This is a genomic window from Mariniphaga sediminis (genome assembly GCF_003573545.1).
In the GTDB taxonomy this organism is placed as follows: Bacteria; Bacteroidota; Bacteroidia; order Bacteroidales; family Prolixibacteraceae; genus Mariniphaga; species Mariniphaga sediminis.
Genome location: NZ_QWET01000013.1, coordinates 115343 through 156973 on the forward strand (window position 1 = coordinate 115343; position 41631 = coordinate 156973).

Here is a 41631-nt window from a genome sequence, read left to right on the forward strand (position 1 = left end):
GCCAATCGGTTTTGGCTTTCAGGCGTCCCATAAAGAAACGCAGCAGTGGCGGTTCTTCAACCCATTCCAAACCACCAATCAACTCACGGTTATCATAGAGCCATTTTACGCGGTCAACCACAAACATGGTTTGCGAGAGGGTAAACACACGGCGCGGGAATGCAAGGCGGAGTAATTCCACATCGGCCAGAATATCATCGCCATTTTCGTCGCGAACGCTGGAGATGGTTCCCCGTTCCATTCCACGAATACCGGAAATAATAAAAAGTGCGGAAGCCAATGCTCCGGCCGGATATTCAGCCTGAGGCACATGTGGTAAAAATCCTTTGGCATCTACGTGGCACCCCAGGGCTCCGGGAGGAGTAATTACGGGTATTCCGGCAGCGTCGAGCTGGTTTACGGCATAGGCAATAAATGAAGGCGACTGACTGATAACGGTTTCATCGCAGGTTTCGTTAATCCCCACTGCCATTGCCTCAATTTCACGAACTGACATTCCTCCATAAGTAAGGAACCCTTCGTAAAGCACGAGCAGGTCGCGCATTTTCATGTAGAGATCTTTGCTGTTGGTTACAATTCCGCCCCCACGTGTGGAGCTAACCTTACGGCTCGAGAAATATACAAGGTCGGCATAGCTACACATTTCCAGCAGGATATCTTTGATATTGGCATTTTTAAATTCTTCTTCCCGTTGTTTTATGAAGTAAGCATTTTCGCCAATTAAACTGGCATCCAATACCATCATCGTTTCGTTTTCATCGCATACTTTTTTCACGTCACGCATGTTTTGCATCGAAAAAGGCTGCCCGCCAATCAGGTTGGTAGACGCTTCCATACGTACAAATGCGACGCGTTCTTTTCCGTATTCTTTGAAAACGGCTTTCAGTTTTTCAATGTCGATATTGCCTTTGAACAGTTTGCTGCTCTTAATCTCCAGAGCATCGTCAGCAAAAATCTCCAACACCTTACCACCGTTTAGTTCCATGTGTTCTTTGGTTGTTGTAAAGTGGTAATTCATTGGGATAACATCGCCTTTTTTAATGAAAGCCTGAGAAACGATGTTTTCGGCAGCACGTCCCTGGTGTGCCGGCAACACGTAATGTTTTCCAAACACATCGCGGAGTGCCCGTTCCATGCGGTAAAAACTTTGCGACCCGGCATAAGCATCGTCGGCCTGCAGCATCGAAGAAACCTGGTTGTCACTCATGGCATTGGTGCCCGAGTCGGTAAGCATATCAAGGAAAACATCTTTTGTACTCAGCAAAAAAGTATTGAACCCTGCCTCTTCCATCGCAGCTTTGCGTTCTTCAATCGGTTTTAGAAATAACTTTTGTACGATACGTACTTTGTGTAGTTCCACCGGAATCTGTTCGCCACTATAAAATTTAATGGCACTGTTCTGATCTGTCATTTTTATATGATTTATAATTTCAGTTTAAAAAAAAATCAAAAATAATTTCTTCAATCTGAAATCCGCTATAAAATAATCACTTGTTTACTTTTTGAACGATATTTATAATTAGTCAAAATAACGATAATTTAAAAGCCTGTAAGAATTGAATAAAAGAAGGATACAGGTTCTTAAATCAGAAAAACAGGATAAAAATCGTATAAAAAAGTGCTATCCTTTATAAAAAGGAGTATAAATCCATTGGAGATTACGCGTAAATGAGTTCAAGTATCCTTTCCAGCCATTTTACATCAACAGCGTCAAAATTGGCTTTTTCTTTGCTGTCCACATCCAGAACACCGATAATTTCTCCTTCCCGGTTTTTTAACGGTACCACAATTTCGGAATTGGAACGCGAGTCGCAGGCAATGTGCCCGGGAAACAGGTGAACATCTTCCACCACCACCGCATTTTTTTGGTTAAACGCTGCCCAGCAAACCCCTTTGTTCTTCTCAAGAACCTGGCAAGCCACCGGCCCCTGATACATTTGTACAGTCATTTCTCCGTTTTCCAGTATGTAAAAACCTGTCCAAAAAAAAGTTTCCATTTTGTGGTGCAAGACGGCGACGATGGTAGCCATCCTTGCAACCGGGCTGTTACTTTTTAAAACCAATTCACTCAGCTGGTTATATATTCGGGAATAACGACCTTCTTTTTTATTTTCTTCCATAAAAACACTGTTCGGTTTAATCTGCGAAAGAACAAAAAAGGAATGACTTTTAAAAATCGATTTTTCCTGCAAAGTATCGACAGGTAAACCGGGAGAGCCGTAGTTTCCCAACAGGTTGCGGTAGTTTGGTCCAGCAATTTATAAAGGTCCGGTTTAGAATGTACGATTTAAAACCGTGACACGCATTTTAAACTCACTATAATTTCCTTATTTTTGCCCCCCTGAAATAAAACATGAACAATGGCACAAAAACCGTCTATTCCGAAAGGAACCCGTGATTTTTCACCAGCCGAAGTGGTGAAACGGAATTACATTTTCAATACCATTAAAAAAGTTTTCCGGCTGTACGGCTTTCAACCCATTGAAACGCCTGCCATGGAAAACCTTTCAACCCTGATGGGAAAGTATGGTGAAGAGGGTGACAAGCTGCTGTTCAAAATTCTGAATTCGGGTGATTTTATTTCAAAGGTGCCCAATGAACTGCTGGACAAAAAGGATTCCAATAAGCTTACTCCTAAACTTTCTGAAAAAGGGCTGCGCTACGACCTCACTGTGCCGTTTGCCCGGTTTGTAGTACAATACCGTAACGACATTGTTTTTCCTTTCCGCCGTTACCAAATGCAGCCTGTGTGGCGTGCCGATCGCCCGCAGAAAGGACGTTACCGTGAGTTTTACCAATGCGACGCAGACGTAATTGGCAGTAACAGCCTGCTAAATGAAGCAGAACTTATTCAGATTATAGACAATGTTTTCACACAACTGAAAATCAATGCAATTGTAAAATTAAATAACCGGAAAATTCTGGCCGGAATTGCCGAAATAATTGGGGAGCATGAACGTCTGACCGACATTACCGTTGCCATCGATAAGCTGGAAAAAATAGGAATCGAAAATGTAAACCGGGAACTGGAGGAAAAAGGTGTTTCGAAGGTAGCCGTTGAAAACCTTCAACCAATACTGGCGCTTCAAGGCAGTACCGGTGAAAAAATGGTTCAGTTGGAATCCATTCTTGCTGCTTCGGAAATTGGAATGAAGGGAGTGGAAGAGCTCAAAACGCTTTTTAATTACCTCCAGCCAATGGGGCTGAATACCGGTGTAGAACTGGATCTCACACTGGCCCGCGGGTTGAACTATTATACCGGCGCCATTATCGAAGTAAAAACCACCGACATGGAAATGGGCAGTATTTGTGGCGGCGGACGCTACGACGATTTAACCGGCATTTTCGGACTGCCAGGAGTTTCGGGCGTCGGCATTTCCTTCGGGGCCGAACGCATTTATGATGTACTGGAACAGCTCAACCTTTTTCCACAGGAATCACCTGAAATTACCCGTGTCATGTTTGTAAATTTCGGAGAAAAAGAAGAAGCCTACTGCCTGCCCGTTCTGACAAAATTGCGCAGCGCAGGCATCAATTCAGAAATTTATCCTGAAAGTGCCAAGATGAAAAAACAGATGAACTATGCCAATAAAAAACAAATTCAGTTTGTAGTTTTGGCAGGCGAGTCGGAAATAGCCGAACAAAAATTTACCCTGAAAAATATGCAAACAGGAGAACAGCAACTGTTAGGCACTGAAGAACTGATAAATACCATTTCCAAATCATAAAAAAAGCCGGGAAAAAATCCCGGCTTTTTATGTCGATTTTCGAAACGTTTCTGACAGAATGAGTAAAATCCTGAGTAAATAGCCTTTTAAATTGATTCGGTTTCTACAACTTTCGACAGGATATCGGCATAAGGCACCAACAGGTACTTTTTACCATCAAAGTCGATTTCCGTACCCGAAAACTTTTTGTAAAGAACCTCATCTCCAGGTGCAATCTCGGCATTTTCGATGTTGCTAACGGCAACGACTTTTCCAACTTCCTGCTTTTCTTTTGCAGAATCGGGAATAATAATTCCCGCGGCGGTTTTTTGTTCCGCACTGTCCTCAGAAAGTTCCAGCAGAACATTCTGATTAATTGGCTGTAACTCTTTCATTTTTACCATTCTTTAATTAACGTTTAACACTAATTTGAAGTTAACAAATATTTGCTGATGTTATCTTTAAACATCTTTTTTGTATCTTCTTTTGAACGGGCAATACCTGACATCATGACTGGTTTTCCGTTTTGTGGGATGTAAAGAAAAGCAGGAATACTGCTCACCCCGAATACCGATGCCAATTCACGTTCTTTTTCAGTATCAATTTTATACACGTAAATATCACCGGCATACTCTTTCGAAATTTCTTCAAGAATAGGGGAAGCAATTTTACATGGTCCGCACCAATCGGCATAAAAATCGATCAATGCCGGCTTATCGCCTTTATAAACCCACTCCTGCGGTGAATTTTGATAATCCCACACTTTGTTCAGGAAAACCTCTTTGGTTAAGAGAACTGAGCCACCTGCAGTCCCTTTTTCTTCAGATACCATTTGAACGGGCGCAGAAGCCTCCGAAGTTTCACTGCTTTTGTCTTTTGCCTGGCCTGAATTACAGCTTTGTAATGTAATGGCTGCCAATGCCAGAATAAATACTACCTTTTTCATTTTATTTCAATTTTAATTTATTCCCAATAATGAATTTATTCTCGTTTTGTCGAAACCTACAATTATTTCTCCGTTAATATCCGTTTGAGGAACCCCCTGCTGGCCACTCCTTCGTACCATTTCCTCGGCAGCTTTCTGATCCCGCGAAACGTCTACCTCACGGTAGCGTACGCCATGCTCCTGAAAGTGCCTTTTAACAACGTTGCACCAGGTGCAGGTAGGCGTGGTGTAAACCGTTACATTCTTTTGTACCTTCTTTTCTCCGTTGGCAGAAACCAGTACTGCCGGTTTGTCAAAAATAGCATTAAATTGTTCCGGTTGATGACATCCTTTTACAATATTCCTCAATACCCCTTTTTCAAAATGAAGGGCAGAAGGCACGCTGGTTACACCATATTCAGGATGAATATCCCTTACCTGCGCTACATCAGCGGCATAAAAAATAGTGTTATTGTCTTCCCCTTCAGCCATTTTTTCCCCTTTTTGATAATTTTCGAAAGCGCAGTCACTCTGTACCGATCCTTTTTTATATAACAACAGCCAAACATTTTCGTTCTGTGCTGTTTCATTTTTTAATTCCTGTAAAGATTCAACTTTTTTCATTTCCCAAAAATATATAATTATTTACATATATGAAATAGTCAATAACAATACCTGTGCCATTTCATTCTGTTTACAATTTGTCATGAAACAGGTATGACAGAATTTTGTCATATACATATTAACATTGTCCTAAAATGAAAAAGTACGGAAACGCCATTCGGCCAATAATTTTTGCCATAAAAAAAAGAAAACAAAAAAAATTAAAAAAAAAATTTCTTCTCACGCAACCCTTGTACCCCTGTTTCAATCTTTTGGGTGTATATAATATAAAGTTATTTGTAAAGGAGAGAAAGTCATGAAAAAGTATGCTTTATTTATTTTATTGGGATTAATGGTTTTTACAACCAGCTGTTTAGACGATGATGGATATTCACTTGGCAGAATGTGGGTTGGTTTTGGAATGGTTGAGCAGGTAAATTCGGACCCAATGGAATATCAAATCAACATGGATAATGGCGATAAATTAATCCCTGTTGCATCCGGTTACCGGTTACCCTGGTATTATTACGGCACGAACGATCCGGAATCACGCCTGAAAACAGGCGACCGTATTTTAATCAATTATACCATTCTGGATGATGATGCCGGCGATGACGGTCAAATAGAAAACTACTACATCAAGGTAAATTCGGTAAAAAAGATTCTGCTAAAAGGAATTCTCGATATCACTGAAGAGAATCAGGACAGTATCGGAAACGATCCCGTTATTGTAAAAGAGTGCTGGATGACCGACAGCCTTTTAAATTTTGAAATCAAGTATTGGGGCCGTTACGAAGTACACTACATTAACCTGGTGAAGGAGCCCGGTGAACTCACCGCAGACGACCAGCCCATTGAGCTGGAGTTGAGACACAACGACAACGGCGACATGGAAGATATTCCTTATGCCGCTTATGTTTCCTTCAACCTGGAGGAGATCCAAATCGCAGGGCTTGATTCTGTAAAGTTCAGGGTAACAAGCACTGATTACGATGATGATCTGTTTGAATATGAAGGAACGTACCACTATGGCGATAGTGAATAATTCATGTCGTATTTCAGAAATATTCCCTTTTATACCCACTGCTTCGGGTGGGCAATGTGGCACAAAGTCTTCTCCTCTGAGATTGATGCGTGCAGGGGGAATAAACTCAATTCAATGCACTACACGACTCTAAGATGAATGTGGTACGTATCCGGAAAGGCGTCTTTTAAAGGCGCCTTTTTTTATTTTTTTCCCTCTGTTTTTATGAGAATAAACTATCTTAGAGCATCCATTAAACAGAAATATGGAACTGACAGTTTTACCGGATATCGTCATCATATTTGCCCTTGCAACTTTTGTAAACCTGCTTTTCACGCGGTTAAAAATTCCTACGGTAGTAGGATATTTAATGACAGGAATTATTGCCGGCCCTCATCTTCTGGCATTGGTTAAAGAAGAGCACAATATTGAACTTCTGGCTGAAATAGGAGTTGTTTTGTTATTGTTTACAATTGGACTGGAATTTTCGCTGAAACACCTTTTAAGAATCCGGCGGATTGTATTTTTTGGCGGCCTGTTACAGGTTTCTGTTACGGCAGTTTTATTTTACCTGCTCTCCTCATTCTTCCACATGGATTGGAAAGGGGGTCTTTTCATTGGCTTTCTGGCGGCACTAAGCAGTTCGGCGCTTGTGCTGAAATTATTGCAGGAACGTTCCGAACTTACTTCCAATTACGGAAGGACAGTCCTCGGTATTCTTATCTTCCAGGATTTATTGCTGGTTCCCCTGCTACTTTTTGCCAACCTGCTGAGCAATAACTCGGTGGATATTGGCAAGGAACTGCTGGTGTTGTTTTTAAAAGCAACGGGCATTATCGGTTTAGTTTACGTCGGTAACCGTTGGTTTTTTCCTAAGGTGCTGCATTTTATCGCCCTGGCCAAAAACCAGGAGTTGTTTATGATGAGCATTTTCCTGATTTGTTTTGGCATTGCCCTCCTGACGTACAAGCTGGGGCTGTCTCTGGCATTCGGGGCATTTCTGGCCGGTCTTATGATTTCAGAGTCGGAGTACAGTCACAATGCTTTTGGGAACCTGATGCCTTTTAAAGATATTTTTACGAGCTTTTTCTTTGTGTCAATCGGCATGTTGCTGGATCTCTCCTTTGTAGTTGACAACATCCTGCTGGTTGTCGGGAGTGTTTTGCTTCTTATTGTCCTGAAAACAATAATTGCATCTTTCACCGGTTTTATACTCGGCCACACGTTTCGCGGCATTGTTCTCATCGGGTTCGCCTTGAGCCAGGTAGGTGAATTTTCGTTCCTCCTTGCCAAAGTAGGATTTGATGCGGCCATCCTTTCTTCCTTCAGCTACCATCTTTTTTTGGCCGTTGCCGTCATTACCATGGCGCTTACTCCCCTGCTGATGAATATTTCCCTTCCGGTTGCCAACTCCTTTTTGAAACTCCGGTTACCCGACTTTCTTGTACATGGTCTTTTTCCTTTAAAAGAAATTGATATTCCCGATTTCAAAAATCACCTCGTAATAATTGGAAAAGACTCCAGTGCCCTGAAACTTTCAGTAATGGCAAAACAATATGATATACAACATGTATCAGTAGTCTTTGATCCGACCATTGCCAAAGAAAAAATGGATAATGCCGACAATGTGGTTTACGGTGATGCCGTGAATGAACCCATTTTGCTAAAAGCCCATGTTAATGCAGCCGATGTGGTAGTAGTTTCAGTTGGCGATATCATTCCTTCCATGGCCATCATCGAAAAAGTAAAAAAAATAAACAGCAGTGCCTTTGTAATTGCCCGCGCCCGGAATATTGAAAATGTGCCCGAACTATTTAAAATGGGTGCCGACCAGATTTTCCCGGAAAAATTTGAAATAGCCATCGACTTCTTCAACAGGGTACTGATGAAAAGACTTTATCCGCAGAAGGAGATAAACCGGATGCTGGCGCATATCCGAAGTATGAGCCTGGGAACATTTAGTGAAAAGGACATGGTAAACCAACCATCCATCCTTGACGAACTTCCCAATGTCAATATTTCAGCCATATCAGTGGAAGAAAATTCATTCGCTGCCGGAAAGAACCTCGGAGAGACAGATCTGAGAAAAAGAACAGGAGTTACCTTACTTGCGATTAAAAGAGGTGACGAAATTATTGAACGCCCAACGCTCAAAACAATGTTTTTGCCGGGAGATACTGCCTATGTTTTGGGAGACCCTGAGCAGGTCAATCTTGCAGTGGAATTATTTTCGCCTTAATGAACTGTTTTTACCAGCTTATTCCCAATCGGGCAACTTAAACACTTTCTATTCTCGCAATGTTTATTTTTCAACTGTAGCAACGCTTGGGTTTCAAAGGCAGAACGGGCCTCAACCCCCAGTTTTTTCCACTTATTTATAATGGTATTCTTTTCCGGCTGGAGTTTCTCCAGAAAATCGAGTGACCGGTTTTTCAGATGATGCCTGTTTTGCCGCTCGCCATATACAAACAGAAATGGCACAACCACATTTACAATCAGTGTATCAATGGAATTTTCGCCCAGCTCTTTCACATGCTTCCGGGGAGAGAGTTTATTGAAACGGTAGTGGTTATCCCAATACTCCGAAGCCTTTACCCTGAACAGCTCTCTCAGATCTTCCACCTTTTCTGTATCCACAATTTTGGAAAAAAGTCCCTGTGAATGATAGACCAGTGCCGCCAGTTGCGAAATACGAATGGTCGGAAAATTGACAGGACGCAACCGCATAAACTTCCAAAGGTGGGCTTCCACCGGGGCCAACTGGTACTTTTTGTGCAGAAACCCAAATTCTTTCCGAAGTTCGAGAAAATAGTCATCGCCCAAAAGTTCTTCGTTTAGCAGTCCTGAAGCTCCAAAAAGCAGAGCCTCCAGTTGGAAAAGACTGTTTTTATGTTTAGCCAGAATATGTAACGGCACTGCCTTGGCCAGCAAACCGAAGGGAACTGAGTTGACTTTGAAGCCAAACATGCGGGCCAGCATCTGGTAGAATGTTTCATTCCAATTATACTGGTTTTGCTCTAACCCCCGGATTATTTCCCCGGTTTTGTCTTCCAACCGTTCAATCATCAGGCGGTTGAATCCAAGGCGAAGCACAACAGGATCGAAGTGATAGAATTGTTCTTCGCAGGCAATCCAGGTTTTGGCATCCAGTAGTTTCTGATAATTTTGCGTGAATTGCTCCGGCCAGGAAAATTCAAGGGAGGCAATTTCAGTCCCGTTTTCGCGGAAAACCTTTTTATCTGCCAGTTCCACTACATGTAAAATAACATTTTCATAAGCCTTGTCGCCTGTGTGGGCATGCCTTTCCCAGTCTGAAACTTTTTTATGAATCTCAATATTCCCGGCCCAGACGGTTTCGCCAATCTTAACTTTTGCATTAAAAAAATCTGGCCCGGAATCACTGTTTCTCCTTCCTGTATTCAAAATCTCTAATGGCTCACCCCCTGTCGTTTTCAGGTTTTCAGAAAAAAAAAGCCGGTTTTCCCAGATAAAATGGAGAAATTCTTCAGGAATAGGTTTTAGTGTGTTCATTTTTATTCTTGTTCGATTGAAGAATAAAAATAGTTAATTTTTTAGTTTCTGAAAGATGTCCCACAACACAATCCCGGCGCTTACTGACACATTGAAAGAGTGTTTGGTACCATACTGAGGAATTTCGATGGCGCCATCGCACCGGTTCACCACCTTTTGCTGAACGCCTTTTACTTCATTGCCAAAAACCAGGGCAAGTTTCCCATTATCAGGGGGCAAAAAACAGGGAAGAGAAATACTGTTTTCCACCTGTTCTACGGCAAACACTTTATATCCGTTTTCATGCAGTTTCGCCACCGCATCCTCCGTTTTCTCAACATATTCCCATTCTACCGATTTTTCTGCATCCAAAGCGGTTTTATGAATTTCCTTATTGGGAGGTGTGGCAGTGATCCCACACAGGTAAATTTTTTCCAGCAGCAAAGCATCGGAGGTACGAAAAACCGAACCGATATTATTGCAACTGCGAATATTGTCGAGCACAACAACCAGCGGCGTTTTAGACGCTTCTTTAAACTCTTGTTCCGACAGGCGGTTTAGTTCATTCACCTTACGTTTTCGCATGATTAAATAGTATTTTCAGACAGATTACTGCGTATTAATGTTTTGAAATGCGCGATTGTAAATCACGCAATATGGACAAAAAAGAATCAAGCAGGTCACCAGTTTACGTTGGCCCGGCAGACCGGCATAGTCATACAGCGCGCGCCCCCACCGCCCCGTGCCAGTTCCGAACCTGCAATGGTAACAACACATTTCCTGTAATTGTCTGTATTCACTTTTCCGCTAATTATATCCGATGCCCGAAAAATCTCAAAGCCATTTTTGTTTAATTCTTCCAACGTATGGACATTCCTTTCGTACCCGATAATTTTTCCTGGTTCAAAAGCGAAAAAATTAGCTCCACTATGCCACTGTTCCCGCTCCTGCACCCACGGATCTTCATTTCCTCCGCAAACAACCGGTTTTAAATCAATCCCAAGCTTTTTTAAAGCCTTGGTTATATTGGGCTGTTCGTCAATTTTAACTTTCCCATTATCAATTTGAATAGAAATGGTTTTAAACCGGCTAAGTCCGTAAACCACCGGCTCGTATACCATGCAAGTATCGACATCGAGACAGGTAAAAACCATATCCAGGTGGATAAATGACTCGGGAACGGAAGGCAACTCCTGTACAATAATATGATGTGTGCCTCTCCCCTGTCTTTTTATATTTTCAATAATGAAGTCGATTCCCTGTGTACTGGTCCGAACGCCTTTTCCTATCACATAAATGTTGTCCCGAATAACCTGAAAGTCTCCCCCCTCAAGGGTTGCCTTTGCATCAACAGGAATTCCGTGAATCGGTTTAATGGGATTCAGCGTATCCGTTTCAAATGCCGGATGGTTATTAAAAATCGCCTCCATTATCATCGTTTCACGTTCGCGTACGGGATTAGCCATTCGTCCGATAAGCATCTTCCCATTCATTCCCATGGCTGAGTCGCGGGTAAAAAACAGGTTATGCAGCGGACGTAACAAAAATTTTTCCGGACTAAGGTAGTTGGTTAGGTTATTTCGCTCCAGGATAACCCCTTCAATCAACAGGCCAGCAAGCGTAGAAGCATCGTTTTCAGCCAACGCCCCCTCCATCCCCGGAATGCCTTCATGGTTACATATTTCCCGGAGCAGTTGCATCTTAACTACCCGGTTATCCAGAATCTCTGCAAGCATTTTTTTTATGTCAAACACCTGCGTAATTTTTTTTAAAACCCCTACCAGTTGGGAATATTCATTTAAGGCAATCGAGAGATTTAAAATGTCACTGTAAAGGGCGCGCTCCGCATATCCTGGAGTCATATTTTCCACCTCCGATCCCGGTGTGTGAATCACCACTCCTTCCAGCTTACCGATTTCAGAATCAATACACGTTTTCATTTAAGTCAAATATAGTTGTAAAACTGCATCAAAGATATAAACTTTGCACGTGCAATAATGGAAAAAGAATATCTTCGTTTTCTTTATTAAAATGGGAAAAGTATTTAAAATAGCGGGAATGGTAGTTGTTGTCGGCTTTCTTCTTCAGAAGGGCCTGGCGGCGCAGGAAAAAGATTCAGCGCTGATGATGGGAATTATTGAAAAAGGCGATACAATCATACATAAAAACATACCTGAAATTGTTGTTTTTCCCCAAAGGGAGTTTAAGAATAACCGGCAAAGAAGACGGTACAACCGGTTTATCGAGAAGGTTAAGAAAGTATATCCGTATGCCAAACTCGCCGGTGAAATGCTACGGGAATATGAACCGAAATACCTGGCTCTTGAGGATGACAGGTCACGGCGGAAAATGATGAAAGAGCTGGAACAACAATTACTTGATGAATACAAAGATGATTTAAAACGAATGACACTCTCCGAAGGTCGTATTTTGCTGAAATTAATTGATCGTGAGACCAGTCGTACATCTTTCAGCCTCATTAAAGATTTCAGGGGCGGAGTGCCGGCCGTTTTCTGGCAGGGCATTGCGCGCCTGTTTGGAAGTAATTTGAAGGAAGAATACGACCCCAAGGGAGAGGATCGTATCATTGAGGAAGTGGTTAGCCTCATTGAAATCGGATACTTATAAAACACAAGTTATGTCTGATTTGCTGCGTACTTTTATTGCCCTAAAAATTAACCCCGAACCACCCCTGCTTCTCAAACTGAAAGAATTAAAAAATGAATTGGCCGGTGAACCTGTAAAATGGGTGGATGAGAACAACCTTCATTTAACCTTAAAATTTTTGGGAGACACTACCCTTCATCAGGTGGATGATTTGAAAGCCATACTGAAAAAAATTTCAGCGCGGAGCAATGCTTTTTCATTTCGACTAAAAGGTCTGGCTTTTTTTAAAAACAAAGGAATTCCCCGGGTGCTGTTTATTGGTATTGAAGAAGGTGAAGCGCTACAACAGTTAGCTGCAGAAATTAATTTGCAACTCTTCGCTCTGGGATTTGAAAAGGAAAACCGCCCCTTTAGCCCGCACCTTACTCTTGCCCGGCTCAAATTTCTGAAAGACAAAAGAAACTTTTATAATGCTATTGACAAATATCGCGACACCGATATCCAGTCAATTGTCATCCATGAAATTATTCTATACCAAAGCATTCTGAAGCCCACCGGCCCGATCTACAAACCTTTGGAAATTTTCCGGTTGGAAGGATAAGACAAAACGCCTGCAACGGCATCGGCAGGTTTGATTTCCTGACAATATTTTATAGTAGTTTGCTCTGACAGGTTTTACCTGAATACTTCTTCTTTTTAGCGAAGATATACCGTGATGCAAATAATTAAAGGATACAATAATTTCCAAAGGACAAAAGGCTAAAAGTTTCAAGTCAGCCGGAAAACAGGATGCTCTCCGGGGCTCCCGTTTCTTTGAAATCAGAAATTACTTTGTTACTTTAGGCGGCCAAATTAATACGTATTATGAGGAGAGTTTCAACCCTTTTACTTTGTTTGTTTTTTTTAGGGAAATTATTGGCCCAGAGCCCGTCGGTTTACGGGCCAGCGTCGCAAAAACCGAAAGTGGTCATTGGGCTGGTAGTAGAAAATATGCGCCCCGATTACATACAACGTTACTGGAATAAATTTGAGTTAAATGGCTTTAAAAAACTGTTTTCAGAGGGAGCCGTTTGCACCAACGTAAATTTATTGCAACACACCCAAAGTTATGCCAGCGGGACAGCCACCCTTTTTACAGGCGTTACACCTTCCGTTCACGGAATTATTGGAAAAACATGGTACGACAGACTGCGAAGCAAAGAAACAGAATGCACAGAAGATGATTACTATTTTACAGTAGGCGCCGACACAAAATTTGGAAATGCCTCTCCCAAAAAATTACTCACCAACACATTTACCGACAACCTGAAAATATTCTCGATGGGGAAATCACTGATATACAGTGCCGCCATAAACCGTGAATCTGCTATTTTCTCGGCCGGACACGCAGCTGACGGCGCCTTTTGGTTTGATCCCGAATCGGGACGAATGGTTTCCAGTTCGTTCTACATCAGCACCTTTCCCGACTGGGTACGCGATTTCAATACCGAAAATTACCCGGAAAGATACAGTTATCAAAACTGGGTTACCCTTTTGCCTCCAAAGGCGTACACGGAAAGTGTGGAAGATGAATACGTGCATGAAAAAGGATATTTCGACCTTTGGAACACCTTCCCTCATACCATTGGTCGCTACACCCGAAAAGCAGAATCCATGACCCCTTTTAAAACAACACCTTATGCCAACCAGGTCATCAAGGATTTTGCCATTCAGCTATTTGAAAAAGAACCCATTGGCGAAGATGAAACAACTGATTTTGTCACCGTGTTTTTTTCATCGATGGACTACGAAAATAACTCATTCGGGCCAACATCCGTTGAGATGCAGGACAGCTACCTGCACCTCGACAAATATATAGCTGAGCTCATTAGCCACGTCGAACAAAAGTACGGAAAACAAAATGTCCTTTTTTTCCTGACAGCCAACACCTCGGCTTCCTATCCGGTGAAATACCTGCAGGAAGAATTTCACCTTCCGGTAGATTACTTTATGCCTGAAAACGCCATTGCACTGCTTACATCCTACCTGAATGTTACTTACGGACAGGAAAGATGGATTGAATATTATTCCGGGCTACAGGTTTATTTAAACCACGATTTGATAAAGAAAAGGAAAATTAACCTCGATGAAATGAGGGAGGAAGCTTCCAATTTTATCAACCAGTTTGAAGGTGTCCAACTTTCAATGCCGGCCAATCAGCTTGAAAAGGGAAATTCCGGAAACGGCTTGCTGGGTACTCTTTATAAATCATATACCAAAGACCGTTCGGGCGATTTTCTCTATTTGCTAAAAGAAGGCTGGCAACCTGGCTATAAATTCAAAAAGGTGAATTTTACCGACCAGTCGCACATCCCTTTGGTATTTTACGGTGCCGGGATTCAGCCCAAAATAATCAGAGAAAAGTACAATGCCATTGACCTCGCTCCTACCCTGAGCGATCTGCTGCAAATTCCCCGTCCTGATAAAAGCCAGGGAATGGCAATCACGCCTGTGTTATCCGAAAAATAGAAAGGAAAGAGTGAGTTGGCGGAATGAAAATGCGCCTGCTACACCCATTCATTTCATACTAAGGCTTTACGAAGAATAATTCAGCACGAAGTAATGAGTATTTAGGGGAAACGGTGTTTCCTTCAACCTTTTCAAAAGAAAGGGCAGGCGGCGTTATTTTCGCTTTCGCGGGTTATTTTCGTTTGGCGCTGATTCATCCACACCTTTCTTTTCACCTGCACCGGCAACATACTTATTTGCCGGCAAAATTTCGGGTTTCAACTGAACAGAAATAACTGTATCCTTTTCCAGTTCAAACGTTGATGTGTATACGTTAAATCCGGAAAAAGAAATTTTTAAACTCTGCTCACCCGGATTAAGCAAAAGTTTGTAATACCCGTCATTATTAGAGATGGTACCGATACCGGAGACGCTTTCAAAAATAGTAGCATTTTGAATGGCTTGTCCGCTTACATTGTTTTTCACATATCCAGAAATGGACAATAGTTGGGCCCAACCAGACCCGGGCAAAAATAATATTACCCAGAATAAGAAATAAAATAGATGTGTCTTCATGGCTTTTCCGAAAATTGTTTGTTAAAATCAAGACCTTACATACTAAGACAACCTTATGGCTAAAAAGGTTGCTTCTGTTTTCTGCTTTTTTCAAAACGAGGTTTAATATACGAAAAAAAAACACGTCATATTTTGACAAAAATCATAAACCCATCTTATTTAAAATTAATCTACTTTACACAATCAAAAATGTGTTGAAAAACAGACATGTTACACAACAATGTCTTCGTTTTTTATCAATCATCTGCTTATTTTTATACACAGATTTTTTAGTGAACTACATCAAAAAGATACTAATTATTTAAAAACAGAATTTATCTGAAGAAAAGTATTTAGTGCAACCAAAATTAATCGATTTTATAACTTAAATTTTTTCTATGAATCCCATTGAATCTTTGATCAAAGATCTAGCTGATCAACATGGAAGGAAGCGGGAAAGTCTCCTGCCTGTAATGCAGGGGGTAGTCCAGCAGGAAAAGTTCCTCTCGGAATACTCCATGGTCGAAATTGCCCGCGAGATGGACATTCCTGCCGCGGAAGTATTCGGAACGGCTACCTTCTATTCGTTCCTGGAAACAAAACCCGCAGGTAAATACATCATACGGGTTTGCAGGACCATTACCTGCGCCATGAAAGGTAAAAACCAACTGCTGTTTGCCATTCAGGACATGTTGAAAATCAAAACCGGGGAAACAACACCCGACAAAAGATTTACTCTCCTGGAAACCAACTGCCTGGGCTGGTGCCACAAGGCTCCGGCAATGTTAATAAACGATGAAGTTTATACGGAAGTTACTCCGGAAAAAGCGAGGGAAATTCTCACCGGTTACATGAAGGACATTTAAAACAGGAAACCATGGCATACTCATATCAGTTAAAAAGGGTAGATTTCATTTTCAGGAATGAAAACGACTATGAAAAAGTACTTTCAGCTACCATCAAAAAGAAACCTGAAGACATCATAAACGAACTGATTAGTTCAGAACTGAAAGGTCGCGGGGGAGCAGGGTTTCCCACCGGCCTGAAGTGGAAGTTGACTGCTGAATCGAAAGCGCCTAAAAAGTATGTAATCTGCAATGCTGACGAAGGGGAACCGGGGACTTTTAAAGACCGGGAAATTCTTTCAAAAGTACCATATAAAGTACTCACAGCCATGGCCGTTTGTGGCTATGTTACCGGAGCAACAGAAGGATTCATCTACCTGCGGGGAGAATATAAATTTCTGGAAGAGGAATTAAAAAAGGTCATTGATGAGTTTCATTATTATTGTAAGGAGATCAACCTCGATTTCACCATAAAAATTTTCATGGGCAGCGGCGCTTACATTTGCGGGGAAGAAACCGCCCTGATGGAATCGATGCAGGGACGGCGCGGAGAACCTCGTAATAAACCGCCGTTTCCAACTCAGGCAGGCTACATGAATATGCCCACTGTGGTAAACAATGTAGAAACGCTGGTGCACGCGTTTACCATTTTTAAGTACGGAGCCAAAAAATTTTACGATCTGGGAGTTCAGTATTCACGCGGAACCAAACTCTTCTCTGTTTCGGGAGATACGCCCAAACCAGGTATTTACGAACTCGAATTGGGAATGAGCCTTCAGGATTTTGTGTACGAATTTGGCGACGGTGATACCAAAGCTGTCCAGGTTGGCGGAGCCTCCGGGTTTCTGGTGCCACGCAAAAAATTCAAAGATACTGCCATTGGCTACGAAGGCAAACTGGTTGGTATTTCACTCCCCACAGGAGGATCGATGATGCTTTTCAACAGTTCCCGTTCCATGTTTAACGTGCTCGACAACTACCTCGAGTTTTTCAGGGAAGAATCATGTGGCCAATGTACGCCCTGCCGCGTCGGTTGCCAGCAGCTCTTGCTGGGCATTAAGGCCGTAAAACGGGGAGAGAAACCTGCCTCATACCTCAACAAGTTACTGAAGCTTACCGAAACCATGCAACTTACCGCAAAATGTGGACTGGGGCAGTCAGTGGCAAACTCTTTCTCTTCCATTGTGGAAAACTTCCGGGAGGAGATGATATACTAAAACCAAAAATCAGAAACAATGGAGAAAAAAATACAAGTTACAATAAATGGTTTCCCTGTTGATATACAAAAGGGAAAAACCATTCTCGAAGCGGCGGAAGAGGAAGGGATAAAAATTCCTACACTTTGTTACCATAAAGACCTTTGCGTAGCCGGGAACTGCCGTGTATGCGTAGTGGAGGTGGTAGGCCAGAAACGGCTTTCTGCTGCCTGTGCCACTCCCTGTGAAGAAGGAATGGAAATACTCACTAACAGCCTGAAAGTAAGAAACTCACGAAAACATATTATTGAACTGCTGTTGGCCGAGCACAATGCCGACTGCACCAAGTGTTATCGAAACGGTAATTGCGAGTTGCAGGATTTGGCATCGGAATACAAAATTATGACGCAGGATTTTATCGAACTGGCACCGCTAAAAAACTACACCATCGATATGTTCTCGCCATCTATAATGAAAGATGACAGTAAGTGTATCCGTTGTCAGCGTTGCGTGCGCACCTGTGCCGAACTACAGGGGGTAAATGCATTAACGGTGGCCTACAAAGGCGACCGGATGAAAATAGCGACATTCTTTGAGAAGGCGATGAACGATGTAGTATGCACCAACTGCGGCCAGTGTGTAAACCACTGCCCCACCGGAGCGCTGGTAGAGAAAAACTACATCGAAGAAGTATGGGAGGCTATTTCTGATCCAACCAAACACGTGGTGGTACAAACTGCGCCAGCCGTTCGTGTAGGATTGGGGGAAGAAATGGGAATGAAACCGGGAGAACGTGTGACCGGGAAAATGGCGGCCGCGTTGAAAAGATTGGGTTTCGATTCGGTACTTGATACCGATTTTACGGCTGACCTCACCATCATAGAAGAAGGCAACGAATTGCTATCCAGACTAAAAAAGGCACTGGTTGATAAGGACAAAAATGTAAAATTGCCTATGGCAACTTCCTGCTCACCAGGATGGATAAAATATATTGAGCATCTTTATCCGGAATATCTGGACAACTTATCAACCTGCAAGTCGCCTCAGCAAATGTTCGGCGCGCTGGCAAAAACCTATTATGCCAAAGCCCGGAACCTTGATCCGGAGAATATCATTTCGGTTTCCATTATGCCCTGCACTGCCAAAAAATTTGAGGCTCACAGACCTGAAATGCATGACAGTGGTTACCGTGATGTGGATTATGTTTTAACTACCCGCGAACTGGCCATACTAATTAAACAGGCCGGGCTTGACTTTGACAAACTGCCACCGGCAAAATTTGACCGGCTGATGGGCGAATCGACGGGTGCAGGCGTTATTTTCGGAGCAACCGGTGGTGTGATGGAAGCAGCCTTACGTACGGCTTACGAACTGGTAACCGGAAGAGAAGTTCCATTTGAAAACCTCAATATTACTTCGGTAAGAGGAATGGAAGGCGTAAGAAAAGCAACCATAAAGATTGAAAAACCACTCAAAGAATGGGCATTTCTTGATGGCGTGGAATTGAAGTGTGCCGTTGCACATGGATTGGTAAATGCCAAAAAAGTAATGGATGCCATAAAAGCAGGAAAGGCAGATTTTCATTTTGTCGAGATTATGGCGTGTCCGGGTGGTTGCCTTGGAGGCGGTGGCCAACCCATTCCAACCAATCCCGAAATACGGGGAAAAAGAGCGGAAGCCATTTATGCAGAAGATGCTGAGCTGCCTATCAGAAAATCACATGAAAACCCGGAGGTTCAAAAATTATATAAAGATTTCCTGAAAGAACCACTGGGCGAAATCTCACATCATTTGCTGCATACAAAATATACAAAACGCGAGCGTTTTTAGGTTTCATTAAAAAATGTGTTTAAAAAAGAATCCGGTAAGCAATTTACCGGATTTTTTATCCCATATCTAAAGTCAATGTCCCATATTGAAACAGTAAAAAATACCATAAAGACTACAAAATACTGATTTTCAACCAATGGTACATTTGGACTAATCTTTGAATAAATGGTATCCAAATTACAGAAGTTCATTACAAAAATATATGGGAAGATAAATGCAAAAAATTACAATTGCGTAATTAAACTATCTGGTTTTAAAAAAGGGCATTTAGATTTGGGATTCGGAGTTTCCGGGTCCCATTTTTTTTGTTCGGTTTTTCAATTGCTCTCCAAATGACTATATTCGAAAAAAAATTTCACAAGAATGAATAAAAAAATCACATTTATTCTCATAGCATTTGTATTTGCAATCCCTTTGAAGGGACAGGTTAAATACCTTCATCCTTATACGGACGAAGTTGTAATTGAAACACATACCTACATTTCAAAAGAGGGAGAAAGTCTTGATTTTGATATTTATTTGCCCGCAAACGATCCGGATACAGATCGGCCCCTGGTGCTGTATGTCCATGGCGGAGGATTCCAGGGCGGACAACGCGACAACGAGCAGATTGTAAATTTTTGCAACAAACTGGCCGGATATGGCTATGCAGTAGCTTCCATTTCGTACCGGTTAACCCGAAAAGATCAGCCTGGCGGTTTTGGCTGCAACTGTCCAGTTGCCGAAAAATTTAAAACATTCGATGCCGCAGTAGAAGACATTAGCGATGCCACTTTTTACCTGATTCAAAATCATGAACATTTTGGTATTGATCCCTACAAAATAATCCTTGCGGGAAGCAGTGCCGGTGCTGAAGCGGCTCTCATTGCAGCTTATACGCCGCCGCTTTGCTATGACCTTGAAGCGGGACCGGTTTCTTACGCAGGAGTCATTGGCATGGCTGGTGCCATTCCTGATACAACTAAAATCTACGATGATTCAGCTATCCCCTCGCTCTTTTTCCACGGCACCGATGACAAGCTGGTACCTTACGCCACAGCCCCCCACCATTATTGCGAAAAAGGACAGCCGGGTTACCTGGTGTTACACGGTTCTTTTACCCTGGCAAATAAACTGGAAGAACTTGGCGTTCCTTACTGGTTGCACACAACCTGTGGAGGTGGTCATGAAATGGCCAGCAAACCCTTGACCGCATACTTTGATGAGATTGTGGACTTCTGCTACAATTTTGTGGTGAATAAAAAAGGCGAATCTCTTCGTACCATTGTAAGAGGAAAAGTCCAAAATCCCGAATATGAACCATTCAATTTCTGTCAATAATGAAAAATATAGTTTATATCATTTTGCTGTTAATTCCCTCAGCGCTATTTTCGCAACAAATGAATATTGTTTCTTTCAATATCAGGTACAATACGGCCAATGATGGAATCAATGCCTGGCCCAACCGTATTGAAATGGCTACCGGGCTACTCCGGTTTTACGAGGCTGATATTTTTGGTTTGCAGGAAGCGTTGCACGGCCAGATATTGGATGTCCAAAATGAACTTCCCGAATACGAATGGTTTGGTGTGGGCCGTGAAGACGGAAAAACCGGAGGTGAGTTCACTCCCATTTTCTATAAAAAATCGAAATTTATTCTATTAAAGCAGGGAAACTTCTGGCTCTCGGAAACACCGGAAAAGCCAAGCAAAGGATGGGACGCGGCTCTTAACCGCATTGCTACTTGGGGTCATTTCCAGTCGAAAGTGACCGGAAAACAATTTTTGGTTTTTAACACCCACTTTGATCACAGGGGGGTTGAAGCCCGGAAAAATTCGGCGATCCTTATCCGGGAAAAAATAGAAGAGATGACTTACAACAAAAATCTACCGGTGATTTTAACAGGAGACCTGAACCTGACGCCTGATCAGGAACCGATTTCCCTGTTAAAAAAATACCTGAGAGACAGTCGCGAGGTTTCAGAGAACCCTCCATTCGGACCAGTTGGGACATTCTCTGGATTTAAGCTGGACGCCGATCTTACCGGACGTATCGACTATATTTTTGTGCAGGGAGGAATAAAAGTGTTAAAATACGCTGCGTTATCCAACTTTAATGACCACCGGTTTCCTTCAGATCACCTGCCCGTCTTTGTTAAGGTTCAATTGAAATAACATTTCTGTTCGGATAGAACGGTTTTCCATTCGTTTTCTTTCATTCCCTGAAAAGCTTTCGAACGGGTTCAATTCATTGCGACAAAATGTTTTGTTGCTGCCATCACCATTGGCTCTGTTTCACAACTCAGGGTAGTTATAGGATTTGTTGACATTGCATTTGCCCTGATGGCCTTTCCAACAGTAATTTCGGCATTGCTTCTTTCCCCGCATGTAAAAAGGGCCTCCCGGAAGTATTTCGCAGGTCTGAAAAAGGGACATTTCTAATATTGCCGGACAGCCTTAATGTTAATTTCATATTGAAAACTTAACCCAATTAAGCCCTAGTATCCTCAGATAATTTAGTGATATTTGTCATTCATTTTGAGTCTGAACAAAATTCAGAATTAAATCATATAATAAAAGAACAAACCAAATGTTTAAAATTCAAACGTTAAATAAAATCGATCCCGATGGGTTGGGGCTTTTTCCATTAGACAAGTATGAAATAGCCAGCGAAATCCCGAATCCGGATGCTGTTGTCCTTCGTAGTTTTAATATGCACGAGATGGAATTGCCCGAGTCGTTAAAGGCGGTTGCACGTGCCGGCGCGGGAGTTAACAACATTCCTATTGACAAATGCACAGAAAAGGGTGTTGTAGTATTCAATACTCCGGGGGCCAACGCCAATGGGGTGAAAGAATTGGTTATTGCCGGCCTTCTGCTTGCATCCAGGGGAATTGCCGAAGGAATTTCCTGGGCTAAAACACTGGTTGGCAAAGGAGAGGAAGTTCCTTCCCTCATTGAGCAGGGTAAGAAGAACTTTGCCGGACAGGAAATCAAAGGAAAAACGCTGGCGGTAATAGGTTTGGGCGCCATCGGGGTGTTGGTTGCCAATGCAGCGCACACACTGGGTATGAAAGTTATCGGTTACGATCCCTACATGTCTGTAAAGCAGGCATTGCAACTGAGCAACCAGGTAAAGTGGGTAAAAGGGATCCAGTCACTTCTCAGCCAGGCCGACTATGTTACGTTGAATATTCCGCTCACTCCGGAAACAAAGGGATATATCAACAAAGAAAAGTTCGGGATGATGAAAAAAAATGTAAGAATCCTGAATTTTGCCCGCGGAGGACTGGTTGACATTAACGATTTGAAAGAAGCTATTGCATCAGGAAAAGTGGCATCCTATGTAACCGATTTTCCCAATGAAGAGACCCTAAAAATGGATAAAGTAATTGCCATTCCACACTTGGGGGCTTCCACAAGCGAATCTGAAACGAACTGTGCCATCATGGCGGTAAACCAGGTAAAAGATTTTCTGGAAGACGGGAATATCAAAAACTCAGTTAACTTTCCTGAGGCTCAAATGGAACGGAACGGAGGAGCCAGAATTATTATTGCAAACCAGAACATTCCCAACATGGTAAGCCAGATTTCCAGTGTCCTGGCTTCAGAGGGCCTGAATATCGACAATATGCTGAACAAAAAGCACGAAAATATTGCCTACAACATCATTGACGTAACCCGACCGGAAATTGATGAGGGAATAAAAGCCAAATTGAAGGCCATTGAAGGAGTCTTTATGGTTCGGGTTATTCAGAATTAAACCGTTTAAAACAGGAGGAAGCCACAGGGTTCCTCTTTTCTGTTATCTTTGGTTTTCCACTGTAAAACTATTACATAAATTGAATAAATTCATATGATAATGAGCAAACAAATTGAAACTAAAGCAGCAAATAACATTCGTATTCTTTCTGCCGCCATGGTGGAAAAAGCAAAATCGGGGCACCCCGGTGGGGCTATGGGTGGAGCAGATTTTATCCATATCCTTTATAGTGAATTCTTAAACTACGATCCTTCCGATACAAGCTGGGCTAACCGTGACCGGTTCTTTCTCGATCCGGGACACATGTCGCCCATGCTCTATTCTGTACTGTCTCTGGCAGGCTATTACAACATGGATGACCTGAAAAATTTCAGGCAGTGGGGCAGCGTAACACCTGGTCACCCGGAACTTGATGTGGCTCGTGGCGTTGAAAATACTTCGGGCCCGCTTGGTCAGGGACATACCATGGCAGTAGGTGCTGCTATTGCAGAACGTTTTCTGACTGCTCGTTTTGGCGATTGGATGTCGCACAAAATTTACGCTTTTATTTCTGACGGAGGAATCCAGGAAGAGGTATCGCAGGGTGCAGGCCGCATTGCCGGTTACCTGGGATTAGGCAACCTAATCATGTTTTACGATTCCAACGACATCCAGCTTTCTTCTCCTACTACCGATGTTACAATAGAAGATACGGCCAAAAAATACGAAGCCTGGGGCTGGAATGTACTCAGTATTGAAGGAAACAATCCGGACCAGATAAGAGACGCGCTGAAAAAAGCAAACGCCGAAACCGAAAAGCCCACCCTCATTATCGGGAAAACCATTATGGGTAAAGGCGCCCTTACCGAATCCGGTGAAAACTTTGAACGGCAAACATCTACGCACGGTATGCCACTGTCCGATGCAGGCGCTTCTTTTGAAAAAACAATACAAAACCTGGGCGGCGATCCTGAGAATCCTTTCCAGATTTTTGAGGACGTTCAGGCATTTTACGATAACCGGAAAAAAGAACTGATTGCTGCTGCTGCTGCGAAAAAAGCGGAACAGGCTGAATGGCAAAAAGCTAACCCAGAACTGGCGGCCAAGCTAAATTCATTCTTCTCTGACGCGGCACCGGAATTTGATTTCTCTTCGCTCGAACAAAAAGAAAATATTGCCACCCGCGGGGCATCAGGAAACGTGTTGGGAGCCATGTACAATAAGGTAGAAAACCTGATTGTGGCATCTGCCGACCTTTCCAATTCAGATAAAACAGACGGCTTTCTGAAAAAAACCACCTCTTTCAAAAATGGGGATTTCAGTGGCTCATTTCTCCAGGCAGGAGTTAGCGAGCTCACCATGGCCTGTCTGGTTAACGGAATGGCACTGCACGGAGGTGTTATAGCGGTATGCGGAACCTTCTTCGTTTTTTCTGACTACATGAAGCCAGCTGTCCGTTTGGCTGCGCTAATGGAACTTCCGGTGAAATATGTTTGGACGCATGATGCATTCCGTGTAGGCGAAGATGGTCCCACCCACCAACCGGTAGAACAGGAAGCGCAAATCAGGCTCATGGAGAAACTGAAAAACCATAACGGTGAAAACAGTGTACTGGTGCTTCGTCCGGCCGACGGTAACGAAACAACGGTAGCCTGGAAAATGGCAATGGAAAATACAGCAACACCAACCGCGCTCATATTATCACGCCAGAATATAGAAAACTTACCGACAGAAGGAAATGCTTACGAATCGGCATTACAATCGGAAAAAGGAGCTTACATTGTTGTAAAACCAGCTGAAAAACCCGACGTGGTATTGGTAGCCAGCGGCTCTGAGGTATCTACCCTGGTAGAAGGTGCAAAACTGCTCACCGAAAAAGAAGGATTGAATGTGCAGGTGGTTTCCGCTCCATCAGAAGGATTGTTCCGGAATCAGCCGGAAGATTACCAGCAAAAAGTACTTCCTGTTGGAGTTCCGCGTTTTGGACTGACTGCCGGATTGCCGGTAACCCTTGCCGGCCTGGTAGGTGAAAACGGAAAAATCTGGGGTATGGAGTCATTCGGTTATTCAGCACCCTACAAAGTATTGGATGAAAAACTGGGATTCAACGGCGAGAATGTATACCAGCAGGTGAAAAAAATGTTGAAATAAATTTTCACGTAACTTTCATTACATAATTATGTTCTCCTTTTTTAGGAGACCCTAATTAAAACATTTTTTGAAGGAGAAGGCGTAATCATATATTATGCCTTCTCCTTTTTATTTTTAAGAACAAGAACATCTTAGGGGAATAGCTTTTAAGAAAAGCCGGGTTGCCGCTCCTTCCCTATCATTTTGGGGACTTTCGAAGTAAATTACAAACCAATAATATAAGCTGGACCTTCAATAAAGTAACCTTTTAATGGAACAAAAAAGCTATTTGTTTCTGGCAGTGTGAAAGAAGTTGGCAGGATAACATTTACCACAACAACGGTAGCTCAGTAAACATTTTCCTTTGGTGAAAAATTAAATGAACAAGGGGACGCTCTATGAAAGAACGTCTCCTTGTTTATTTTTGTCTCCCTGAATACCAATCAGTTGACAGCGGGAGTAATTACAAATTTACGGAATTCAACAGGGCCATGATCTCCCTGTACCTGAATCGGGCCCGGATTCCCTTCATTACTATCCAGCGAACCACCGGTGATTCCCGGGATAGGCCGGTTGGAAATAACTTCGATTCCATTATGTACAATGGTTACATGCCTCCCTACCAGGGTAATTTCATACGTTTGCCATTCTCCTGGCTTTTTGGCTGCATACACGGCCGGTTCAATAAAACCGTAAACACCGCCAATACTCACGTTACTGGTTTTATTTACCGGACTGTCTTCAATCTGAACTTCATAACGACCGCGTAAATAGATTCCGCTGTTGCTTCCTTCGGGATACCTGAATTCAACACTCAGTTTAAAATCATCGAACTTCTCATTGGTCACCAGGTTACCGCCGGCCTCCGTGTTTACCAGCACACCGTCCACCATACGGAACTTGTTGTTTTCCGGTACAATCCATCTGGACAGGTTATCATCCAGCAGGTTTTTAGGATTTCCCCATACCGGTGGTTTTTCCCGGATAAGCGACGGAGCCCGCACACCGGTCCACTCAAGTTTATGGCCATCGAGCATTTTGTATCCACTCAGTTTATTGTCCTTCAGTGTAAATTCAAAATAAATATCCTCAATGTCCATCCATTGCGGAGGAATGGTAAAATGATACTTTCCGTCTTTTGCCGAATAATGAATCTCTGAAATGGGACGGGCGCTTCCTTCGTAACCCACATAATACCCCACAAGGGTTGAGAAGCCCGAACGTTTTATTTCCAGCCATCCGGGAAACCCGGCGGCATCCATCAGGCCATGCCGGAAAAGCCCCAAATCCTCCAAATCATCACCTTCTATCACAATAGTCAGGTCCCAGCGGCCAATCACTTCTGACCCATCATTGGATGATTGTGCCAGCGCAGAAGCACAGACACCTAAATTTAAAGCAAGTAACAAAAGCGTATTTCTAATTATTTTCATTATGATTAAAAATTTAAAATGAAACAAAGTCTTCGATATACATTTTTAAACGAACAAGGCAAATCTACTTAAAAATTATTTTGGGAGTGCCATGTCATATCTTAAATGATGTATTCCTTTCGATTCTGTGGTTCAAACCGACAGACTCTGTATTCTGTTATATTTCCAATTTTGGGAATTCAGGCACGGCGATGTATGTCAGCCCACATATTTATATCCCAGGCCTTCTACCGTTTTTTTCACATTTTCCAAATCATAGCCGGAACCGGTAATTTTTACAGTTTCACTGCGGTTGTCGGCCACTACACTGGTAATTCCGTCCAGCGCTTCCAGGTTTCGTTTTACATTGGATTCACAATGGGAACAGGTCATTCCGGTAACCTTTACAGTAACTCCTTCCCCCTTTTCCATTTTAGTTTTTTTCTGGACCATCCCATAAAAATAACCGCCAATCATGGAAATAACGAGCACGATAGCCGAAGCCCACATCAACCAGGAAGGCAGCATCTCGTGTCCCTCACCGCCATCATGAACATGAACCACCTTGTCCAGTATCCAGTCGGCCGGGATGAGCATATTTACCAGCAAACCAAAAACCAGGGCGCCTCCAATAATTGTACTCAAATAAGCGATGAGCGATTTACGCCCCATTGTTTTTCCCAAAACCGTCATGGTAGCCACATTGGTTGCCGGTCCTGCCATCAGAAAAACCAATGCTGCTCCGGGGGAAACACCTTTCATCAGCAACACGGCAGCAATGGGAATAGAGCCGGTTGCACAAACGTACAAAGGAATTGAGGCGGCCAGAATAACCAGCAACTCCAACAGGCCCAGCCCCTGGAAAGAACTAAAAAATTCATCGGGCAAAGCGACTGAAATCAAAGCAGCCAGCATAAAACCAATAATCAGCCATTTGGCAATGTCTTGCAACAACTCCACAAAAGCATAATCAGCAGCCCGTACCAAAGAATGCCGTGTGTCAACTGTTTCGGGTTCATGACATCCGCACGACGCATCGCTGCAATCTGCGCCTGACTTTTCTACAGCCATCACTGCCGGCTTTCCCAATGTTGCCATATCTAATTTCAGGTTTGAAAAGGCTGAAACCGGACGGGCAGGTTTCTCCTTCACCAGAAATTTTGTGATGACCCCACCGGCAATACCTGTAAAAAAAGCAACAAAAGGGCGCATTACAGCAAAAGGCCAGCCCAGCATGGAATAGGTTGCCAGAATAGAATCGACTCCTGTTTGCGGAGTTGAAATTAAAAATGAATTGGTAGCCACTTTTGATGCGCCGTTACGAAAAAACGAAATTCCGGTGGGAATAACCCCACAGGAGCAAAGTGGCATAGGAATTCCAATTAATGACGCATTTACAGCCGAACGGAAATTCGATTTCCCCATATATTTATCGATGTGCTTCTGAGGAAAATAGACCTTCAGCAACCCGGCAAAAATAAGCCCCAGCAAAAGCCACGGCGCCATTTCCAATACCAGGAACCACAATTCAGCAAAATATTTTTCGATATATGGCAACATTGTTCTTTCTTTAAACTACAAGAATAACAAATGAGCGTTATTCTTGTTTCCGGGTGCGGCGAAATCCGATTCGCCGAAAAAAAACGCGAATTGGAATTCGCGTCACCCACACTTTCCAACCAGTCAACCCCCGCTGGTGCCAATTTGTAATTGGTACCTTTTATTGGAAACAAAAAATCAATTTCCCGCTTGTTTTTTCCGGCGGCAATCCCTAATTTAGTTCCCGTAATTTTTTGTATTTCAACTAACACCAAAAACCAATGTTACATTCCGGACAGATACATTCACAGAAAAAAGTTTTCAGCCAAAACAGTAGTGCAGAAAAGGTACGGAATGATGCCTTGCATAGAGAAATAAATGGACTTGGAAATATACGCAATCGTTGGGCTTAATTTTGAAAAATGAAAAAACTGATTATAATATTAAATACATTCCTTATTATTAACTCCATACTTGCATCTGGGAAAAAGACAGAAAATATTAGAGGTAAATGGTATTTAAAATCAATAGTAATTGATGGCGTATCTAAAAGTCCTGCTGAAAATGTTTCACCATACATTTATTTTGGATATGATTCAAGTAATAGATTTTCTCATTGGGGTTCATTTTATCTCGTAGATGGGAAATACAAATTCAGTGAATCTTATTCCTTCGAAAATTTCTATCAATTAGACGGTGATTCCGTAAGACTTATTGGACCAAGACTGAAAGGTCATCTGGGAATCAAAGGAGCTACTTTTGATTTGCGTAACGAATTACATGGAGCATTTAAGTATAGTATCTCAAGTAACAAATTACTGCTTGAAAACGGGAAAATATCGCTGTATTACGAAAAGGATTCTGTAATCAATCATGGACTTGAAAAAGCAGCAAATTCCCGAGACTTCGGTTTTGATAAAAAATTAATAGGTAGCTGGCGGTTAGTAAAAATGAATGTTCCAGACTCATTGGTGGAAGAAGTTAACAGAAGCATAGAAAAAGCATACGAAAAAAAACGTAATCGTGGATATCCACAAAAAAAGCGACCTAAAAAATTAATTGAGATGGGGAAACAAGAAGTTCAGAAGTTCTTAAACAACGGAGGCTGGACTGTAAGTATTGGAGATTTTCTCGAAAATACTAGTTCTCATGATACTTTAAGTTATGGCAATTTTTTAAGTTACAGTGATGGGTGCAATGGCTGTAGAGGGTACATCAGAGTTTCCAACGACACCTTAAAAACAAATAATATAATGTGTACCGCAGCTTATTGTTTTCCCAATTTTACAGGCACTTTTAAAAACCACAGAGCATTTAATAACGCTACTTATCATTTTAAATCAGATACCTTAATAATTGAAGCTACAGATAGAACCAGTTTTTTTGTCCAGTCAGATCAGACAGCATCAATAAAAAGATATGACTATAAGAGTTTAGATAAGTTCTACAAGCTTGCAGATATAAGTATTGAAAATAAAGAATTGGAAGATGCTATTTTGAACCTGATACCAGACAATGAAATATATTTTCACCTTAGCGGTGGTTGGGGTGTCAACCCAAAAAATAAAGATTGTTCAGGAAATAAGATGGAAATATTTCTTTATAATAATGAGAATTATTACATGCAAGATTTAATGTGGATATATCATGAGAATTTCGGAGAATTGCAAGATAGGTTTAATTATAATTGTGCTTTTATCAGAAATGAGAATAAAATAAATAAATACTTGGATATGAAAGATTTATTAGGTGAAAAATATATTTTTAGTATTGAAGGGAACAATCTCACTTTTCGCTCACCAGACAACCGTAACTTCTTGTACCTTAAATCAAACTATTAAGAAAAAAAATAATATGTTCCTAAATGAATAAAAAACTAAGCCCAACACAGTACATATTGCAGGGCGGGGTTTGGTGGTACGCCAACTGCGGATTCTCGTTTCGCAGTTCCGTGTCCTTCGGACAGGAACGCTCTCCGAAATCCGCCCCGACAACATGTACCAACCGTTATACAAAATTTTTAAAACCATAAACAATGAAAAACGCTATTTTATTTCTTCTAATAGTAATTTTAGCAGGATGCCAACAAGACAACAAATATATTTTAAATGGTTCTTTTGATGGCCCACAAAATGAAGAATGGATTTATATGGTCAAATTTCCCGGCAACTATAATGACAGGGACTCGGCTAAGATTGAAAATGGAAAGTTTGTTTTTACAGGAATCATAGATACACCGCAAGTATACTATATGCATTATCAAATGGATAAAATAATTGGTGTAAATACATTTTTCTTAGAGCCAGGAACTTTAAATGCTACAATAAATTTAGACAATTGGGATTTGAATTCGAAAGTCGAAGGTGGCAAGCTAAATGATGAATATAATAAGTTTCTTGCAGAAAGGTTGGAGAAGTTTCTTAATTCAATTTTCGAACTTCAAAGAAAAGCTGCGAACGCAAGAAAAGACAGATTAAAAGAAATTAATGATAGTATTAGCATGCTTTGGTCAGCCGATTTTAATTTTTCAATGAATTATATAAAAAATAATAGCAACTCATTAGCTGCACTGCATTCTTTCTATATGCTATATAATGGTTGTACAGTAGATGAAACAAGTCAAATCCTGTCGCAATTCCATCCATCTTTACACAATACATTGCTTTACAAAAAAATACTAGATGAAAATCAAGAACGGATAGAACGTCGAGAAAAGGCGAACTCAATAAGCCTCACGAATGAAACAAAAATTGTTAAATCGGATTTTAAAGGAGCACCTGTTTTTGAAACAATTATAAAACAAAATCCAAACAAAGTTTTGTACGTCGACTTTTGGGCAACGTGGTGTGGCCCATGCAAGCAGGAGTTTCCTTCTTCCAAGAAACTTTACGAAGAAATTGACACAACAAAAATCAGCATGATTTACCTCTGTATTAGCTCCGAAGAAGAAAACTGGAAACAAACAATAAAATTGGAGGGGTTAAAAGGACAACACTTTTTTATTGACGATGAAGTAATGAAGAAGCTCGAAAATGATTATAACCTAAAAATCCCAGGCATCCCAAGGTACATAATTATTGGGAAGGATGGAAAAATTGTCAACGAAGATGCACCAAGACCGAGTTCTGAGGAAACCAAAAAACTATTAATCCAATTATCGAGTTAAAAAACTTTGTATAACAAAGTGCATATTGCAGGGCGGGGTTTGGTGGTACGCCAACTGCGGATTCTCGCATCGCAGTTTCGTGTCCTTCGGACAGGAACGCTCTCCGAAATCCGCCCCGAAAACATGTACCAACCGTTAGGCAACATTTTGAAAAAGAAACAGATATGTTAAAAAGAGGAATAACAATTACAAATTATTTAGTCGACGGAAATCCGGAAGGAGTCATTTTTGCCTATATGTCTAATTGGACTGGACAGGCAATTAAAGTTCCGCGAAACTTATTTCCCAATTCTAAGGATTACGAAGAAATAAACAAACCAGGAATATATTTTCTAGTTGGTCAAAGTGATGAAAACCCTGACGACAAACTAGTATATATTGGAGAAGCAAACAATATCTCAGAAAGGTTAGTACAGCATATTCGAGACGAAAATAAATCCTTCTTTGAGACAATTATTGCTTTCAGTTCTAAAGATGAAAATTTAACAGTTTCTCATACCAAATACTTAGAACAAAGACTAATTGAATTACTATTGAAGAATGCCGAATATAGAACGGTAAATAAAAAAGATGGCAATAAAATTAATTTGCCCAAAATGGTGATTGACGAAATGGATACATTTTTAGATAACGTAAAGGTACTGTTACCTACACTTGGATTTAATCTCGTCGAAAACAACGGAGAAATGCTAACAAGTAAAAAGGAAGAACGAGATTTAGCTCTTTTTCTAGATGTTTCAAATTGGAAGGCAAAAGGAAAGTTGACTTCAAATGGTCTTTTGGTGGAAAAAGGAAGCGGATGTAATCCCAAGGAAACAGATTCGTTATCAGGCAGTTATTCAAATTTAAGGAGAACACTTCTAGAAAAAGAAATAGTAGTAACTGAGGGAGACCGAATGATTTTTGCTGATGAATATGAGTTTACAAGTTCTTCACAAGCTGCAGCCATAATACTCGGGTACTCTGTTAATGGAAGGGTGACTTGGAGAAACAAAAACGGTGAAACTTTAAAAGAAATTGAGGAAAGAAAATTAAAAGAAAAAAACGGTGGCTAACACAGTACATATTGCAGGGCGGGGTTCAGTGGTGCGCCAGCCGCGGATTCTTGCATCGCCGTTCAGTCCTGCCGGACATGAACGCTCTTCGAAATCCGCAACGACAACATGTACCAACCGTTAGTCGGAAGCAAAAAAAGAAAAATGGAAACAAAGATAATTTCAATATTTCTCGTATCCTTTTTAATATCTTTAAATCAATACGCTCAAGATATTGATAACAATCAACCAAATAGAACTAATAATTTGATTGATTCTCTAATTCAAATAAATCGTATAAACGACAATACTATTATGGCTTTATTTGGTTCTGATGCAATTACAGCTATAAATACTGACAAAGGTATAGTTCTTATAGATGCAGGTATTTCAACAGGTCTAACATCAAAATTCAGAGATCGAATTAAGACGAAGTTCCAATGTGATAATTTTGTTTATGTAATAAATACACATGCCCATCATGACCACAACCGGGGCAACAGTGTTTTTAATAAATCCAAAATTGTTGGACATGAGAATAGTTTAAAAGAAATTAAAAATCAATGGGAAGACCCGGAAAAAGTAAAAAGCACTGTTGGTAAAATAATTAAGGAATATGACTTGGAATTGCAAAAATACGAGCAAAATTCAGAAGAATGGGACAATGCTTTTAAACAAAAAACACGGTATCAAAACTCATATAATGATATAGAGAATTTAACTCCTATAATGAAACCCAATATTACATTTTCTGACAGCCTTAACATTGATATGAGAAATATTACTTTTGAATTAAAGTACTTTGGCAAATGCCATTCAATGAGTGATATTTTAATTTATGTTCCTGAATTGAAATTGCTTTTTACAGGAGATTTAATGTTTCAATATGGAAGACCAAGCATGAATAATAAAACAATGTCAGATAAGGATTTGTGGGTAAAGGCAATTCGCTGGCTTGAAAAACGAATGTATAATATTGATAACGTAATTGGAGGACATGGACAGATCATGTCAATTGATGATTTAAAATCATTTAACAAAAAAATGCTTGAACAAATAGAAGTAGATTAATAATGCCAGTGCCTAACACGTGGTATAAGGCATGGCTGGGTTTGGTTCGATTCGACACAGTCGAATCTCCTGCCTGCCTCAGTTTTGGTTGGATACTCAAACTCTTGTCTGACCGACACGACCTCATGCCACCACCGTGGTGGGCAAGGCTAAAATGAATCTATTTATGAACCAAAAGATATTTTTTTAACGCATCAAAAAGGAGAAAAAAAATGAATAAAAAGAAGACAGACAATTTGCCACTTATTATCGAACAGAGCTTTATGTTGATTGGATTCATTACTTTTATAATTAATTATTTTGTTTTAGATAATAATACCATATTAGTTTTTGTAAGCATTCTATTCTTTGCAATATCCATGGGTTTCAATTTGAAATATCTGATAAGTAAAAAGAAGGAGACAAAAGAATGAATGCCAAACAAAAACAATCTGCCTTCGACAAAAGGTTTAAAACGAATAATTTAGATGGAGAATATGCTGTAATTAGCTGAAATTGAAATGATGTTGAATAAAGCTCAACATACAACATTTAAAGACACCACCATGAAAAAAGTAGTTAAACTTGACTATGTTCCGGACAAGTCCATAATTTTAAATGGCTTTGGAAAAATTGACTATTCTGACACCTATAAAACTCAGATAACATTAAATGATTATTCCATTGACAGAATAACTACGGATATCTTTAAGACTCCTAAGTGGGTAGACAATTTAATGAAACTTAGAGATATTATAGTCAAAGTATTTGGGCTAAAAACGGGCAAAAAAAATGATACTATAATAGAACCATATTATTCAATAGGCACTAAGGCAGTATATTTTACCGTAACAGACCGAAATGAAAACGAAATTGTTATGGCAGAGAATGATAAGCACCTAAATTTCAGGACATCTGTTATGATAGAGAAAAGTAATACAAATAGTACTTTATTTTTATCGACAATTGTCCAGTTTAACAATTTTTTCGGAAGGTTATATTTTTTCCCTGTAAAACCATTTCATCAATTAATAGTTAGATCGCTACTAAAAAAATACGCAAATGAAAATTAGCCTGATTTCTCTTGGTAAAATTCTCTCCATTGCAATTTAAATTTTGGGAATTATCTATGATATTGAAACATTTACTCCGTTGAAAAAGGAGGGCTTGCCGGGATAGCTATACTATTGAATTTGAGCATATTTTCGATAACAATCGGGTTAAAATTAAGGATAACAAATAAACGTTGCCTAATTACAATTGCACTACGGAGCTCGTACGGTGCGCTGTATCTGCTCCTTTCTCCTGGCGGACACTGACGCTCTCCAAAATCTGCAACGACAACCTGAAAGTGACCATTCGGTCACATAACAATAGCTAAGTTCAAAGAAAAATGTCAATATTTTTCGAAAGTTTTACTAAAAAAGATTATCATTACATCTTATGAATAAAACGACATTCAATACATATAAGTATTCGGTATAACAGGCAGGTTGTCCAGTATACAAATTATTGCCTTTATTCTGATAAAGGTAAATATCTGACACCTGTCGAACCCTTCAACCAACGTGTTAATCAAGTTACATTTAGTGTGATTCTGATTGAGACGTATTTCAATTAAATTATTATTGCTAAAAAAGTAAAAATTATTGTTCTGTAAATACCTGAATAATAGCAAAAGTTCAGTTGTTTTTCGTAGGACATTGAGTTAATTGGCATACCGACGTATGCTGTTATAAAAAGATATAATCATGCCAAAAATAAATATTCAAATTAGAGAGACTAATAGTAAGGATTTCAATGACATTATGGTAGTTGAAGAACAAGCATTTGGCTATGTAAAAGAAGCCAAATTGACCGCTGATTTGTTACGTGACCAAACAGCTGAACCAGTTCTTTCCTTGCTGGCGTTTCATGATAAAAAACCCATTGGACATATTTTATTTACCCGAGTGTATATAAATGAAATGAACACAACACAGCCATTCTTTCATATTCTTGCCCCCTTAGCTGTTATACCGGAATATCAAAAACAAGGTGTTGGTGGGTTATTAATTAATGAAGGGCTGAAAAGATTAAAAGAAATGGGGTCTGAAATGGTTTTTGTATTAGGACATATGGATTATTACCCAAAGTTTGGATTTATTCCTGATGCCAAAAAACTTGGATTTAGCGCACCATATCCAATACCAGCTGAATATGCAAATGCATGGATGGTTCAGTCTTTGAATCCGGAAGGATTTGTAATTGGTAAAGGAAATGTTATTTGTGCTGTTGAATTGAATAAACCAGAGCATTGGAGGGAATAAATCAGGTGCTCTAACAAAGGCTCATAGGTAATGCGGAGTATTGTGGGGGATTGAAGATAATCACCTACGTTTAACTGTTTAATGGTTTGATATCTTTGTACAGTTACACTCCGCACTACCCATAGCCCCCAGCTGGTGCTGATTTGCAATCGGTACCTTTTGTGGAAAACAAAAAATATATAGAAAAGGCCAAAGCTGATTTTGGCTTTACGTTCAGAATTTGGTCATAAAAGGGGAAACTTACAGACAGATTGCCGTTGGTCAGGATTTTGCAATTTACATAAAAGTTATAACCTTGTAATTACAATTATGGAAACTTCAGTAATAAAACCAATTATCCTTCCGGCCGGTCAACGTATAACTGGGCTGTTCCCACTTTTAGCACTACAATATCTTCCCCGCGGTCAATAAATCCGGCTTCGGTAATTGCATCATAAACCTCCCCGTCAATCAAAACCTTTCCTCCCGGACGAAGTACCGTTTGCGCCGTGCCGGTTTTTCCTTTCAACGCCACAAACGAGGCATCCACATTCAAATACCCTTCTTTTATATCCTGAACAGTATTTAGTGCCAGGTTTTTAAAGGGGCCTGAATGAGAAGTAAAAAGTTTTTTGCCGAGATAAAGCGACAGAATAAAACCGCCCATAATTCCAACAACTACGGTCATTATAGCTACACCAAGTTTTTCCGTATTGACGGGTTCAAAATCGAAAACAACATTTTCGATAAGACTCAAAACCAGGCCGACAAAAACAAACAATACCCCCAAAATTCCGGCTACTCCAAATCCGGGGAGCACAAAGATTTCGACGGCAATCAGAATTAATCCGATAATAAAAACGATAATTTCCCAATGTTCGGCCAGCCCTTCCAGATACAACGGGGCAAAATAAAGTACCGCAGCCAGAATAGCGACTCCCAGCGGAAACCCAATTCCCGGCGTTTGCATCTCAAAATAAATTCCACCGATAATAGCCATTATAAGAAGCCCCGAAACCATCGGATGAACAAGGAACCCGATTATCCGCTCAATCCAGGTAAGTTCATACTCTACTATCTTATATTCTTCAATACCCACCTGTTTCAAAACCTCCGGAATATTTTCAGCAATCCCTTCACAGAAACCATGTTCCATGGCTTCTACAGGAGTAAACGTCAACACTTTGCCGGTATCGATAAGTCCTTCGATATAAACTGACTGATCGACCATAGCCTCTGCAATTTTAGGATCGCGTCGCCATTTCACAATAGTATCGTTCCCGGTTATAAGGGTATCCCTGCCGTGCGATTCGGCCGTAGCCCGCATGGTAGAACGCATATAGCTCTGGTATTTATCGGGCATTGCCTGTCCGGTTTGGTTCACCACCGTGGCCGCGCCGATACTTCCTCCCGGACGCATGTAAATACTGTCGCAGGCAATGGAAATCAGCGCACCGGCAGATGCAGCATTATTGTCAATAAAAACATACACAGGGATAGGACTTTGCATAATTTTAGTACGAATGGAATCTGCATCCAACACGGTTCCCCCATAAGTATTCATATGAATCAGAAACACATCAGCCCCCAGCGTATCAGCCGCTTCAAACGCCTGCTGGGTTTGCCGCCAGGTGGCCCTTGTAATCTCCTGTTTTATATCGAATTTATAAACCAGCTTTTCACTTTCACCTTCGGCTTTGGCAACCCCAAAAGTCAGAAAACCCAGCAAGAAAATAAATAATATATAAATTGTCCTGTTCATTTTTATCATCTTAAAAATTATTGAAATATTCTCCTGACAAACAGGTTATGCAGCGAAGTTATAAATAAATCCGGCACAATGGTTTAAAAATTATCATTCCTGAATAAAAATCCAAATTCGGCTAAATTACTAACTTTGCCGAGCATTTTAAGGATATAAAAATGAATTCGAATACATTGACAGCCATTTCGCCGGTTGACGGCAGATACCACAGTAAAGTGGAAAACCTTTGGAAATACTTTAGTGAATATGCCCTGATAAAATACCGGGTGTTTGTAGAGATTGAATATTTTGTGGCGCTTAGCAAAATCCCGTTGCCGCAACTGGAAGGTATTCCCAAAGCCAAACTTGACGAATTACGCGAAATCCACCGTCAGTTTTCAGTTGAAAATGCTGCGCGGGTAAAAGAAATTGAAAGCGTGACTAACCACGATGTAAAGGCAGTGGAATATTTTTTAAAAGAAGAGTTTGATAAAATCGGGTTGGCCAAATACAGAGAGTTTATCCACTTTGGCCTCACATCGCAGGATGCCAACAACACCGCGCTGCCCAAATCGATTCACGATGCGCTTGATGCAGAATATTACCCGCTGGTGGAGCAGTTGATTGAAAAGCTGGAAGAACTGGCGGCACAATGGAAAGATATTCCGATGCTGGCAAAAACCCACGGACAGCCGGCCTCACCTACCAAACTGGGAAAAGAAATCAGGGTTTTTACCGAACGCATCCGGGGGCAGCTCGATCAGTTGCGCGCCCTCCCCTGCCATGCAAAATTTGGCGGGGCCACCGGAAACTTCAATGCACATTATGTAGCTTATCCGGAAATTGACTGGCCACAGTTTGCCAACAACTTTTGTAAAGAAAACCTGGGATTAGAGCGTTCTCAGTACACGACACAAATTGCACACTACGACAATTACGGCGCTATTTTCGACGCGATGAAACGTATTAACAACATCGTGCTCGACCTTGACCGCGACATGTGGACCTACATTTCCATGAACTACTTCAGGCAAAAAATAAAAAAAGGGGAAGTGGGCTCCTCTACCATGCCGCACAAGGTAAATCCTATCGACTTTGAAAATTCGGAAGGAAATATCGGGATTGCCAATGCCGGGTTCGAACAACTCTCTTCCAAACTGCCCGTTTCGCGACTGCAACGCGACCTCACTGATTCTACCGTAACCCGTTTTATTGGCGTGCCTTTCGGACATACAGTCATCGCTCTCCAATCAACGCTGAAAGGATTGGGCAAACTGTTACTGAACCAAGCCGCCATTGAAAAAGATTTGGAAGAAAACTGGGCGGTGGTTGCTGAGGCTATTCAAACCATTTTGCGACGCGAGTTCTTCCCCAATCCTTACGAAGCCTTAAAAGATTTAACCCGCAAGAATGAAGTAATTAACAAACAGGCCATACACAATTTTATTGAAGGACTGGACGTTGATGAACAAGTTAAAAACGAACTGAAGAAAATTACGCCACAGAATTATACAGGAGTATTTTAATGAAAGACCTTCTACATTTACTTCGCCGGTTTATCCCGCCCTATAAATGGAAACTCATCTGGAATATTGTTTTCAACTTCCTGAGCGCCATTTTCGGAGCATTTTCCTTTCTCCTGCTGATTCCTTCACTGAAAATTTTGTTCGGAACACAGGAGCTTGTTACCACGCAACCCGAAATAGGGTTTAGTGTTTCCGCCTTCACCGAATACAGCAATTATCTGATCAGCCAGGTTATTGAAAGATATAGTCATGAACAGGCCCTGGTTTTTATCGGGATATTCATCATCGTTACTGTTTTTCTGAAGGTAGGATTCTATTACCTGGCGAACTTTATGATTGTGGTTATCCGCAACGGCGTGGTGCGCGACATCCGCTCCAAAATCTACCGGAAAATTCTGAAACTGCCGTTGGGCTTTTTCTCAGACGAACGCAAGGGAGACATTATGGCTCGCATGACCGGTGACGTAACCGAAGTGGAAAACTCCATTATGAACTCGCTGGACATGATGATAAAAAACCCGATACTCATCATTGTTTCAATAGCGGTAATGGTTTACATGAGCTGGAGCCTTACGCTGTTCGTTTTTGTGATGTTCCCCATTGCCGGGTACATCATCGGCCGCATTGGTAAAAGCCTGAAAAGGGAGAGCCGCAAGGGCCAGAGCAAAATGGGCGAAATTTTATCCGTTATTGAGGAAGACCTCTCCGGACTGCGCATTATCAAAGCTTTTAACGCCGAAAACCGGGCAACCAAAAGATTTGAAAAAGAGAATGACAACTACTTTCATATTATGAACCAGTTGATGTGGCGCCGGTTCCTTGCCCACCCCATGAGTGAATTTCTCGGAACGGCAATTATCATCGTGGTTTTATGGTACGGCGGCCGGCTTATCCTGAACGACAAAGGTTCGCTTGATGCCGCTACATTTATCGGTTACCTCGTCTTCTTTTACAATATTATCAATCCGGCCAAAGCATTTTCAACCGCCCTCTACAGTGTGGAAAAAGGACTGGCCTCAATGGAGCGTATCGACAAAATTCTGTATACCAAAACAGCCATCACGGAAAAAAAGGATGCAAAAACCATCAACGATTTTCAATCCAAAATCATTTATAAGAATGTTTCTTTTGCCTACAATTCAACTCCCGTATTAAAAGACATTTCCCTGGAGATTGAGAAAGGAAAGACCGTGGCATTTGTCGGAAGATCCGGAAGCGGAAAAACAACACTGGTCGACCTGTTGCCCCGCTTCTGGGATGTAAGCAAGGGCAGTATAATTATTGACGGCTCCGACCTGCGCGACCTGAAAATTAAAGACCTGAGAAATCTTATCGGGTATGTAAACCAGGAACCCATCCTGTTTAATGACACTTTTTACAACAACATTGCATTCGGGATGGACGATGTTACGGAAGAAAAGGTGATACACGCCGCTAAAATTGCCAACGCGCACGACTTTATTATGGCCACCGAAAACGGTTACCAGACAACCATTGGCGACAGGGGCGACAAACTTTCGGGAGGACAGAAACAACGCCTCTCCATTGCGCGGGCAGTGATGAAAAATCCACCCATCCTGATTCTTGATGAAGCCACGTCATCACTTGACACGGAATCGGAAAGGCTGGTACAGGATGCCTTGGTAAAGCTCATGCAAAACCGTACATCGCTGGTGATTGCCCACCGGCTTTCCACCGTTAAGAATGCAGATATGATTTGCGTTCTGCACAAAGGCGTAATGGTGGAAAAAGGTACCCACGAAGAATTACTTGCTTCCGACGGGCGCTACAAAAAACTACACGATATGCAAATGTTCTGAGTTCATTCAGCCCTGGCAATACTCTGAGCTCCGTCAGGACTGAATGAAGATCCTCCCAACTCACATTGAAAAGAAGACAATCAAACGGTCCGAAAAATATGTTGCCGTAATCCTCTTTCTCATTATTTTTGGTATAAATCTTCTACTTTGGGCTCAAACTAACTTTTTCCGGTGCAAATCCTTTTTTCTTACGATGACCTATTTTTATGAAACCTGAAATAGAAAACAGGGCGTAGGAGCGCAAGAGGTTTTTAAACTATTTATGTAAAGGGTTGAACTCACTTCGGTGTTCTTCTCATATCCACTTCATTACCTCGGGTTTTACCCGCGACTATTATTGTTTAATCCCTTTTCTGGATAAAGAATTGTCAGAAGGACATAAATAAAAATAGCCCCGTGCGAAGCTCGGGGAAGGCAATGCGGGATAAAGACGCAACCCCGGAGTGGGTTGAATTATTGATCATCAGCTTATATCAACTCTTGATTCGCATTATTTATAAACATTCAGGGTATAAATTTCCTTTGGGACTCAAACCAACTTTTCCAGTACAAATCCCTTTTTCGTACGATGGCCTATTTTTATGAAACCTGAAATAGAAAACATGGATTAGGAGTGCAAGAGATTTTTAAACTATTTATAAACATTTAGGGTATAAAAGGGCTCAAGTGAACTTTCTGTGGGGGAGTAAATAATTAAGCATAAATTTTAGTTAATCTAAACAAGAAAAATGTAATGTCCCTTACTCCCCTGAACTGACTTCTAAAAGCTTTAATTTTTGCATTAAAAGATTCAGCAGATGCATTTGTACTTCTGTTGTCAAAATAGTTTAATATCTCTGAATAATGAGCATAGAAGGTTGCTGATATTGTATTGAAGGATTTGAATCCAGAGTCTGTCACATCGTTGAACCAC

At 41.2% G+C, this 41631-nt stretch carries 35 protein-coding genes (1 of these 35 running past the window's edge); 22 read left to right on the plus strand and 13 right to left on the minus strand.

The window, feature by feature from the left end; genetic code table 11:
* Positions 1–1411: the 5' portion of a tryptophanase gene (locus tag D1164_RS16415; RefSeq protein WP_119350976.1), read on the minus strand. The gene continues 50 nt to the left of window position 1, outside the view; the window shows 1411 of its 1461 coding nt (coding positions 1–1411); its start codon is at positions 1409–1411; its stop codon lies off the left edge, out of view.
* A 247-nt stretch (positions 1412–1658) separates the two neighbouring features.
* Positions 1659–2120 (minus strand): GAF domain-containing protein, encoded by a 462-nt coding sequence (locus D1164_RS16420; protein ID WP_119351017.1) that lies wholly within the window; start codon positions 2118–2120, stop codon positions 1659–1661.
* A gap of 240 nt (positions 2121–2360) precedes the next feature.
* On the opposite strand from D1164_RS16420, the gene hisS reads away from it, so the two are divergent.
* Complete coding sequence (gene hisS / locus D1164_RS16425) at positions 2361–3728, plus strand: histidine--tRNA ligase (RefSeq protein WP_119350977.1); 1368 nt, start codon at positions 2361–2363, stop codon at positions 3726–3728.
* An 86-nt stretch (positions 3729–3814) separates the two neighbouring features.
* Here the strand turns inward: hisS and D1164_RS16430 are convergent, their stop codons facing one another.
* From D1164_RS16430 to D1164_RS16440, 3 genes are read right to left on the minus strand one after another with little or no spacing between them, the layout of a single operon-like run.
* Complete coding sequence (locus D1164_RS16430) at positions 3815–4102, minus strand: co-chaperone GroES (protein ID WP_119351018.1); 288 nt, start codon at positions 4100–4102, stop codon at positions 3815–3817.
* 29 nt (positions 4103–4131) lie between these two features.
* Entirely contained in the window at positions 4132–4653 is a 522-nt protein-coding gene (locus tag D1164_RS16435; protein ID WP_119350978.1) for a thioredoxin family protein, read from the minus strand.
* A 12-nt stretch (positions 4654–4665) separates the two neighbouring features.
* Positions 4666–5256, minus strand: a complete 591-nt coding sequence (locus D1164_RS16440; protein WP_206611039.1) for a glutaredoxin domain-containing protein — start codon at positions 5254–5256, stop codon at positions 4666–4668.
* Between the two features lie 295 nt (positions 5257–5551).
* Between D1164_RS16440 and D1164_RS16445 the strand changes: the two genes are divergently transcribed.
* Together D1164_RS16445 and D1164_RS16450 are read left to right on the plus strand one after the other, a co-directional pair.
* A complete protein-coding gene (locus D1164_RS16445; RefSeq protein ID WP_119350979.1) occupies positions 5552–6280 on the plus strand; it encodes a NigD1/NigD2 family lipoprotein in 729 nt (242 codons plus the stop codon).
* Between the two features lie 244 nt (positions 6281–6524).
* Positions 6525–8498 carry a cation:proton antiporter domain-containing protein gene (locus D1164_RS16450; protein WP_119350980.1) on the plus strand — a complete coding sequence of 658 codons (1974 nt, stop codon included), beginning with the start codon at positions 6525–6527 and terminating at the stop codon, positions 8496–8498.
* Here D1164_RS16450 and D1164_RS16455 read toward each other — a convergent pair.
* The 3 genes from D1164_RS16455 to D1164_RS16465 all read right to left on the minus strand — a co-directional run bounded on the left by D1164_RS16455 (position 8495) and on the right by D1164_RS16465 (position 11709).
* Positions 8495–9790 (minus strand): DUF2851 family protein, encoded by a 1296-nt coding sequence (locus D1164_RS16455; RefSeq protein WP_119350981.1) that lies wholly within the window; start codon positions 9788–9790, stop codon positions 8495–8497. The genes D1164_RS16450 and D1164_RS16455 overlap by 4 nt on opposite strands.
* 33 nt (positions 9791–9823) lie before the next feature.
* Positions 9824–10354 carry an RNA methyltransferase gene (locus D1164_RS16460; RefSeq protein ID WP_119350982.1) on the minus strand — a complete coding sequence of 177 codons (531 nt, stop codon included), beginning with the start codon at positions 10352–10354 and terminating at the stop codon, positions 9824–9826.
* 95 nt (positions 10355–10449) lie between these two features.
* Complete coding sequence (locus D1164_RS16465) at positions 10450–11709, minus strand: arginine deiminase (protein ID WP_119350983.1); 1260 nt, start codon at positions 11707–11709, stop codon at positions 10450–10452.
* Between the two features lie 91 nt (positions 11710–11800).
* Here D1164_RS16465 and D1164_RS16470 point away from each other — a divergent pair, with 91 nt between their 5' ends.
* The 3 genes from D1164_RS16470 to D1164_RS16480 all read left to right on the plus strand — a co-directional run bounded on the left by D1164_RS16470 (position 11801) and on the right by D1164_RS16480 (position 14884).
* Positions 11801–12397 carry a DUF4294 domain-containing protein gene (locus tag D1164_RS16470; protein ID WP_119350984.1) on the plus strand — a complete coding sequence of 199 codons (597 nt, stop codon included), beginning with the start codon at positions 11801–11803 and terminating at the stop codon, positions 12395–12397.
* A gap of 10 nt (positions 12398–12407) precedes the next feature.
* A complete protein-coding gene (gene thpR, locus D1164_RS16475) occupies positions 12408–12977 on the plus strand; it encodes an RNA 2',3'-cyclic phosphodiesterase (protein WP_119350985.1) in 570 nt (189 codons plus the stop codon).
* A gap of 263 nt (positions 12978–13240) precedes the next feature.
* Complete coding sequence (locus D1164_RS16480; RefSeq protein WP_119350986.1) at positions 13241–14884, plus strand: alkaline phosphatase family protein; 1644 nt, start codon at positions 13241–13243, stop codon at positions 14882–14884.
* Between the two features lie 153 nt (positions 14885–15037).
* On the opposite strand, the gene D1164_RS16485 is transcribed toward D1164_RS16480, so the two are convergent.
* On the minus strand, positions 15038–15439 hold the full coding sequence (locus D1164_RS16485) for a carboxypeptidase-like regulatory domain-containing protein (protein ID WP_119350987.1): 402 nt from the start codon (positions 15437–15439) through the stop codon (positions 15038–15040).
* 377 nt (positions 15440–15816) lie between these two features.
* Here D1164_RS16485 and D1164_RS16490 point away from each other — a divergent pair, with 377 nt between their 5' ends.
* The 8 genes from D1164_RS16490 (at position 15817) to D1164_RS16530 (ending at position 25160) form a co-directional block, all read left to right on the plus strand.
* Positions 15817–16284 (plus strand): NADH-quinone oxidoreductase subunit NuoE family protein, encoded by a 468-nt coding sequence (locus D1164_RS16490; RefSeq protein ID WP_119350988.1) that lies wholly within the window; start codon positions 15817–15819, stop codon positions 16282–16284.
* A gap of 11 nt (positions 16285–16295) precedes the next feature.
* Positions 16296–17480: a complex I 51 kDa subunit family protein gene (locus D1164_RS16495; RefSeq protein WP_119350989.1), complete on the plus strand. Its 1185-nt coding sequence runs from the start codon at positions 16296–16298 to the stop codon at positions 17478–17480.
* 18 nt (positions 17481–17498) lie between these two features.
* Positions 17499–19289: an NADH-dependent [FeFe] hydrogenase, group A6 gene (locus D1164_RS16500; RefSeq protein WP_119350990.1), complete on the plus strand. Its 1791-nt coding sequence runs from the start codon at positions 17499–17501 to the stop codon at positions 19287–19289.
* A gap of 363 nt (positions 19290–19652) precedes the next feature.
* A complete protein-coding gene (locus D1164_RS16510; RefSeq protein WP_119350992.1) occupies positions 19653–20609 on the plus strand; it encodes an alpha/beta hydrolase in 957 nt (318 codons plus the stop codon).
* On the plus strand, positions 20609–21442 hold the full coding sequence (locus D1164_RS16515) for an endonuclease/exonuclease/phosphatase family protein (protein WP_119350993.1): 834 nt from the start codon (positions 20609–20611) through the stop codon (positions 21440–21442). Before D1164_RS16510 ends, D1164_RS16515 begins: the two co-directional genes overlap by 1 nt.
* 75 nt (positions 21443–21517) lie before the next feature.
* Positions 21518–21709 (plus strand): alanine:cation symporter family protein, encoded by a 192-nt coding sequence (locus D1164_RS24255; RefSeq protein ID WP_119350994.1) that lies wholly within the window; start codon positions 21518–21520, stop codon positions 21707–21709.
* Positions 21710–21857: 148 nt separating this feature from the next.
* Positions 21858–23030, plus strand: coding sequence for a phosphoglycerate dehydrogenase (locus D1164_RS16525; protein WP_119350995.1), 1173 nt, complete (start codon positions 21858–21860; stop codon positions 23028–23030).
* Positions 23031–23129: 99 nt separating this feature from the next.
* Complete coding sequence (locus tag D1164_RS16530) at positions 23130–25160, plus strand: transketolase family protein (RefSeq protein WP_241558295.1); 2031 nt, start codon at positions 23130–23132, stop codon at positions 25158–25160.
* Between the two features lie 422 nt (positions 25161–25582).
* Here D1164_RS16530 and D1164_RS16535 read toward each other — a convergent pair whose 3' ends face one another.
* Positions 25583–26572, minus strand: coding sequence for a 3-keto-disaccharide hydrolase (locus D1164_RS16535; RefSeq protein WP_119350996.1), 990 nt, complete (start codon positions 26570–26572; stop codon positions 25583–25585).
* Positions 26573–26770: 198 nt separating this feature from the next.
* On the minus strand, positions 26771–28111 hold the full coding sequence (locus tag D1164_RS16540) for an SO_0444 family Cu/Zn efflux transporter (protein WP_119350997.1): 1341 nt from the start codon (positions 28109–28111) through the stop codon (positions 26771–26773).
* 401 nt (positions 28112–28512) lie between these two features.
* On the opposite strand from D1164_RS16540, the gene D1164_RS16550 reads away from it, so the two are divergent.
* From D1164_RS16550 to D1164_RS16580, 6 genes are all read left to right on the plus strand, one after another.
* Positions 28513–29931, plus strand: a complete 1419-nt coding sequence (locus D1164_RS16550; protein WP_119350999.1) for a hypothetical protein — start codon at positions 28513–28515, stop codon at positions 29929–29931.
* A 194-nt stretch (positions 29932–30125) separates the two neighbouring features.
* On the plus strand, positions 30126–31256 hold the full coding sequence (locus D1164_RS16555; RefSeq protein WP_119351000.1) for an AhpC/TSA family protein: 1131 nt from the start codon (positions 30126–30128) through the stop codon (positions 31254–31256).
* Positions 31257–31420: 164 nt separating this feature from the next.
* Complete coding sequence (locus D1164_RS16560) at positions 31421–32311, plus strand: GIY-YIG nuclease family protein (RefSeq protein ID WP_119351001.1); 891 nt, start codon at positions 31421–31423, stop codon at positions 32309–32311.
* Positions 32312–32455: 144 nt separating this feature from the next.
* A complete protein-coding gene (locus D1164_RS16565) occupies positions 32456–33361 on the plus strand; it encodes an MBL fold metallo-hydrolase (protein ID WP_172594490.1) in 906 nt (301 codons plus the stop codon).
* Between the two features lie 545 nt (positions 33362–33906).
* The gene (locus D1164_RS16575; protein WP_172594491.1) at positions 33907–34413 is read left to right on the plus strand and encodes a DUF2867 domain-containing protein; all 507 of its coding nucleotides are present in this window, start codon (positions 33907–33909) and stop codon (positions 34411–34413) included.
* Positions 34414–35091: 678 nt separating this feature from the next.
* Positions 35092–35649, plus strand: coding sequence for a GNAT family N-acetyltransferase (locus D1164_RS16580; protein ID WP_119351005.1), 558 nt, complete (start codon positions 35092–35094; stop codon positions 35647–35649).
* A gap of 334 nt (positions 35650–35983) precedes the next feature.
* Here the strand turns inward: D1164_RS16580 and D1164_RS16585 are convergent, their stop codons facing one another.
* A complete protein-coding gene (locus D1164_RS16585) occupies positions 35984–37390 on the minus strand; it encodes an NfeD family protein (RefSeq protein ID WP_119351021.1) in 1407 nt (468 codons plus the stop codon).
* A 161-nt stretch (positions 37391–37551) separates the two neighbouring features.
* Here D1164_RS16585 and purB point away from each other — a divergent pair, with 161 nt between their 5' ends.
* Both purB and D1164_RS16595 read left to right on the plus strand, forming a co-directional pair.
* Entirely contained in the window at positions 37552–38898 is a 1347-nt protein-coding gene (gene purB / locus D1164_RS16590; RefSeq protein ID WP_119351006.1) for an adenylosuccinate lyase, read from the plus strand.
* A complete protein-coding gene (locus tag D1164_RS16595) occupies positions 38898–40718 on the plus strand; it encodes an ABC transporter ATP-binding protein (RefSeq protein ID WP_119351007.1) in 1821 nt (606 codons plus the stop codon). Before purB ends, D1164_RS16595 begins: the two co-directional genes overlap by 1 nt.
* A gap of 693 nt (positions 40719–41411) precedes the next feature.
* On the opposite strand, the gene D1164_RS16600 is transcribed toward D1164_RS16595, so the two are convergent.
* A partial coding sequence (locus D1164_RS16600; protein WP_147372206.1) for a transposase occupies positions 41412–41631 on the minus strand: 220 nt, incomplete at its 5' end.

Excerpts from the sequence above, each read along its gene's own strand:
- D1164_RS16420 (WP_119351017.1), bottom strand. The coding sequence starts at position 2,120 with ATGGAAGAAAATAAAAAAGAAGGTCGTTATTCCCGAATATATAACCAG.
- hisS (WP_119350977.1), top strand. The coding sequence starts at position 2,361 with ATGGCACAAAAACCGTCTATTCCGAAAGGAACCCGTGATTTTTCACCA.
- D1164_RS16430 (WP_119351018.1), bottom strand. The coding sequence starts at position 4,102 with ATGAAAGAGTTACAGCCAATTAATCAGAATGTTCTGCTGGAACTTTCT.
- D1164_RS16435 (WP_119350978.1), bottom strand. The coding sequence starts at position 4,653 with ATGAAAAAGGTAGTATTTATTCTGGCATTGGCAGCCATTACATTACAA.
- D1164_RS16440 (WP_206611039.1), bottom strand. The coding sequence starts at position 5,256 with ATGAAAAAAGTTGAATCTTTACAGGAATTAAAAAATGAAACAGCACAG.
- D1164_RS16445 (WP_119350979.1), top strand. The coding sequence starts at position 5,552 with ATGAAAAAGTATGCTTTATTTATTTTATTGGGATTAATGGTTTTTACA.
- D1164_RS16450 (WP_119350980.1), top strand. The coding sequence starts at position 6,525 with ATGGAACTGACAGTTTTACCGGATATCGTCATCATATTTGCCCTTGCA.
- D1164_RS16455 (WP_119350981.1), bottom strand. The coding sequence starts at position 9,790 with ATGAACACACTAAAACCTATTCCTGAAGAATTTCTCCATTTTATCTGG.
- D1164_RS16460 (WP_119350982.1), bottom strand. The coding sequence starts at position 10,354 with ATGCGAAAACGTAAGGTGAATGAACTAAACCGCCTGTCGGAACAAGAG.
- D1164_RS16465 (WP_119350983.1), bottom strand. The coding sequence starts at position 11,709 with ATGAAAACGTGTATTGATTCTGAAATCGGTAAGCTGGAAGGAGTGGTG.
- D1164_RS16470 (WP_119350984.1), top strand. The coding sequence starts at position 11,801 with ATGGGAAAAGTATTTAAAATAGCGGGAATGGTAGTTGTTGTCGGCTTT.
- thpR (WP_119350985.1), top strand. The coding sequence starts at position 12,408 with ATGTCTGATTTGCTGCGTACTTTTATTGCCCTAAAAATTAACCCCGAA.
- D1164_RS16480 (WP_119350986.1), top strand. The coding sequence starts at position 13,241 with ATGAGGAGAGTTTCAACCCTTTTACTTTGTTTGTTTTTTTTAGGGAAA.
- D1164_RS16485 (WP_119350987.1), bottom strand. The coding sequence starts at position 15,439 with ATGAAGACACATCTATTTTATTTCTTATTCTGGGTAATATTATTTTTG.
- D1164_RS16490 (WP_119350988.1), top strand. The coding sequence starts at position 15,817 with ATGAATCCCATTGAATCTTTGATCAAAGATCTAGCTGATCAACATGGA.
- D1164_RS16495 (WP_119350989.1), top strand. The coding sequence starts at position 16,296 with ATGGCATACTCATATCAGTTAAAAAGGGTAGATTTCATTTTCAGGAAT.
- D1164_RS16500 (WP_119350990.1), top strand. The coding sequence starts at position 17,499 with ATGGAGAAAAAAATACAAGTTACAATAAATGGTTTCCCTGTTGATATA.
- D1164_RS16510 (WP_119350992.1), top strand. The coding sequence starts at position 19,653 with ATGAATAAAAAAATCACATTTATTCTCATAGCATTTGTATTTGCAATC.
- D1164_RS16515 (WP_119350993.1), top strand. The coding sequence starts at position 20,609 with ATGAAAAATATAGTTTATATCATTTTGCTGTTAATTCCCTCAGCGCTA.
- D1164_RS16525 (WP_119350995.1), top strand. The coding sequence starts at position 21,858 with ATGTTTAAAATTCAAACGTTAAATAAAATCGATCCCGATGGGTTGGGG.
- D1164_RS16530 (WP_241558295.1), top strand. The coding sequence starts at position 23,130 with ATGAGCAAACAAATTGAAACTAAAGCAGCAAATAACATTCGTATTCTT.
- D1164_RS16535 (WP_119350996.1), bottom strand. The coding sequence starts at position 26,572 with ATGAAAATAATTAGAAATACGCTTTTGTTACTTGCTTTAAATTTAGGT.
- D1164_RS16540 (WP_119350997.1), bottom strand. The coding sequence starts at position 28,111 with ATGTTGCCATATATCGAAAAATATTTTGCTGAATTGTGGTTCCTGGTA.
- D1164_RS16550 (WP_119350999.1), top strand. The coding sequence starts at position 28,513 with ATGAAAAAACTGATTATAATATTAAATACATTCCTTATTATTAACTCC.
- D1164_RS16555 (WP_119351000.1), top strand. The coding sequence starts at position 30,126 with ATGAAAAACGCTATTTTATTTCTTCTAATAGTAATTTTAGCAGGATGC.
- D1164_RS16560 (WP_119351001.1), top strand. The coding sequence starts at position 31,421 with ATGTTAAAAAGAGGAATAACAATTACAAATTATTTAGTCGACGGAAAT.
- D1164_RS16565 (WP_172594490.1), top strand. The coding sequence starts at position 32,456 with ATGGAAACAAAGATAATTTCAATATTTCTCGTATCCTTTTTAATATCT.
- D1164_RS16575 (WP_172594491.1), top strand. The coding sequence starts at position 33,907 with ATGAAAAAAGTAGTTAAACTTGACTATGTTCCGGACAAGTCCATAATT.
- D1164_RS16580 (WP_119351005.1), top strand. The coding sequence starts at position 35,092 with ATGCCAAAAATAAATATTCAAATTAGAGAGACTAATAGTAAGGATTTC.
- D1164_RS16585 (WP_119351021.1), bottom strand. The coding sequence starts at position 37,390 with ATGAACAGGACAATTTATATATTATTTATTTTCTTGCTGGGTTTTCTG.
- purB (WP_119351006.1), top strand. The coding sequence starts at position 37,552 with ATGAATTCGAATACATTGACAGCCATTTCGCCGGTTGACGGCAGATAC.
- D1164_RS16595 (WP_119351007.1), top strand. The coding sequence starts at position 38,898 with ATGAAAGACCTTCTACATTTACTTCGCCGGTTTATCCCGCCCTATAAA.